Origin of the sequence: Stenotrophomonas sp. 704A1, from assembly GCF_030549525.1 — a bacterium.
Lineage (GTDB): Bacteria > Pseudomonadota > Gammaproteobacteria > Xanthomonadales > Xanthomonadaceae > Stenotrophomonas > Stenotrophomonas tuberculopleuritidis.
This window is the reverse complement of record NZ_CP130831.1, coordinates 2585008-2642678: the sequence shown is the minus strand read 5'-3', so window position 1 is coordinate 2642678 and position 57671 is coordinate 2585008. Positions and strand designations below refer to the sequence as shown.

The following is a 57671-nucleotide window of genomic DNA, read 5'->3' as shown; positions in this document are numbered from 1 at the left end:
GCGGCAGGTGGTGCTGTTCGGGCCATCGGGTGCGGGCAAGAGCCTGACCTTGAAGGCCGTGGCCGGCCTGCTGCAACCCGCTCAGGGCCATGTGCGGCTGCAGGGGCAGACCCTGTTCGATGCAGCGACCGCGGTGGACCTGCCACCGCAGCGCCGACGGCTGGGCTATGTGTTCCAGGATTACGCGCTGTTCCCGCACCTGAGCGTGCGCCAGAACGTGGCGTTCGGGTTGCAGCGGGGCTGGTTGAACCCACGCCAGGGGGCGCGCATCGAGGCGGTGGAACAGTGGCTGCAGGCGTTCCGCATCGACCACGTCGGTGATCTGCTGCCTGCGCAGGTATCCGGTGGCCAGCGCCAGCGCACCGCGCTGGCACGGGCGCTGGTGACCCGGCCGCAGGCGCTGCTGCTGGACGAGCCGTTCGCCGCGCTCGACCACGATCTTCGCCAGCACCTGCGCCAGGAGCTGGAGAGCGTGCTGGACAGGACCGGCATTCCCCTGCTGCTGATCAGCCACGATCCGCAGGACGTGGCAGTGTTCGGCCAGCAGGTGGCGCATGTAGTGGACGGGCGCATCGTCGGCTAGCGCCGGGCGATGCCCGGCGGCATTCATCCGGGCCGGGTAGCGCCGGGCCATGCCCGGCGGAATCCATCCGGGCCAGGCAGCGCCGGGCCATGCCCGGCGGAATCCATCCGGATGTCAGTACAGCTCGCAGTGGCTGCGGCCTTCCGCGCGCAGCGCGTCCCATTGGCCCTCGCCGGCGATGGCCTCGATGGCCTCGCGCACCGCGCTTTCCAGATGGCGCTTGTTGCCGCACAGGTACAGATGCCCGCCACGCACCAGCACATCGCGCACCGTGTCGGCCCGCTGCTGCAGCACATGCTGCACGTAGACCTTGTCCGCGCCATCGCGCGAGAAGGCGGTGTGCAGGCCGGCCAGCGTGCCACGCGCGTGCCAGTCCTGCAGCTGCTGCTGATACAGGAAGTCATGCGCGCGGTGCTTTTCGCCGAACACCAGGTGTACCGGCCGGGCACTGGCCGTGGCCTGCAGTTCCTGCACCAGGCCGATCAACGGCGCGATGCCGGTGCCGGTGCCGACCAGCAGCAGGGGCGCATCGCCGCTGTCGGGCAGGTGGAAGCCAGGATTGGAGCGGCAGTACACGCGGGCGTGCTCACCGCCATGCAGCAGGCTGCCGGTGGCGGTACCGAAGCGCTCACGGCCGCGCAGGGTGTAGCGCACTTCGCGCACGCACAGGCTCAACTGGTCGTCGCACGGGTGCGAGGCGATCGAGTAGGCGCGCGGCAGGCGCGGAGACAGCAGCTCGCGCAGGCGCGCCAGCGGTACGCTGTCCGGAGTGGCGTGGTCCTGCAGCACGTCCAGCAGGTCGAGGCCGTGCAGGTAGGCCTCCAGCTCGCGCTTCTGGCTGACCTTGAGCAGGCCCTTCAGGGTTTCACTGCCGCCCAGCCGGGCCAGTTCGCGCAGCACGCCCTTGCTCAGCAGGCGCAGTTCGCGGTCGTGCAGTGCTGCGACGGCGCCGTTGTCGCCGTACCAGGCGGCCAGCGCCTGCAGCAGGACCGGATCGTTCTCCGGCACCACATGCAGGGTGTCGCCGGCACGATGGATCATGCCGCTGCCGGCGATGTCCAGCTGCAGATGCCAGGCGGCCGGGTCGCTGCTGCTGAGTCGGCGTCGGTCGAGAATGCGGGCATTGAACGCATTGTCTTCGCCATAGGCAGTGACCTGCAGGCGCAGGTCCTGCCCGGCGCTGGCGTCGCCTTCCAGCACCTGGCCCAGCACCGGCTGCCATTGCTGGAAAAAGCGTTCGTAGCCGAGATCCGCGTCAACGCGGTGCAGCAGCGGCTGCGCCTGGCGCTCGCTCAGCGCAGCATCCAGCGCCTTGGTGAAGCCACAGAAGCTGGGGTAGCCGGTGTCCCCGAGGCCGAACACCGCATAGCGCAGGCCGTTCAGCGTCGGGGTCTGGCGCAGTGATTCGAAGAACTGCTCGCCGTTGGCCGGCGGTTCGCCATCACCGAACGAGCTGGAAATCGCCAGCAGCACATCGCCGTGGCCGAGACTGGCCACGTCGATGTCGTTTAACGGGAGCACCTGCGGCGCGTGCGGCTGCAGGTCCGCGCCCAGGCGCTGGGCCAGGGCGCGGGCGTTGCCCGACTCGGACGCGAAACCCACCAGCAGGCGGCTGAAGGGCGTACTGGTCGGGAGGGCGTTCACGCGGCCTCGTAGAAGTCGTCGAACTTTTCCTTGCTGAACTCGACCAGGTCGTAGTTCTGCATCAGGTCGTTCACCACGCGGCGGATGCTGATGTACGAGGTGATGTTGCCGTCGGCGTCGAACAGCGGCTGCACGGTGGTGTCGACCACGTAGAGCACGCCACCCTTGCCGAGGTTGGGCACGATGCCGGTCCAGGTCTTGCCGGCCTTGATGGTGTCCCACATGTCCTTGTAGACCGCCTTGGGCACATCCGGGTGGCGCACGATGCTGTGCGGCTGGCCGATCAGCTCCTCGCGCGCGAACCCGGTGAGCGTGCAGAACAGGTCATTGGCGTAGGTGATGTTGCCCTGCAGGTCGGTGGTGGAGATCACCATGACGTTCTGCATGGCGTTCAGCAGCTGGGCGTTGTCGGGGGTGTAGCTCATCGCAGGTCCTTTGGATGCCGGTGACGCCGGCGTATTGGGTTCCTGCATAGAGATACGCCCGCGCGGTGGCGGGCGGTTTGACATTGATCAAGACGAGGGCGGGACCGGCTGCGACCGGGTGTCGCAGGGGGTGCTCCGCCGGGCATGGCCCGGCGCTACCAAGGGTGCGATGCAAGGGAAGCGCCGGGCCATGCCCGGCGAAGAGGCGTCAGCCCATCAGGTAACGCAACACTCCGGCCGACACCACGCCGATCAGCACCGTCGGCAGCATCGACAGGCGGGTGGCGGCCAGCAGCGTGATGGCCAGCGCGGCCAGGTCGGCGGGCGTGTCGGCGACGAAATCCGGTGCGATCACCGAGATCAGCACGCAGCCCGGTGCGGCCTCCATCACCGTCACCGCGCGCCTGCTCAGCGTGCGGTTGCGCAGGGCGAGGAAGCCGACGATGCGGGTCAGGTAGGTGGCGGCGGCCATCAGCACGATGGCCAGCACCGAGGTCCAGTGGATGAGTCCGTTGAAGATCATGCTGCGTCCTCCGCCAGCAGCCAGGCCGCGGCCAGACCGGCCAGTGCGCCGCTGGCCACATACCAGGCGCCGGGAACCAGCAGATGGGTGGCTGCCGCGACCACCAGGCTGACCAGCCACGGGCGTGCCGCCTTCATGCCCTGCCACATGCCGCGCAGCAGCACCAGGAACACCGCCGGGAACGCCATGTCGAAACCATAGGCGTGGATGTCGCCCAGCAGGGGGCCGACCATCGCGCCGAGCGCGGTGCAGGTCACCCAGACCGAATACAGCCCGGCCGACACGCCCAGGTAGTAGGACAGACTGAAGCCGAGTGTTCGCCGGCGCGCATCGGCCACCCCCATTGCCCAGCTTTCATCGCACATGAAGAACAGCGCCGGCAGCACGCGCCGGCGTGGCAGGTGCTGCAGCAGCGGCGCGAGGGCGGCGCCCATCAGCAGGTGGCGGCTGTTGACCAGCGCGGTGATCGCCACGATCAGCGCAATGTGCGGCGGCGAGGTCCACAGCTCGACAGCGGCGAATTCGGAGCCCCCGGCGAAGTTGAGGCCGGTCATCAGCGGTACTTCCAGTGCGCTCAGGCCCTTCTGCGCGGCCTGGGCGCCGAGCACCAGGGCGAAGGGAACGAAGCCGATCATCACCGGCACGGCGGCGCGCAGGCCGCGCACGAATTCGGCGCGCGGGGCGGTATCGCAGGCGGCGTCGGGCAGGGGGAGGGTGGTACGGGCGTCCATCGGGCGGCAACGAAGTGGGGTGGCCCATGCTAGCGGTGCGACCGCGAAATCGGGTTGCGTTGATGCCAGTGGATTGCAGAAGATTGGCATTCCATGCGCCAATTCCCGAGAAAGGTGAAATTCAATGCACTATCAGCTCGACAACCTGGATCGGCGCATTCTCGACGCCCTGCAACGCGACGGCCGCCTGCAGAACCTGGAGCTGTCGCGCCAGGTCGGGCTCTCGCCGTCGGCCTGCCTGCGGCGGGTGCGGCTGCTGGAGGACGGCGGTTACATCGATCGCTATGTGGCCCTGTTGAACGAGGCCAAGGTGGGCCGGGGTTTCACCGTGTTCGTGCGGGTGTGGCTGCGCGGGCAGGACGAGGACACCACCAACCACTTCATCAACAGCATCAAGTCATTCCCGGAAGTGCTTGAATGTCATCTGATGGCAGGCGACTGCGATTTCCTGCTGCGGGTAGCCGTGGCCGATCTGGACGCCTATCGCCAGTTCCAGATGCAGCACCTGAACCGGATTGCCGGGGTGCAGAACACCAAGACCGAGATTCCGATGCAGCGGATCAAGCAGACCACCCAGCTGCCGCTTTGAGGCGGGCGGGTTGCCCCGGCACCTGCACCGGCGCTGGCCGCGCGGGCGTCTGGCTCGACGTCTGCGGTGGGCGTCGGTCATCGCAATGACATCTGGCCCCGGTACGGTTTGAGCCCGCTTGCTGGACGTGCGTGGGCCGGGCTTCCGGTCGTGCCGCGCGTCGGCTGCAGCTGCTGTCGCTGCCGAGGGTCATGTGTTCTACGTCAGGGGGCTGAATGGACACCGTGCGGTCGGAACATGGAGGGTGGCCCTGGCTGCCTGGTTGCTGGTCGCCTTCGTCGCCGCCGCGCAGGACGAGGCCCGGCCCTATGCCATTCCCGCGCAGCCGCTGGAACAGGCGGTCGAGCGCTTCAGCGTCATCAGCGGGTGGTCGGTGATGTACCCCGGCGACCTCGGCACCGGCCGCAGCAGCCATCCGCTGCAGGCCACACTTCCGCCCCTGCACGCCCTGCAGGTGCTGCTGCAGGACACCGGCATCGAGGCCGAGGTGACCGGTGCGCAGCGGGTGGTCCTGCGCCGCAGTGTGCAGGCCGCCGCCGATGCTGCGGCCGTCGACACGCTTGCCGTCAGCGAGCGCCGCCGGCGCTATGCCGGCATGCAGCAGCGCCTGCGTGCCGCGTTCTGTGACGATCCGCTGCTGGCCCCGGGCCGCTATGCCGCCACGCTGCGCTTCGGCATCCGCGCTGACGGCCAGGTGCAGGCGCCCGAACTGGTCGCCGGCAGCGGCAACCCGCGCCGGGATGCGCGCCTGCTGCAGGCGATGCAGGCGCTGGCGCTCGACGCCGACAGTGCCGCGCTGCCGCAGCCGGTGACCCTGCAGATCCGTCCTTCCGCTGGCGGCCACGATTGTGGCGCCCGCACGCCCCATCCATGACTTCAAGGAATCGAACATGAGCAACAGCACAACCGGGGCGGTAGACCTGATGGACCATCTGCTCGGCGCCTACGACGAGCTGAAGCGACGGCTGGTGCGCAAGCTGGGCTCGGAGGAGCTGGCCGGCGACGCGCTGCAGGACACCTGGATGCGGCTCAGTGCCCGCCGCGACCGCCTGGATGCGGTACAGAACCCGGCGGCCTATCTGCTGCGCATGGCGATGAACACCGTGATCGACCGCCAGCGTGCCGATCATCGGCTGCTGAGCCTTGAGGAAGTGGACTCCCTGATGGAAATGGCCGATCCGGGCCCGGGGCCGGCCCAGGCGGCCGAGCTGGAGATCGCGCTGGAGGACATGGTCGGCCTGCTGCAGCGGATGCCTGAACGGCGCCGCCGCATCCTGCTGGCGATCCGGGTCGACGGGCTGCAGCAGCGCGACGTCGCCGACCATCTGGGGGTGTCGTTGCGGCTGGTGCAGCGCGAACTGAAGGCGGCGCAGGACTACCTGGCCGAGCGCAGCGGGCAGGGGCGCCAGGTGCGGTTCTGAGCGGCGACATCCGTCTACACTTTGACGCCGAGCAGAACCCCGCAGCGTGCGGGTCCGGCATGAGCCCCCATGGACGCTGACGATCACCCGCACCGCCCGCTGGATGCCGTTGAGCGTCAGGCCCACGCGTGGGTGGTGCGGTTGACCTCCGGCGAAGCCACCGCTGCCGACGGACAGGCATTCCGTGCATGGTGTGATGCCGATCCGCGGCATCGCGAAGCGTTCGGCCGTGCGCGCCGCCAATGGGAGCAGATACGCCTGGCGGGTGAGCAGGTGCCGGCCGCTGCGCGCCAGCCGGTGGCGCCGGGTCCGGCGCAGCGCTGGAGCCGGCGTGCCTTCCTCGGAGCCGCCGTCGCGGCGCCCGCCAGCCTGGTGGTGGTGGCCGCGCTGCGCCCACCGCTGGGGTTGTGGCCCTCGGTGACCGCGCTGGCCGCTGATTTCCACACCGGCACCGGCGAGCGGCTGCGGATTGCGCCTTCGCCGCAGCTGCAGATCCAACTGGATACCCAGAGCAGCCTGCGCCGGCGTGCCGACGCCGACGGCGAAGGCTACGAGCTGGTGCAGGGCCAGGCCGCGTTTGAAACCCTGGCCGGTACCCGCCTGGCGCTGTTTGCCGGCCCCGGTTGCGTGGTGGCCGAGGAAGGTGCGGTGCGGCTGGACGTGCGCAACACGCAGGGCCAGGTACGGGTGGCCTGCCTGCACGGCAGCGCCCGCATCGAGCATCCGCAGGGGCGGTTGCAGCTGCAGGCGGGCCAGCAGACCCGTTATGACGAGCGGTTGTCGGGCGTGGTGGCCGAGGCGGTGCCCGCCGAAGTGAGCGCCTGGACCGAAGGCATGCTGGTGTTCCGGCGTGCACCGCTGCGTGAGGTGGTGGACGAGATCAACCGCTACCGGCGTGGCCGGGTGATGCTGGGCGAGACGGCCGCCGCGCGGGCGCCGGTCAGTGGCCGCTTCCGCATCGACGATCCCGATGCGGCCCTGGAGCAGCTGGGGCAGACGCTGTCGCTCGGTCTGCGTCGTTTTCCGGGCGGCATCGCCGTCTTGGGGTAATGACCCCGCCGCGTGCGCTGCAGGGTCACCGCCCGCATGAAGAGGCCACGGATGCGCAACGAGACCATTGGCGTGCTGGACCTGCGCCGCAACCTGTCGGCATTGCTGGAGACCACGCAGCGGCGCCCCCTGATGGTGCATCGCTACGGCGCACCGTGGGTGTGCGTGGTCTCCGACCAGCAGTGGCGGCAGCAGGCCGTGCTGCTGGAGTTCGAGCCACAGGCCCATCCGCTGGCGATGCTGTTGCGGCTGCAGCAGCAGCTGTTGCCGCTGCCCGAGCACGGCACGCTGCCGATGGCGGCGGTGGCGCGGGGATTGCTGCTGTTGGCGATGCATGGCATCGACGGCCTGCCACTGCTGCATGACCACGTGCGCCATCACCGGCTGTGGCACTGGTTCGTGGCGGGCGCGGGCAGCCTGATGGAGGGCTGGCAGCTGCCACTGCTGCAGGCCGGCACCGCACAGCTGCTGGACGACGCCGACATGGGCCACGCATGGCATGCGTTCAGCCAGCGCAGCGACGTCGCGGTGCTGGCGCGGCGCTGCGGCGGCGACGCACCGCGCCTGGACCTGCAAGCCTGCAGGGCGATGACGCTGCAGTGACAGCGCTGCGAGGCTGCAACGCAGTGCACATCCTCATCGTTGCGCTGTCGCTTCTGCAGTGGCGCGGCCGTCTTCTGCAGAGTACGACGCGTCCGCGTCAGGAGAGCGCAGTCGACACCGATGAACGACCGCCGCAGGATCAGCATGCTCGAGCTGGACCGTCACCTGAGCCAGTCCCTGGAACAGGCACGGCACGCGCCGGTGAACGTGCAGCGTTACGGGCAACCGTGGGTCTGGATGTTGGCCAGTGATGCCTGGGCCGAGGCGGCGCGCTGGTCGGCGCTGGATACCAGCGCGCACCCGTTGCTGCAGCTGCGCCCGGCGCTGGACGCGCAGCTGCAGCCCTGGCCCGACGCGGCACTGGCCGGCGTGCTGCAGGACGGTGGCGAGTCCCGCCTGCTGCAGCGTGCGGCGGTGCTGGTGGCGCTGCGCGCCCCGGGCAGCGCGCAGCAGCTGCATGACGACCTGCGCTATCACCAGGTGTACCGGCAGTTCATCGGCTTCGACCACGGCACGGCGTGGTCGCCATTGCAGTGCGTGCGGCTGTTGCAGGCCAGCGCCACGGCGGCGCTGCAGGCGTGCGTGGACGACACGCTGGCGCGGCTGCCACCCGCATTGCTGGACGCGGCCAGTGTTCCGGCCGCGCGGCGGCTGCGCGAACAGGCACGGAACCAGCGGATTTCCGCAGGATGTTTATCGTACTGACACATGTGCCGCTGAACATGGTGCAGCGGTCTCTTCCAGGATGACGAGGGCGGAACGATGGGTAGGCAGGCGCGTGGTCGCAGGGCTCGGCAGCAGGGTTTCAGCCTGATCGAGATCATGGTGGTGGTGGTGATCATCGGCATTCTGGCCGCACTGATCGTGCCGCGGTTGATGGATCGACCGGACCAGGCGCGCGGGGTGGCGGCGCGCCAGGACATCGCGGCATTGATGCAGGCGCTGAAGCTGTACCGGCTGGACAATGGGCGCTATCCCGGCGCGGAACAGGGCCTGCAGGCGTTGGTGAAGCCGCCGCAGGGCAGCGGCACGATGGCGGCCACGCCGTACCTGGAGCGGCTGCCCAACGATCCCTGGGGCCATCCCTACCAGTACCAGAATCCCGGCACGCACGGCGATATCGATGTGTTCTCGCTGGGAGCGGACAGCAAGCCCGGCGGCGAAGGCGGTGACGCGGACATTGGCTCCTGGCAACTGTGAGGCCGACCGATGGCGCTCCGCACTGTTCCAGCCACCGGTGCCCGCCAGCGCGGCATGGCGGTGATCGTGGCGATGCTGGTGGTGGCGCTGGTGGCGGTGATCGCCACTGCGCTGCTGACCCGGCAGTCGGCGCAGCTGCGCGCCGTGCGCGGCGACCAGTTGCGCATGCAGGTCCGCATGGCGGTGGATGCCGCCCTGGAGCGCGCGGCGCAGCAGCTGCGTGACGATGCGCGCGAGCAGCTGACCACGGTCGGCAGCGGTCGCTGGGCACGGCCACTGCAGCTGCAGGTGCCGCTTCCGGCGCAGCTGCAGCTGGTCGATGCGCAGGGCCTGTTCAACCTGCGCAACCTGCTGGCGCAGGGGCGCCCGGACGCAGACGCGCGCCGGGCCTTCATCGCCTTGTGCCAGGCGCAGGGACTGGGGCAGGGCGCGTGCGACGCGGCGGCAACCCACATCCAGGCGCGCCTGCGCGATGGCGGGCAGGCGGCGCAGGCACCGCTGCCGCGCGAATCGGTGATCGCGCAGGCACTGCCCGGCGCCGATCCGGTCGCGGTGCAGGCGCTGTCCCGGCGCACGGTGGTGCTGCCGGCGCAGACGCTGGTCAATGCCAACACCAGTGATATCGCGGTGCTGCAGGCGGTGGCGCCCGGCATCGAGCGCGGGCGCCTGCAGGCACTGCTCGGCGAACGCGATGGCGGCCGCTGGCTGCTCAACCGCGGTGACATCGCCAACCGCCTCCAACTGAGCAATGAACAGATGGCGCTGATTCCGCTGGGCATCCATAGCGAGTGGTTCCTGGCGGTGGGCCAGGTGCAGGCCGACGGCAGTCCGGTCGATTTCCGTGCGCTGATCTGGCGCGAGTACCGCGATGACCACGTGCGGGTGCAGCGGGTGTGGACGAGGATCGGCGCATGACCGATGAACTGCGGATGCGCCTGCCCCCACTGCAGCGCGTGGCGGCCGACAGTCCGGTCGAATGGGCACGGATGCACAGGGGCGAGCCTGTGGCGCAGGGCTGCGACACCCTGGCCGTGCTGGGCCAGCGCCATCCGCAGGCGCGCGTGCTGGCCTGCCTGGATCCGTCTGATCTGATCCTGCTTGAACTGACGCTGCCGCCGCTGTCGGGCCGCCGCCTGCAGGCTGCACTGCAGGGGGAGGTCGAAGCCATGCTGCTGGATGATCTGCAGGACGTGGCACTGGCCCACGGTACGCAGGCCGCCGATGGCACGGTGCCGGTGGCCTGGCTGGGGCAGCAGGCCATTGCCCGGGCGCAGCAGCAGCTGAGCGCGTGTGGCCTGAGGTTGCAGGCACTGTATCCCACGCCACTGCTGCTGCCGTGGCAGGACGGGCAGGCCACACTGCTGGCGGCCGATGACTACCTGCTGGTGCGCAGCGGGCGTGATCGCGGCTTCGTGCAGTGGTGCGGAGGGCGTGAGGCGGCGACGGTGCTGCAGGCGCTTGGCAACCGGCTGCAGCAGACCGGCGTGCAGGCGGTGCAGTGGATCGATGCGGTACCGGCCGCCTGGCCGGACGCGCTGCCGGCGACGGTGATCGGACGCCCGCTGCAGGCCAGTGGCCCGTTGCCGGGCTGGTCATTGCCCTTGCCCGGCACGACCACGCAGGCACCGCGGCTGGCCATCGGCCTGGCGCTGGCCGCCGCGCTGCTGGCTGCGCTGGGCCTGCAGCTGCAGGTCACGCGCTGGCGTGGTGAAGGCGAAGCGCTGCAGCGCGAGATGGCGCGGCAGTTCAGCACGCACTTCCCGGACGTGCGCGATGTGGTGGATCCGGTCGTGCAGGCACGCCGGGCACTGGCGGCGCCGGCGGCGCCGGTGGCGCTGCCGGCGGTACAGACGCAGGTGGCGACCGTGCTGCAGGCCGTGCCGGAGCTGGGCGGACAGGTGCGCAGCCTGCGCTACGAGCCCGGTACGCTGCAGCTGGAACTGGATGTGGACGCGCAGCGTGCGGCTGACGATGCGCAGCGCTTCGAGCACTGGCAGCAGGCCCTGCAGGCGCAGGGGCTGCAGCTGGCGCGTGACGGCGCGGGACGACTGCGGATCGGCAGCGGGTCGGCACCGTGAGCCTCCCTGAAATGGGCACGGACGCTGCGCGGCCGGCGTGGCTGCAGCGCTGGCAGCGGCTGGCGGCGCGCGAGCGCGCCATGCTGGTGCTGATGGCCGCCGCGCTGCTGGCAACCGCGCTGTGGCTGGCGTGGCTGGAACCGCTGCTGAAGCAGCGTGCCCACTGGCAGGCGGAACTGCCGCGCCTGCACGCGCAGGCCAACGCGCTGGCGCCGCTGCTGCGTGCGCGGCAACAGCAGCAACAGTTGCAGGGCCGACGACCGAGCATCGCCGCGCTGCGCCAGCAGATTGCGACGGCGGGCCTGGCCGAGTACCTGCACATCGACACACGTGACGGGCGCTGGCACCTGCAGGTGCAGGCCATGCCCGCCGACGCACTCTGGAACTGGCTGTTGCCGGTGCTGGCCGACCCGGCCATCGAACTGCAGCAGCTGCAACTGCAACGCACAGGGGACGTAGACATGCCTGCGGCACGGATTTCCGGAACCGTCGAGATGGTGGCCAACCGCGGTGGCCGGCAGTGAGGGCGCTGTGCACACTGGGCTGCAGCATGCTGCTGGCGTTGGCGGTGGGCGTGGTCCATCTGCCTGCGCACGCGCAGGACGCCAGCAGCGAACCGGTGCAGCTGAATCTGGTGGACACCGATATCGGCGGCGTGCTGCGCATGGCGGCGCGCTTCACCGGCCGCCAGTTCCTGGTGGACCCGCGGGTCAGCGGCAAGATGACCGTGGTGTCCGATGGCCCGGTCAGCCGGGTGCAGGCCTACCAGCTGCTGCTCGGTGCGTTGCGCATGCGCGGCTTTGCCGTGGTTGAGAGTGGCGGGGTCAGCCGGGTGGTGCCGCAGGCCGACGCCAAGCTGCTGGGCGGCCGGGTGGGCAGTGGCGGTGCGGGCGGCGAAGTGGTCACGCGTACCTTCGCGCTGCGCTACGAGAATGCGGCCGCGCTGGTGGCGGTGCTGCGGCCGATGATCAGCCCGGACAACCCGATCACCGCCAATGCCGGCAACAACACGCTGGTGATCACCGACTACGCCGACAACCTGGAGCGTATCGCGCGGGTGATCGCCAGCGTGGACACGCCGGCGGGCCTGGATACCGATGTGGTCAAGCTGCAGCAGGGCATCGCGGTGGACGTGGCGGCGATGGTGGCACCCCTGCTGGACGCGCAGGGCGCCGAGCCGGCGCAGAAGGTGGTGGTGATGGCCGACCCGCGCAGCAACAGCGTGCTGCTGCGCTCCAGCAGCCCGGGCCGTACGCGGTTGGCACGCCAGCTGGTGGAGAAGCTGGACCGTGCCCAGGACGAATCGGGCAACCTGCACGTGGTCTACCTGCGCAATGCCCAGGCCACGCAGCTGGCGGGCGTGCTGCGCGGCGTGGTGGCCGGCCACAGCGACGCGCCCGCGGCGGGCAGCAGCGAAGGCATCACGCCGTCGCCCAATGACGCCGCGCGGACCCCGGCGGCGCAGCCGGCGCAGACGCAGCAGGCGCGGACCGGTGGCAACGCGCTGGAATCGCAGCGGCTGGATCCGGGGCGGCGCGATCCGGTCGATGCCGGCAGCACCGGCTTCAGCCAGAACGGCATCTCGGTACAGGCCGACATCGCCACCAACACGCTGCTGATATCGGCACCCGAACCGGTGTACCGCAACCTGCGCCGGGTGATCGACCAGCTTGACCAGCGCCGCGCGCAGGTGCTGGTGGAAAGCCTGATCGTGGAAGTGAACCAGACCGACGCCGCCGAGCTGGGCGTGCAGTGGATGCTGGGCAACGGCCGCACCTTCGGCGGCACCCACTTCGGCGGCGAGACCGGCGGCAGCGGCTTGAACACCACCGCACGTACCACGCTGGACGTGCTGCCCAGGGATGGGCTGAACATCGGCGTGATCGACGGCACCATCAACCTGCCGGGCGTGGGCCAGATCCTGAACATGAAGGCGCTGGCCAATGCCCTGCAGAGCAAGGGCGGGGCCAACATCCTGTCCACCCCGAACCTGATGACGCTGGACAACGAGGCCGCCAGCATCATGGTCGGCCAGACCGTGCCCTTCGTCAGCGGGCGCTACGTGACCGATGGCGGTGGCGGCAGCAACAACCCGTTCCAGACCATCGAACGCGAGGACATCGGCCTGAAGCTGCGAGTACGCCCGCAGATCTCCGAAGGCGGCACGGTGAAGCTGGACATCTACCAGGAAGTGAGCAGCATCGACGCGCAGACCGCAGGCAGCGCCGGCATCATCACCAACAAGCGGGCACTGGATACCAGCGTGCTGCTGGATGATGGCCAGATCATGGTGCTCGGAGGCCTGCTGGAGGACAGCGTCAGCCACGGTCGCGACGCGGTGCCCGGGCTGGGCCGGATTCCGGTGCTGGGCGCGCTGTTCCGCAGCGACACACGCAAGCGCGCCAAGACCAACCTGATGGTGTTCCTGCGCCCGCACGTGGTGCGCGATCCGGCCGCCGGGCAGCGCTTGACCCGCGACCGCTACGACTACATGCGCAACGCCCAGGCCGGCGCCCAGCCGGTGCAGAGCTGGGCGCTGCCGGCGCTGTCGGCGCCCCAGCTGCCGCCGCAGGACCTGTCCGTGCTGGGCCAGGGCAACGCCCGTGACGGGCAGGGCCAGCCGCTGCAGGGCAGCAGCCTGGCGGCGCTGTATCCGGCCGGCGACGGCACGGTGCAGCTGGTGCAGTTCGCGCAGGGGCTGGACCCCGCGCGCGCCAGCCAGGGTGTGGCGCAGGCGCGCGCGCTGGGCCTGCAGGCCTATGCCGAAGCGATGCCGGGCGAGAGTGGCCAGCGCCTGCGGGTGCGGCTGCCACGCGATCCGGCCACGCTGGACCCTGCGCTGCAGCAGTTGCGGGGGCTGGGCTACACCCCGGAACTGGTGATCGGGCCGTGACCGCGCCGCTGCCGTATGCCTGGGTACGCAGCCATGGCGTGATGCTGGCCGAGGCCGACGGCGAACCGGTGCTGCTCGGTACCGCGGACACGGCGGCCTGGGCGGTGGCCGAACTGCGCCGCCGGCATGGCGCATTGCCGTTCCAGCTGCTGGAGCCTGCGGCCTGGCAGCAGCGGCTGGGCGAGCAGTACCGTGACGGTGGCGATGCCGCCGCCGTGGTCGGCGCGGCCGAGAGCGAGGTCGATCTCGACCGGCTGATGCAGGACATGCCCGAAGTGACCGATCTGCTGGACGCGCAGGACGATGCGCCGGTGATCCGCATGATCAATGCGCTGCTGGCACAGGCCGCGCGCGATGGCGCCAGCGACCTGCACATCGAACCGTTCGAGACCCACTCGGTGGTGCGCTACCGGGTCGATGGCACCCTGCGTGACATGGTGCAGCCGCGGCGCGCATTGCACGCGGCGCTGGTGTCGCGCATCAAGATCATGGCGCACCTGGATATCGCCGAAAAGCGCCTGCCGCAGGACGGGCGCATCGCGATCCGTGTCGGCGGCCGGCCGCTGGACATCCGCGTCTCCACGGTGCCGACCGGGCATGGCGAGCGCGCCGTGCTGCGACTGCTGGAGAAGGACGCCGGCCGGCTGCAGCTGCAGCGCCTGGGCATGGCCGATGACACGCTGGCCACCTTCACCGGACTGATCCGGCAGCCGCATGGCATCGTGCTGGTGACCGGTCCGACCGGCAGCGGCAAGACCACCTCGCTGTACGCGGCGCTGGGCCAGCTGGACAGCACCACCAGCAACATCCTCACCGTGGAGGATCCGGTGGAGTATGACTTTGCCGGCATCGGCCAGATCCAGGTCAACGCGCGCATCGGCATGACCTTCGGTACGGCACTGCGTGCGATCCTGCGCCAGGACCCGGACACCATCATGATCGGCGAGATCCGCGATCTGGAAACGGCACAGATCGCAGTGCAGTCTTCGCTCACCGGCCACGGCGTGCTGGCCTCGCTACATACCAACGATGCCATCTCGGCGGTGACCCGGCTGGCCGACATGGGCGTGGAACCGTTCCTGCTGGCGTCGTCGCTGCGTGGCGTGCTGGCGCAGCGGCTGGTGCGCCGGCTGTGCATGCAGTGCCGGCGTGCGGAGGTGGATGGCGAAGGGCGCACGGTGTGGCGTGCGGTGGGCTGCGCGGCGTGCGCCAACAGCGGCTATCGCGGTCGTACCGGCATCCATGAACTGTTCGTGGTGGACGACCGGGTGCGTGCATTGATCCACCAAGGCCAGGGCGAGCCGGCCCTGCGCGAGGCGGCGCGGCGCGCCGGCATGCGCACGCTGCGCCAGGATGGGCAGCGCTGGGTGGACAGCGGGGTGACCACGCTGGAAGAGATCCTGCGCGTGACCGGAGACGATTGAGGCGCGCATGGCACTGTTCGACTACCAGGCCGCCAACCCGCAAGGGCGCATCGAGAAGGGCCAGCTGGATGCCGACAGCCCGCGCGGTGCACGCCAGCAGCTGCGTGGGCGTGGGCTGACCCCCGTGCAGGTGAGTGCGGCGCGCAGCGCCGGCAGTGGCTGGGGGGCACGCCGCCTGTCCGCCAGCGAACTGGCCTGGGCCACGCGCCAGCTGTCCAGCCTGCTGGCGGCCAGCCTGCCGCTGGAAGGCGCGTTGAGCGCGGTGATCGAACAGGCCGAGCGCCCGCATGTCGTGCAGGCGTTGACCGCGGTACGCGCCGACGTGCGGGCGGGCCAGCGGCTGACCGTGGCGCTGGCGGCGCGGCCGCGGGACTTTCCGCCGATCTACCGCGCCCTGGTCGGTGCCGGCGAGGATTCCGGCGACCTGGCACGGGTGATGGAGCGCCTGGCCGATTACATCGAGGAACGCAATGCGCTGCAGGCCAAGGTGCTGACCGCCTTCATCTACCCGGCAGCGATCAGCCTGGTGTCGGTGGCGATCGTGATCTTCCTGCTCAGCTACGTGGTCCCGCAGGTGGTGACCGCGTTCGTGCAGGCACGGCAGACCCTGCCGATGCTGACCCAGGTGATGCTTGCCGCCAGCGCGTTCGTGCGCAGCTGGGGCGTGTGGGTGGCGCTGGGCATTGGCGCATGCGTGGTGGCGTGGCGACTGGCGCTGCGCCGGCCCGACCTTCGCCTGCGCTGGGATGCGATGCTGCTGCGCGTGCCGATGCTGGGACGATTCGTGCTGGGCGTGAACAGCGCGCGTTTCGCCTCGACGCTGGCAATCCTGCTCGATGCCGGCGTGCCGCTGCTGCGGGCATTGGAGGCAGCGCGGCAGACGCTGGGCAACGCGCTGCTGGTGCGCTGTGCCGACGATGTGGCCGCGCGCGTACGCGAAGGCGCCGCACTGGGCGCGGCGCTGAAAGTGCAGAAGGTGTATCCGCCGATCCTGGTGCACCTGGTTGCCAGCGGTGAGAAGACCGGCGCACTGGCACCCCTGCTGGACCGCGCTGCGCAGACGATCTCGCGCGAGATCGAGCGCCGTGCGATGGCACTGACCGCACTGCTGGAGCCGACCATGATCCTGGTGATGGGCGGCGTGGTGCTGACCATCGTGCTGGCCGTGCTGATGCCGATCATGGAAATGAACCAGCTGGTGCAATGACCTGGCGCGCGCTTCACGGCCAGCGCCGCGTCCTGCGCGGCGTCGTCGCCGCTCGGACGCGCGTTGCTGATCGTCGCGCGCCGCGCTCGCCGTGCGCGGCGCGGCGCTGCCACGTGCAGAGATCATCCACACAATCCTCCACACCTTTTTTCGATCTTCCACAGGTTTCTTAAGCGGCTTGTCATCGGCCGCGACCAGCATGGGCCCGTCGTCGCAGAGCGGGCTGGGAGGCCCCTGGCGACAGCAGGCGTGTAGTGACCGTTCCTCCCTTGGCGTTTCCCTTCGCAGTAAACCCTTCAGGAGAAGATCATGACCAAGTACAAGACCCTGGCCGCGCTGGTTGCCACCGCGCTGCTCGCTACCGTGGGCGCCGCCTCGGCGCAGACCGTCACCGGCGGCGGCGCCTCGCTGCCGGCCGACCTCTACAAGGGTTCGGCCGACAGCATCCTGCCGGCGAACTTCACCTACGCCGTGACCGGCTCGGGCACCGGCAAGAAGGCCTTCCTGGAAAACAACTCGCTGCTGTTCTCGACCACCGGCACCGTGCATTTCGCCGGCAGCGATTCGGTGCTGAGCAGCACCGAACTGAGCACCTACACCACCAACTTCAACCAGCCGACCAATGCCAACCGCTACGGCGTGCTGATCCAGGTGCCGTCGGTGGCCACCTCGGTCACCATTCCGTTCAACAAGGCCGGTTCGGCGGTGGACCTGAGCGTGGCGCAGATCTGCGGCGTGTTCTCGGGTGCGATCAGCGACTGGTCGACCATCGACGCCAACCGCAGCGGCCCGATCCAGGTGGTCTACCGCCCGGAAAGCAGCGGCACCAGCGAAATGTTCAGCCGCTTCCTGACTGCGGCCTGTGCGGCTGAGGACGCTGACACCTCGAACCTGGTGGGCGGCAAGTTCGCCATCAAGTCGACCTTCGCCGACCTGTACAAGCGCGATGCCAACGGCAACCTGCCGGCCTTCCTGGTGGCCGCCCCGGCCACCGGTGGTACCTCGCTGTACAACGCTGTCTACGCTGCTGAAGGCCGTATCGGCTACGTCGGCCCGGACGTGATCCCGAGCCTGACCGATGCGACCAAGGTCGCCAAGGTCAAGGGCTTCTCGCCGGACCAGGTGAGCGTGCAGGCCACCCTGGACACCGTCGCCCCGCCGACCGGCACCGCTGCCGAGAACCCCGCCAACTGGGTGCCGGTGTTCGGCAACCCGTCGGCCGGCTATCCGATCGCCGGCTACACCAACCTGGTCATCGGCCAGTGCTACAAGGATTCGAGCGTCGCCACCAGCCTGCGCGGCTTCCTGGCCCGCCACTATCCGGCGACCTACACCGTCGCGTATGAGAAGTCGATCACCGACCACGGCTTCATCCCGCTGACCAAGGTCTGGCGCGATGCGATCCGCAACCGCTTCGTGCTGGCCAGCAGCGCTGCCGGCCTGAACAACCCCAGCACCTGCTCGGGCATCGGTCGTCCGCTGTAATCCGCAGCACCGGTTGAACCCTGTTTGACCCGACGCCGGCCCCCTGGGCCGGCGTCGCCATTTCCGCGACGGTGCCCGCCGCCGCAGCGCTTCGCTGTCGGCTTCGTGTCACGTGAACCGTCTATCAGTGGCAGGGCATGCGTTGCGCGTGCCTCCCCGATCGTCGCCGCTGCCGCGGCCCACCAGGTTGATGAGGTCCCGATGTCGCACCCGCTCCCGTCCGCTGTTCATCCGGCCGCGCCGATGCGCCGCAATCACCCGATGGCGTGGGCCATCGCGGTCGCCCTGGGCAGCATGGTGGCCCCGGCCAGCCAGGCGCAGCAGGCATTCAGCCCGGGCTGGTTCGCCGACCGCGGCGCCGCCCAGGGCAGCGCCGCGCAGAGCGGGCGCATGCCCAGCGGCGTGCCGATCCAGTTCCAGTTGCCGGCCCAGCAGCAGGATGCGGCGCGGCAGAAGCTGCAGCAGTCGATCGACAACCTGGGCACGGCGGCACAGGCGATCGCCCTGCAGCAGCGCCTGCAGGAACAAGCGCGGCAGGCGCGCCGCGAGGCCGGCTTCATCGTTGCCGATGGCCTCGGCAAGGACGGCCTGAGCGTCGACCAGAACCCGCTGACCCGTGGCTGGCTCAATGCGCGCGAGGCGATCCAGTCGCAGGGCAGCGACGGGCGCGTACAGGTCACGGTCGAACAGACCGCAGACAAGGCGATCCTGAACTGGGAAACCTTCAACATCGGCGGCAACACCACGCTGAACTTCCTGCAGAACCCGGACTGGGCCGTGCTGAACCGGGTCAACGACCCGGCTGCGCGGCCCAGCCAGATCCTGGGGCAGCTCAACGCCAACGGTACGGTGTTCGTGGCCAACCGCAATGGCGTGGTGTTCGGCAACAACAGCCAGGTCAACGTGCGCAACCTGCTGGCGGCTGCAGCACGGATCAGCGATGCGCAGTTCCGCGACAACGGCCTGTACAGCCCCGACGCCAACAGCAGCGCGCTCAGCGATGCATTCGGCAAGGTGATGGTGGAGCAGGGCGCGCGCATCACGACCCATGAACCGACCAGTGCGACGCGCGGCGGTGGCTACGTGCTGCTGGCCGGGCACAGCGTCGAGAACGCCGGCCAGATCGAAGCGCGCAAGGGCCAGGTGCAGCTCGCCGCCGGTGACAGTTTCGTGATCCGGCGCGGCGTTGGCACGGCCGCCAATACCAGCTCCACCACCCGCGGCAATGAGATCGCGCCGCGCTTCATCAGCGGCAGCACGGCCGGCAGTGTCCGCAACACCGGCCTGCTGCGTGCCCGCGAAGGTGACGTGACGCTGGCCGGGCGCACGGTGGAGCAGGCCGGCGTGGCCGTTGCCAGCACCACGCTCGCGCAGCGCGGCACGGTGCACCTGCTGACCTCATCCAGTGATGCCGCCGCCAGTGTCACCCTGGCCGACGGCGCCACGACGGCAGTGCTGCTCGAGGACGACGGCAAAGCCACTGCGCTGGACAGCCAGCGCGACGCCCTGATCAAGGAATCGGCCGAGCAGGATGCGCTGCGCGCAGCTTCCCGCTCCAGCACCTTCGACAATCTGTCCCAGCACGCCGACCGTCGCGACCAGTCGCGCGTGGAGATCGTGTCCGGCGGCGACATCGCCTTCAGCGGCAACTCGCTGACCCTGGCCACCGGCGGCCAGGTCATTGCCGATGCGGCGGACCGCAGCCAGCTGGACAGCACCGCGCGGGTGGACGTGTCCGGCGCGGTGGGCGTGCGTGTGTCGATGGAAAGCAACTCGGTGCAGGTCAAGGTGCAGGGCAACGAACTGCGCGATGCACTGGACAACCGTGACAGCGGCAAGCTGATCAGCAGCGAGGTCTGGGTCGATCGGCGCCAGCTGATCCACGTGCCGGCCGGCACGGGAGGCTATGAGGGCGACCGGTGGTATGCCGGCGGTGGCCTGCTGGAAGTGGGCGGCTACCTGGACAACCAGGGCCATTCGATCAGCGAGTGGGCGGCACAGGGCGGCACCGTGCTGCTGGGCGGCAAGGAAGTGATCGCCGGCAGCGGGTCGCGCATCAACCTGGCCGGCGGCAGCCTGGATGTGCAGAGCGGCATGGTCCAGCAGAGCTGGCTGCGTGGTGTCGACGGCCAGGTATACCGGCTGGATGACGCACCGGCGGAGATGTTGTTCGATGGCCTGTACAGCGGCTACGAGGTCACGCAGGCGCGCTGGGGGGTAACCGAATCGTTCCGCAATCCCATCGTGTTCGCGGCGCAGCGTGCCGAGAACGGCTATACGGTCGGGCGCGACGCGGGGCGCCTGCTGGTGTCGGCGCCCACGGCGGTGCTGGATGGGCAGGTGGAGACCGGTACCTTCCAGGGCGCGCAGCAGGGCCGCCGCCCGGATGCGGCGCTGGAAGGCTATGCGCAGGCGCAGACCGCGGTGGCGCGCAACGCGCAGTTGTACCTGGGTCGCTACGATGCGCTGGGTCGCAACGGTGTCTTCGATTCCGATGTGCGGCTCGATGGCAGTGCAGCGCCGAAGGTGACCTGGTCGCTGCAGACGCCGGTGGCCGACGACCGCCGCAACACGGTGTGGCTGGACGGATCCCAGCTCAGTGCCCAGCAGTGGGGCCGCATCGATCTGGCCACTGCCGGCCGCGCCGCCGTGGCGGGCTCCCTGCAGCTGCAGGCCGGTGGCCAGCTCAACCTGATCGGCAGCGAGGTGGAACTGGCCGGTGACATCCGCATTGCCGGCGGCCAGGTGCAGGCCGGGAACCTGCTGGACGTGCTGGGCCGGCCGACCGCGCTGCTGCGTGCGGGGCGGGCACAGGTGGCCATCGCCGAGGGCACGCGGATCGATCTTTCCGGCGCATGGAGCAATGCTTCGCTGGGCAGCGCGCTGGATGCGGGCCGCGCCTGGACCGACGGTGGCAGCCTGCGCCTGCAGAACAGCCACGATGTGAGGGTGGGCGCGCAGGCGCGGGTGGATGTCGATGCGGGCGCGGCGATGGACGAGCGCGGCAAGGGCACCATCGGCAAGGGCGGCAGTGTCAGCCTGCAGGCCAACAGCGGCGAGGTATCCAGCGACGGCAGCGGCCGGGTGCGACTGGGCGAGGGCAGCCGCTTCAGCGCCCTCGGCCAGGGCAGCGGCAGCTTTGCACTGGGCACCGGTGGTGCGGTGGTGGTGGGCGACGATGTGCCCGCCGGCGATGCCCTGCAACTGCACACCGCACGCTTCGGCAGTGGCTTTGCGCAGTACGACATCAATGGCCACCAGGGCCTGGAGGTGGCCGATGGCGCGCGGCTGGTCGCTTCCGTGCCGGGCCTGCGCCTGACCCAGGACGCGCGCACGGCCACCGATCGGGCGACCGCGCTGGCGACGTGGGACGCGCCGCTGTACAGCGCCGATCCGTCGAGCGGGCGCGTCAGCCAGCGCGCAGGTGCGGGCATCAGCCTGCGTTCGGACCGCAACAGCGTGGGCGGTGACCTGCGGATCGGCAAGGATGCGCTGGTGGCGGTCGACCCGGGACAGACGATCTCGCTGCTTGGTGCAGGCAACATCGATGTTGAAGGCACGCTGCGCGCCAAGGGCGGCCGCATCCTGATCGACGATGTGCGTGCGGAGAACGCCCTGTATGCCGGGCAACGCAGCGAACGCACCTGGCGCCTGGCCGAAGGCGCGCTGCTGGATGCCGATGCGGACGCGGTCTCGCTGGCCGATGCCAGCGGCCGTCTGCAGGGGCAGGTGCGCACGGGTGGACGCATCGAGATTGGCGGGGCGCTGGACTGGGAAACCACCGCGTTCGTCGACAACCGCCCACCGGAAGCGTTCGTGGTGGTCGAACGCGGTGCGCGCCTGCAGGCGCGGGGTGCCTCGGCCGACCTGGACGTGGACGGCCAGGGCCGCGTGCGCGTGGACAGCGATGGCGGGCAGATCGTGCTGCGCTCGGCCAATGCGCTGTACCTGGAGGGCGCGATGGACGCGGCCGCCGGCGGCGCCGGCGCACGCGGCGGCACGCTGGGGCTGGCCTTTGGCGGCAGCATCCATGCACGCGGCGCCAGCGAGGAGGTACTGCGGGCGCGTGAGATCACCCTCAGCCAGCACAGCGCACCGGCGCAGCCACTGCCGGCGGCATTGGAGTATGGTCACGCCGCGTTGTCGGTCGAGCAGCTGCAGGCCGGCGGTTTCGACAACCTGTCCGTGTTCGGTGACATCCGCGCCGTCGGCGATGTCGACCTGCGCCTGGCGCAGAGCCTGCGCATCCACGGCCAGGGTACGTCGAGCCTGGGCATGGCCGTGGGCGCCGGGCCGTCTTCGGGGGTGCGACTGAGTGCGCCCTACGTCCGCCTGGCGCAGGCACGCTGGCGGCAGATACCGGGCGAGAACCTGCTGGGCACCGCCGAGGTTGCCTCGGCGGCCCCGGACCAGCATGCGCTGGCGGTGCAGGCCGAGCTGATCGACATCCGCGACGTCACCTGGCTGCCCGGGTTCGAACACGTGGCGCTGGAAAGCCGCAGTGATGTGCGCCTGACCAACGGCATTGCCAGCAATGGCAACACCAGCGCGTTGATGACGGCCGGTTCGATGGATGTGACCGCTGCCCGCCTGTACCCCACCACGGGTGCGGCCGGCACGCTGGTGGCCGGCGCTTCGGCGCAGACCGTGCAGACCGCTGATTACTGGGCTGATCCAGATGCCGTGCTGCGCATCCACGGCATCGGTGCGGGTACGCAGCCGGCGCCGGAATCGGCGCTGGGCACGCTTCGCCTGGTGGCCGCCACGGTGCAGCAGGGCGGCAACGTACAGGTGCCGATGGGCGCGCTGCAGCTGGGCGGCCTGATCCTGAACGGAACCGTCGGCAGCCGGGTGGAACTGCTGCCGGGCAGCGTTACCTCCACCAGCGGCGCCGGCCTGTCGCTGCCCTACGGTGGCACCGTCGATGGTGTCGACTGGCGGGTCGGCACGCGCAGCGTGAGTTCGCCGGCCGGCATCTCCCAGATGGGGGTGACCCTGAAGGCCAACGAGATCGAGGTGGCGCCGGGGGCACTGCTGGACATGTCCGGCGGTGGTGAGTTGACGGGTGCGGCCTTCGTGTCCGGGCGCGGCGGCTCTGTCGACGTGCTGCGCACGGCGTTGGCCGACGCCAACCCGCGCTACGCGTTCAGTGCGTCGGGCAACCCGGTGTATGCGATCGTGCCGGGACGTGCGGGGACGTTCGCCCCCAGCGGCGAGGAAGGATTCACCGCACCGGCGGTGGGCCAGCAGATCACCGTGCCGGCGGGCGTGCCCGGCCTGGCGGCAGGCACCTACACGCTGATGCCGGCCAGCTATGCGCTGCAGCCCGGTGCATTCCGGGTGGAGCTGGGCGCCACCGGCACCTCGGGCATCGCGCAACCGATTGCGACCGGCACCGGCACCTGGCGTGTGTCCGGGCAGCAGCGCACGGCGCTGGGCGCGGCAATCTCGCCGTTGCTCACCGACATCCTGCTGACCCCCGCCGCAGTGGTACGCCGCCACTCGGGCTACAACGAAACCTCCTACAACAGCTTCGCGCAATCGGTGGCCGACCGCCGCGGCGAGTCGCGTGGCTGGCAGACCATCGATGCGCTCGGGTTGACCCTCGCGCTGGGCGAAGGCGCAGGGCGTGCAGACGCGCCTGCCATCCGCTTCGCCGGCACCGCGCGGTTCGGCGCCGCCACCGACAACGGGCGCGGCGGCACGCTGACAGCCACGTTGGCCAGCCCGGCGGTCGGTTCGCTGGAGATCGTCGATGGCAGCGCGCCATCGCAGGCGCGTGATCGCGGTGCCACCTTCAGCGACGACGCGCTCAATGCCTTCCTGCCGGCGCGGATGATGATCGGCGGGCAGTTCAACCAGCAGCCCTCGCAGGTGGCGGTGACCGGCCAGGCGCGCAGCGTGGCGATCCGTTCCGGGGTCACCCTGAACGCACCGGAAGTGCTGGTGGCAGCGGCCTCCGGTGGCAGCGGCATCCTGGTCGAGGCCGGTGCGACCCTCGATACTCTGCCGTTCGCATCGACCAACCCGGACGTCAACGCGACCCTGCCTTACAAGGTCTCCGGCGGCCTGCTGGCGGTGTCCAACCAGCGCCTGAACCTGATCACCGGCACCACCGGCGTGGAGGCCGGTCCGGTGGCGATCGACATCGGCGGGTGCCAGACCGCGTGCGAGGGCCAGACCCGGCTGGTTTCGGACGGCAGCATCGCGGTCGCGACCGATGGCACGCTGCAGATGCGCGACTCGGCCAGCTATGGCACCCGTCAGCTCGGCCTGAGCATGGCGGCGCTGAACCTCGGCAGTGCCGAAGCGATCGCGCAGGCCGCTGCGGCAGGGGCGCTGCCCAGTGGCATGACCATGAACCAGTCCGTGCTGCAGCAGCTGCTGCGCGGCAATGATGCCACCGGCGCGCCGGCGCTGGACACGCTGAGCCTGGTCGCGCGGGATTCGGTCAACGTGTTCGGCAGTGTCGACCTGGACGCGCGCGACAGTGCCACCGGCCGCAGTGGCCTGCAGACGCTCGTGCTCGGTGCGCAGGCCATCCACGGCTACGGTGCGGCGACCGACCGTGCGCGCATCCTGGTGGATACGCTGGTCTGGGACGGCGCACTGGCGGCGACCCAGGCGCCGGGCAGCAATGCGTCGGTGCCGCCGGCCGATCCGATGGTAGACCGGCTCGGCGCCGGGCAGCTGGACATCTTCACCCGCCAGCTGCGGTTGGGGCGGGCGCCATTGAGCCGTCCCAGCTCTGAAGTACCTGCGAACCGGCAGGTGCTCGGATTCAGTGCGCTGAACCTGAGTGCTTCGGAGCAGCTGTCGTTCTCCGCGCAGGGCACGCTGGACGTGTTCCAGCAGCGCGGCGACTATCTGGCCGACAAGGGCTGGCAGTACAGCGGAGGCAGCCTGGGTATCGATACACCGCTGTTGACCGCCGATCCCGCCGCGCAGCTGCGCGTGCGCACCGGCGGCGACTTCCGCCTGCAGGGGGGCACCGGCAAGGCGGGTGGCGATGCACTGGGCAGTGAGCTGAGCATCGACGCCAACCGGATCATGCTGGACAGCACGATCGCGCTGGCGTCCGGACGGCTGTCGGCGAACGCGCGCGAGGGCATCACGCTTGGCAGCCGGGCCGCGCTGGACCTTGCCGGGCGCAAGGTCCCGCTGTACGACGTGGACAAGTTCAGCTGGGGCGGTGATGTCCTGCTGTCCAGCGACACGGGGGACATCCGCACCGATGCGGCCTCCCGCATCGATGTTTCCGCCCGCAACAACCGCGGCGGGCGCCTGACGGTCAGCGCAATGGCCGGTCAGGCCGATCTGGCCGGTGTGCTGCAGGGTGCCGCCAGTGGCCGCTACGATGCCGGTGGCACGCTGGTGCCCTATGACGGTGGCGAACTGGTGGTGCGGGCACGCCAGCTGCAGGACTTCGCCGGCCTCAACCAGCGACTGACCGCTGGCGGTGTGGTCGGCGGTCGCAGCTTCCAGATCGGCGAAGGCGATCTGCGGATCGGCGACGAAGTGAAGGCACGCCGGGTCGACATCAGTGTCGATGCGGGCAGCCTGACCGTGGCCGGCCGCATCGATGCCAGTGGCGAGCAGGTCGGCAGCATCCGCCTGTACGCCCGCGATCAGCTGCAGGTGGACGGCACGCTGGACGCGCACGGTACCGGCCTGCGCGTGGACAGCCACGGCAAGATCATCGACAGTCCCAACCGCGCCACCATCACGCTGGGCAGCGCCGAAGGCGCCGTCGGCCTGGGCAGCGCGGCGCACCTGGACCTGCGTGCCGGCAGCGACGTTGCCGTCGGTGAAGGTCCCGGCCAGAACGATGGCGTAGCGCGCGGCACACTGAAGATCGATGTGCCGCGGCTGGGCAGCAACGACGCGGCGATTGCCGCGGCCAGCGGCCTGCGCATTGATGGCGCCGCCGACATCCAGCTCAATGGTGTCCGCCGCTACGACGATGCGCCCCTGGCCAGCACCGCTGACGTGCGCGGCAACCGCGCGCAGCTGGTCACCCAGCAGTGGCTGGACCAGGTGGTCGATCCGCACAGCGTGGCCTGGATCGATGCTGCGCTGGGCAACCCGGATCTGCAGCAGCGCACGGCCGCGCTGGGCGATGTCCGCCTGCGTCCCGGCGTGCAGGTGGTGGCGCGGCGCAGCGACGCCAACCCGGAGGGCGACCTGACCATCGCCGGCGACATCGATCTGTCCGGCTACCGCTACGGGCCCGATGCCAACCGCGCCGATCCATCGCGGCGCGGCTTCGGTGAATCGGCCTCGCTGGTGCTGCGCGCCGAAGGCAACATCAACGTCTACGGCAGCATCAATGATGGCTTCGCACCGCCGCCGTCCACGCCGGACGAGGGCGGTTGGCAGTTGTATGAGGCTCGCAATGGCAGCGCCGGGCACACCCCCTTCGGTGGCGACCTGGTGGTGCCGGTGGACGGAGTGAAGCTGCAGCCGGGCACCGAGTTCCAGGCCGGCACCCGCCTGAACTATGACGTGCCGGTCGAATCGGTAACGCTTCCGGTCGGTACCGTGCTGCCCGCGCCGATGGAGATCTCGCAGACCCTGCGCCTGCCTGCGGGCACGGTGCTGGGTGCGGCGGTGACCACCCAGTCCGGGCAGACGCTGGCGGCGGGCACCGTGCTGCAGGAGCCGCTGGTGCTGGCGGCCGGCGCGCGGCTGGGCGCCGGCTTCCGCCTGCGCAGCGCGGTCCAGATGGCGGCACAGGAGTGGCCCGCCGGCGCGGTGCTGCCGGTTGCGCTGCGCCTGGCGCGGGAAGTCGAGCTCAAGGTGGGCGCGTACATCCCATCGTTGACCAAGGTGGAGCTGCCCGGCGACGCGCCGGTGAATCTGCGGCCTGCCGATGCCAATGGCAACCAGGGACGCAACTGGGCGCTGGCGCCGATGCTGGCCGAGGGCACCACCTCCTGGGACCTGACCGTGGTTGCCGGTGCCGATGCCGGGGCGGCCGATCCACGCAGCCGACGCTGGGGCAGCGAAGGCAGCGTGGTGCTGGCCGATACCCACCAGGGCTCGATCGGTACGGTCAAGACCGAAATCATCTGGGTGGGTGACCGCGCGTTGACCGAGCAGGCATCGCTGGACTGGATCGGCGACACCTCCTATGCGGGCCGTCCGATCGCAGAGCTGGCCGACATGTTCGGCTTCACCGAAGATGAGTTCTGCGCGATGTCGGCCGACTACTGCGGCCCGGCACCCCGCCAGGTGGCCGCGCAGGGCTCGCTGGATTACTGGGGCGACGAGTCCTACGTGGGCACCCCTGCGAAGGACTTCGCGGCGATGTTCGGCATGACCGAAGACGAGTTCTGCAGCACCGCACCGACCTACTGCGCCGGCGGTGGCACGCAGACCGAAGTGACCACCTACGGCAAGCGCGCGGGCACGCCGGCCTGGAGCGTGCTGCGCACCGGCAAGGGTGACCTGGAACTGCTCGCTGCCGGCGACGTCGTGATGAAGTCCGGCTTCGGTGTGTACACGGCGGGCACTCCCACCACGTTGGGCGAGGGCCGCGACGCTGCCTTCAATTCGCCCCGTGCAGCAGCCCCCAGGAACACCGCACTGCTGGGTCCGGACCTGGTGCCGGGCAGCTATGACGCCGCATTGGCCGGCTACCAGGCCTGGTATCCCGATCATGGCGGCAACCTGCGCGTCGAAGCCGGGCGCGATATCGTTGGTGACGTCTGGACCGGGCGCGCAGAGTCGGGCACCAGCGAGCGCGACTGGGCGCTGTACTCCAGTGCCGCGGTCGGCAACTGGCTGTGGCGGCAGGGAACCGGCAGCACCACCGGCGTAGAGCCGGTGCCGACCAGCTGGTGGGTGAATTTCGGTACGTACACCAACGTCTCCACTGCCGCCGGCGCCTCTCCACGGATGGTCGGCTTCACCGGCTTCGGCACCCTGGGCGGCGGCAACCTGACGCTGGAGGCCGGGCGTGACGCCGGCGTGCGCGACGCGATAGGCGACGCACTGGGCTCGCTGACCGCACCGCGCTCAGGCGCGATCATCGCGGCGGTGGGATCGACCGGCCGGGTCAGCGATGGCCAGCTGCACCTGACCGGCGGCGGCGACCTGCAGCTGCGTATCGGTGGCGCACTGAATCCGAATCTGCGGGCGACGTTCTCCAGCCTCAATGCCTCCAGGGCGGGACAGAATCTCGACCTCAACGGTACCTTCAGCAATCTGCGTGGCAGCCTGCAGCTGGATGCGGGGCGCATCGGTGCAATGGGCGTCACCCTGGAAAGCTACGCGACGCTGGGTGTGCAGCGCGCGGCAGACCTGTTTGCGCCCGACGCCGCCCGCGCGATGGGCGGGCCGGTGCTGGTGCTGGGCGACGCCGCCGCGCAGCTGCAGGCGCGGGGCGATGTGGTGCTCGGCGGCGTCGCCGATGCCGGCCGGGTTCCGCTGGCCAACTACAGCGCGGTGCTGCAGGATGATGGCGCGCGCGCTGCGGGCAGCACGTGGTTCTCCCTGTGGACCGCCAACACGGCCGTGGATCTGTTCAGTGCCGGTGGCGACCTCGCGCCAGGTCTCGCCGGGCCGGAAAACGTGACGGGCAGCAATCTGGGGCTCGAGCAGGTCAAGCTTGCTGTGCGCGGCAGCGACGATCTGCTGAATTACTGGCTCTATCCTTCGCGCTTCAGTGCCATTGCTGCACAGGGCGACATCAAGCTGGACCGGATCAGCACGACGCCGGGAACGCAGGATGTGATCCTGCTGGCACCCTCGGCGACAGGACGGCTGGACGTCCTGGCCGGTGGCGGCATCTTCGCCCAGAGGGGCGCGACCCAGATCGCGCGCTCCGCCAGCGACGCGCGCCTGCCGGGACCCTTCGACCCGGCATTCATGGCCGAGCAGGGGGATTCCAGCGGCAATGTGACCCGCTCGCGGCACAACCTGTCGGTCGACGGCAACAATCCATCGCCGGAGGCGTCGCTTCCGCTGTTTGCGTTCGGTCCGAACACTCCGCTGACCACCGTGTCTGCGGCCCTGGCGCCGAGCCGTTTCTACGCGGTGCAGGGCGACATCATCGGTCTGGCCACCGGCGCCCAGCGCACGCTGGATCCCAACGCGAGGCAGCGCACGCAACTGAACTGGTTCGAGGCCGCCGGCGCCGTGCAACTGCGGGCAGGCCGGGACATCCTGGGGGTGTCGATGACCGCGTTGAACACCGCGCCCACCGACATCACGGTGGTGGCGGCGGGCCGTGACATCGTGCATCTGGACGCGACCATCGCCGGCCCCGGCAATGCCGAGATCAGTGCCGGCCGCCAGCTGCGCCAGGAAGACCTCGGCAGCATCGTCAGCCTCGGCGGCATCATCCAGGGCGATACGCGGCCGGGTGCCAGCATCGCGCTGACGGCCGGCAACCAGCAGATCGATTTCGCGGCCCTGCGTGCCCGCTATCTCGACTCGGCCAACCTTGCAGATCCCGCGCAATCGCTTGCGTCGCAGCCGGGCAAGGCGGTGAAGATCTATGACAAGGAACTGAAACAGTGGCTGCAGCAGCGCTTCGGCGTGGCTGCCGACGGCGACGGTGCGCTGGCTGCGTTCGACGCACTGCCGCAGGAACAGCAGCGCATCTTCCTGCGCCAGGTGTACTACGCCGAACTGCGCGAAGGCGGCCGCGAGTACACCGATGTGGAGGGTCCGCGTTTCGGCTCCTACCTGCGTGGCCGCGAGGCCGTCGCCACGTTGATGCCGGACAAGGATGCGACGGGAGCGACGATCCAGCGCACCGGCGATATCGTGATGTACGGCGGTTCCGGCGTACGCACGGAAGCCGGCGGCAACATCGAACTGATGGCGCCGGGCGGACAGATCGTGGTCGGCGTGCAGGGCGTGGTGCCACCGGCCAGCGCCGGCCTGGTCACCCAGGGCCAGGGCGATATCCGGTTGTTCAGCCAGGACAGCGTGCTGCTGGGCCTGTCGCGGGTGATGACCACCTTTGGCGGTGACATCCTGGCGTGGTCCGAGCAGGGCGACATCAACGCCGGCCGGGGCTCGCAGACCACCCTGCTGTACACGCCGCCGCGCCGGGTGTACGACACCTGGGGCAACGTGATCCTGTCGCCGCAGGCGCCGGCCAGCGGCGCCGGCATCGCCACGCTGAACCCGATCGCGGAAGTGGCGCCGGGCGATGTCGACCTGATCGCTCCGCTGGGCACCATCGATGCGGGCGAAGCCGGCATCCGCGTCTCGGGCAACATCAACCTTGCCGCGCTGCAGGTGCTCAACGCCGCCAACATCCAGGTGCAGGGCGACAGCAAGGGCCTGCCGGTGCTGGCCTCGGTGAACGTCAATGCGCTGGCCTCGGCCAGCGCCGCGGCCAACAGCGCCAGCCAGGCCGCACAGGACGTGATGCGCAAGAGCCAGGATGACGCGCGGCGCAACCAGCCGTCGGTGATCAGCGTGCAGATCCTCGGCTTCGGCAGTGCCAGCAGCAGCATCGACGCACCGGCCCGTGGCCCCACGGCCAGCAAGGACTACGACGTGAACAGTGCTTTCCAGTTCCCGCAGGCCAGCAGGAACGACGACACCCAGCGCCGGTAACCGCGGCGCGGGTCGGCACAGGGCCCGATGCATGGCATCGGGCGACAGCATCGGGCCAGCCGCCACGGAGCGGTGGCGGCCCCAGCCAGGACGGCACGGAGGGCAGGGAGCAGCCATCGGCGGTGAGGACCACCGGCACGGCGCCGCCGGGCGCGGGAGAGCGCTCGGCGGCAGGTGGGGAGGAGCGGTGCTGGCGCCACGCCCTGCGCGGATGCGGCGGGCCAGCACACTGCACGCACTGCAGGCCAGCCGGCGGTTACGATGTTCGCCCTCCTGCGCCGACTACAACTCCAGCACGCGGCGGTAGCTCAACGGCCCGCGCGGGTCACGCAGTCCCAGCCGCAGCTCCAGCCCGGTCGCCGGCAATACCTCGCCCGCACCGGGCAACACGGCCCAGCCGGTCCCGGGCTGCCAGGCGCGGACCTCGAAGCGCTGCACATCGCGCGCGACCGCCAGCCCGCGCGCCGGTACCGGTGCCGGCAGCGGATAGCGGTCCGATGGCGCACCACTGGCCCGCCACAGCGTGCTGCCCTGCCGCCACCAGCGCACCCGCTGCCAGTGCAGGCCGTCACTGCCAACGCTGCGGGTGATCTCCAGCGCGAAGCTGCCATCGGGCCGCCGCTCGCTGACCAGTGACGGCGGCAGCAGCCGCTGCGGCTGGTCGGCCGGTCGCACCGCGCCATTCATCAGCGCGTCGTCCGCGCGCAGTTCGATGTCGCGCTGGAACTGCTGCAGTACACGCAGCGCGGCGGTGGTCTCGGCGTCGGCGCGGCGCAGCCGCTGGTCACTGTTGGCCACGCTGTCCAGCGCACGCCAGCAGATCACCGCCAGCACGCCCATGATGGTGATGGCGATCATCACTTCGATGAGGGTGAACCCCGCGGCGGCGCGCCTCATGGGGCGGGTGTCCACGGCACCTGCAGGCGCGACAGCAGCTGTGCCGGTGCATCGTCGGCCACCACGCTCAGGTCCAGCTGTGGCTGTCCGTCGGCGCCGGTGCCCAGCTGCTGCTGCACCAGGAAGCGGGTCCGCCCCTGCACACACGGCACGCGCGCGGTTGCCGGCGGCTGCGCGGCCAGCCGCAGTTCCTGCCAACGGTCCTGCGCGCACAGCAGCGCCAGGCGCCGGTCGCGCAGGCGTGACTGGTCATCAGTGGCCACGGCCACCGAGCGCATCACCGCCGCCAATGCGATCGAGACGATCGCCAGGGCGATCAGCACCTCGATCAGGGTGAACCCCTGCGCGTTCTGCTTCACTGCACGACCTGCAACTGTCCGCTGCCATCATCACGAAGACGCAGCTGGCGGCCGTCCAGCGACAGCGCCAGTTCCCAGGGCACGCCGATCCACTCCGGGCTCAGTTCGATCGCCGCACGGGGCTGGACGGTGATGCCGGCGGCGCGCCAGTGCTGCGGACGCAGCAGATCGTCGCGGTGCAGGTCCACCCATCGGCTGCCTTCGCGGCGGCTGAAACGGTAGCCCTCGGCATCGGCCTGCCAGCGCAGCGGGCGGCCATCGATGCGCGCTTCGTCACGCGCCACCTGCAGGCGCTGGGCCAGCTGCTCCGCCTCCTGGCGCAGCTGCCGGGCCGGGTCGAGCAGGCTGCCCAGGCCCAGCCCGATGCCGGCCGTGCAGATGCCGATGATGACCAGCACCACCATCAGTTCGATCAGGGTGAAGCCACGCGGGGCGCGCTGCATCGACATCGCCTCCAGTCCTTGCCGATGCCTGCCAGCGTAGGCGCGCATGATGAAACAAAAGCGTCAGCGCCGCCTGCTAGCGTGAGCGGACACGAACGTGGCGATGGTGCAGAACATGGATGGCAGGCGCTGGGACCGCAACCGCATGTTGACCCTGCTCGCGGCGACGCTGCTGCTGGCGGTCGTCGCCTATTGGAGCGTGGTCCTGTCCGCGTCGGCACCGCCGGCCGCGGCCACCCCGGTGGCGGCCAGCGCCACGCCGCCGCCGTTCGATGCCACGGCCAGTGCGCCGCTGGTGCGCCTGCTGTCACCGGGCGCGGTACAGACCGACGTGGTGGTGCTGGGGGTAATGGCCGGCGAACACGCGCCGCTGGCGCTGCTGGCGGTGGACGGACGCCCGGCCGAGGCCTTTGCGCCGGGGCAGCGCCTGGGCCCTTCCACGGTGCTGTCCAGCATCCGCGCCGACGCGGTGGAACTGCAGCAGGCCGGTCAGACACGCGCGTTGCCGGTGCCCACGCTGCCTGCGTTGCCGACCGATGGCATCGTGCCCGCAGCGGCGCTGGGGCGGCACTGATAGGTGCTCAGCGTGCCGGACGCTGCGGCACCACCGAATGGCCGAACGCATCACCCATGCGCTGGCGGGTTCCTTCCAGGTTGTACTGCATCAGCTGGTTGCCGGGCTGCCGCATCAGGCGCTCGGCCTCGGGCAGCGCCGGCGCCCGGGCGGCGGCCGGCACCGGTGCCAGCTTGCGCTGCAGGCACTCCCAGGCCGGAATGCGCTCGCCGTTGACCTGCACCTCGATGCACGCTGCAGCCTGCTCCGGCTTCGCTGCCTCGGCGGCGTGCACACCGCAGCTTGCCAGTGCCAGCGCCAGCGCCGCACCGCGCTGCATCCACGGGGTCAGGTTCATGTCGGTTCTCCGGCGGCCACGCGCGCGTTCTGCAATGAGGACGGATGTCGCGTGCAGTGTCCGCCGGCGACCGTTCGGTGGCTGTCAACAGATGACAGTCCTGTCACAAAACTGTTGGCGGTTTTGACGTGGCCTGCACGTCCTGTTGGTAGACCCACGCGCCGCTCCACGGCCACTCCTTCGAAACGACGCGATGCCTTCGATGACTCCAGTCCAGTGCCGTGCCGACCGCCTCCCGCTGCGCTTGCATCCGTTGCTGCTGGCGCTTGCCGCTTCGCCCCTGCCGGGGTGGGCGCAGGACGCGGCGCCGAAGCCGGCGCCCACGGTGAACATCAATGAGTACATCGTGCGCGGCAACACCGTGCTCGATGCGCGCCAGATCGAACGCGCGGTGGAACCGTTCCTCGGTCCGGGCAGGACCCTGGCCGACGTGGAGAAGGCGCGCGATGCGGTCAATGCGCTCTACCAGCAGGCGGGCTACCAGTCGGTCTACGTGGAACTGCCCGAACAGCAGGTCAGCGGCGGCGTCGTGCTGCTGAAGGTGCAGCAGACGCCGATCGGGCAGCTGCGCGTGGTGGGCGCCCGCCAGACCTCGCCGGAGCGCATCCGCGAACGCGTGCCGGCGCTGGCGCAGGGCACGGTGCCGGATTTCAACCAGGCGCAGAAGGAACTGACCGCACTGAACGAAGGCGGTCGCCGCCAGGTGATGCCGCTGGTCCGCGAGGGCGAAGTGCCCGGCACCATGGATGTCGACCTGCAGGTGGAAGAGAAGTCGCCGTGGCGGGCCAGCGCAGCGCTGAACAACGACCACAGCGCCGACACCGAGAAGCTGCGCCTGAGCGCGTCGCTGGCGTACGACAATCTGTGGCGGCGCGGCCACAGCGCGACCCTCGGCGTGTTTCTCGCGCCAGAGGACACCGACCAGGCCAAGGTGCTGTCCGCGTCGTACACGATGCCCTTCGAAGGCACGCCATGGAGCCTGGAAGCCTCCGGCTACACCTCCGACAGCCGCGTGTTGAATGCCGGTGGGCAGGGCGGCGTCGGCTCGGGTACCAACGTGATCGGCAACGGCCATTCGGTCGGCCTCCGGCTCAACTACCGGTTGGCCGGCAGCAGCCACTGGTGGCGCCAGCTCAGCCTCGGCGTGGACTTCAAGGACACCGAGGAGGACACCCAGGTCGGCGAGGACAGCCTGAAGACACCGCTGAAGTACGCGCCGATCACCCTGGCCTTCGTCGGTGTGCGCCAGGGCGAGCATGACCAGCTGAGCATCAGCAGCCAGCTGGTGGCCGGTACCCGCCGCCTGTTCGGCTATGGCAGCGACAGCACCGACTTCGGCCAGAAGCGCTACTGGGCCGACCCGAGCTTCGTGGCCTTCAAGGCCGACGTGTCCAATACCCATACCTTCGGCAATGACTGGCAGTGGTATGCGCGTGGCTCGCTGCAGGTCACCGATGCGCCGCTGGTGTCGGCCGAGCAGTTCGCCGCCGGTGGCATGTACACCGTGCGCGGCTACCTGTCGGCCGAGGCGATCGGCGACTACGGCGGCCTGGCCAACCTGGAATGGCGCAGCCCTGCCTGGTCGCTGTGGAGCGGCACCGACCTGCGGCTGTACAGCTTCGCCGACGCGGCCTATCTGCGCCTGCGCCAGCCACTGCCCGAGCAGCGCGACAAGTACAACCTGGCCTCGGTCGGCCTCGGCGCGCAGCTGCGCCTGGGCGAACACCTGCAGCTTCGCCTGGACTATGCCTGGCCGTATGCCGATGGCCCGGTGACGCGCAAGGACGACCCGCGCCTGCATTTCAACATCAGCACCAGCTACTGATCCTTCCCTTGAACATGCGTTCTCCGGAGACCCCTCGCATGGACCGTTTGCTTTCCCGAGTGTTGCTGCTGCTGGCCGCGCTGGTCGCGTTGCCCGCCGCTGCGGCCGATGCCAATTGGTGGCAGGCCGAATGGAAGTACCGCAAGCCGATCACCGTCGACGCCGGCCCGCAGGGCGCCGGCCTGGCCGGTGACCCCGGGCGTACGCCGCTGCTGCTGCGGCTGCACGCCGGCAACTTCGGCTTCGACGGCACCCAGGATGCGGGCAGCGACCTGCGTTTCGTCTCAGGCGATGGCCGCACCGTGCTGGCCCATCAGATCGAACAGTTCGACCCGGGCCAGAACCTGGCCCTGGTCTGGGTGGATGTGCCGGCGGTCACCGCCGCAGCACCGCAGACGATCTGGATGTACTACGGCAACGACAAGGCGCCGGCCAGCGGCAACGGCCAGCAGGTGTTCGATCCGGACTACACCCTCGTCTACCACTTCGCCGACGCCAACGCGCCGGCCCGCGATACCACCGCCTATGGCAACAACGCCGGCGCGGTGGTGCCTGCAGCGGATGGCACGGTGATCGGGCGTGGCATCCAGCTGGGCACGGTGCCGCTGCCGCTGCCGGCCAGTGCGTCGCTGGCACAGGAGGCGGGCGCGCCGTTGACGGTGTCGGCATGGATCAAGCCCGGCAGCGAGGCCGGCGCGCAGGCGATCTACGCCCGTCGTGACGGGGCATCCGAGCTGGTGCTGGGCATCGAGAACCGTGTGCCGTTCGTGCAGCTCAACGGTCAGCGCAGCACGCCGGCACAGCCGATTCCGGAAGGGCAGTGGGCGCATGTCGCGCTGACCGCTGGCGGTGGTTCGTTGCAGCTGTACCTCAATGGCCGCGCGGTCGCGCAGTTGAGTGGCGAACTGCCGGCGCTGACCACGGCGCCCGTGGTCGGCGCCGACGCACCGGGTGCGGCACAGCCGCTGGCCAACTTCCAGGGTGCGCTGGACGAACTGCGCATCTCGCGGGTTGCCCGCCCGGCTGCGCTGCTGCTGGCCGATGCCACGGCCCAGGGCGCCGATTCGCGCCTGGTCAGCTACGGTGCCGACGAGCAGTCGGCAGGGCAGAGCCACTTCGGCTTCATCCTCAAGGCGATGCCGTTCGACGCCTGGGTGGTGGTCGCCATTCTTGGCCTGATGATGCTGATGTCGTGGGCGATCATGATCGCCAAGAGCCGTCACTTCGGCCGCACCAGCAAGGCCAATGCGGTGTTCACCGAAACCTTCGGCAAGCTGTCCGGCGTGCCGCTGCGCACGCTGGCCGACCTGGACCGGCAAGGCAAGGCGCCGACCACGATGCACGAGGGTTCGCTGTGGCGCATCTACCAGGTGGCCATCGACGAGATGCAGCAGCGCCATCAGCGCGATGGCAGCAGCGGCTACCTGAGCGCGGCCACCATCGCCGCGATCCGCGCCTCGATGGATGCGGTGATGGTGCGCGAACAGGAAGCGATGGCGCGGCGCATGAACTGGCTGTCCACCACCATCGAGGGTGCTCCCTATGTGGGGCTGTTCGGTACGGTGATCGGCATCATGCTGGTGTTTGTGGTGGCGGCGATGGCCGGCGCGGTGGACATCAATTCGGTGGCGCCGGGCATGGCCGCCGCACTGCTGTGTACCGCCGCCGGTCTGGGCGTCGCGATCCCGGCACTGTTCGGCTACAACTGGCTGGGCGCGCGCGCCGAGGCCATCGGTGCCGACATGGCGGTGTTCATCGACGAGTTCGCTGCGCGCCTGGCCGAAGAGCAGGACGGGCGCGGCCCGGCTGCGGTGCAGGGCTGAGGGGCGCGCCATGGGCCAGAAGGCGAAGTTCGGCATCAAGAAGCGCGAGAAGGGCATCAACGTGACGCCCTTCGTCGACGTGCTGCTGGTGGTGCTGGTGATCTTCATCCTGACCAGCAACGCGTCCATTCCCGGCATCGAGGTGAATCTGCCGAAAGCCAGCAACAGCGTTGCACTGGAAAAGCCGAAGACCAAGGCGATCACCATCGATCCCAGCGGCCAGGTGTTCCTGGATGCCTACCCGGTGACGATGGCCGAGCTCGAGGACCGGCTGCGTACCGAGCGCGCCACCACGCCGGACTTCCCGGTGATCGTGCGCGGCGACGCGCAGGTGCAGTACGCGCGCGTGGTCGAAGTGCTGGACCTGCTGCGCCGCCTGGAACTGGCCCAGGTCGGGCTGGTCACCGGCAAGGCGCAGGGCTGAGGCATGGCCGGACATCAACCCCCACGGCAGGAGCCCGGCATGCGTGGCCGGCCGCTGCTGGTGACCCTGGCCCTGGTGCTGGTTGCGCTGCTGGTGCTGGGCGTGGCGCTGTGGTGGTGGCTGTTCACCGACACCGCCAGCACGCGCCGCCCGGTCGTGCAGCCGCCGATGCTGGCGTTGCCGCCGCCCCCGCCACCCCCGCCGCCGCCACCGGAACAACCGCCGGAGCCGGAGACGCCGCCGGAGGAGACCGTGCCCGAGCCCGAACCGCTGGAACCGCCGACGCCGGCCGAAGCGCCGACACCCACGCCCGACAACAGCGACCCGGTGACGATGAACGCTGATGCCCAGGCCGGCGGGGACAACTTCGGCATCCAGTCCGGCAGCGGCGGCGGTTCGTCCGGCGTGGGTCGCGGCGGCGCCGGCAATGCCAGCTACGGCCGCTACCTCGGCTACCTGATGCAGCAGGCGATCTCGCGCGATGCCAAGGTCCGGCGCCTGGCGTTCCAGCTGCAGGTCAATGTGTGGCTGGCCGCCGATGGTCGCCTCGAGAAGGTCGAACTGGTGCGCGGCAGCGGCAATGAAGAGGCCGACGCGGCCGTGCTCGACGCGCTGCGGCAGATCGGCAAGGTCGACCAGGTACCGCCGCCCTCGCTTGATTTCCCCGCCCGCGTCCTGATCCAGGGCCGCCGGCCCGGGGCCTGATTCCTGACTTCCGTGATTTCCCTTCTTTCGATGAGAACCGTGATGAACGACCACGTCCGCGCACGAACCGACTCCCGCCGCCCGCGGCCGGCCCGACGGGCGCTGCTGTGCTGCGCCGTGCTGCTCAGCCTGGCCGCGCCGGCCGGTGCGATGGCGGCTGAAACCACCATGGTCAAGCTGATCCGCGGCCTGATCGCCAGCGGTGCACTGAAGCCGGAAGACGGCCAGGCGCTGCTGGTGCAGGCCGAGGCGGAAGCCGCCGCCGCACAACGCACGGCCGCCTCCGCCGCGCCGGCCAGCACGGGCGTTGTCGCGCTGGAAGCCGGCGACGTGCGCGTGCCCTACGTGCCGCAGAGCGTCCGCGACGGCATCCGCGACGAAGTGCGCCAGGAGGTGATGGCGCAGGCGAAGTCGGAGGGCTGGGCGGCGCCGAACGAAGTGGCCGAATGGACGAAGCGCATCAGGATCAGCGGCGACATGCGCGTGCGCAGCGAGTCGCGCTTCTACTCCGAACGCAACAGTGACATCGAGACCAACTGGGCCTCGATCAACGCCGGCAGCGGCTTCGATACCAATACCAATACCAACCTGCAGCTGCCACCGCTGCTCAACACCCGCCAGGACCGCCGCAACCTGTGGCGCATCCGCGCCCGGCTGGGCATCGAAGCCAGCATCGGCCAGCACACCACCGCCGGCGTGCGCCTGGCCAGTGGCAGCAGCAATGGTCCGGTGTCGACCACCGAGCAGCTCGGCGGCGGCCTGAGCAAGAAGGATGTGTGGCTCGACCAGGCCTGGCTGGCCTACAGCCCGGCAGATTGGGTGAGCGTGCGCGGCGGCCGCTTCGGCAACCCGTTCTGGACCAGCGATACGCTGTTCTCCAACGACCTGAACTTCGACGGCCTGGCGGCCAACCTGCAGTACGATCTGGCCGGCGGCGAGGTGGGCCTGTTCGGCAATCTCGCCGTGGTACCGCTGGAATACACCTCGGACAGCTCGCCCAGCCAGAGCCGGGTCAAGACGCCGAACGAGAACAAGTGGCTGTCCGGCGCGCAGGTGGGCGTGAACTGGCGCTTCAACGATGACAACGCGCTGCGCGCGGCGTTGGGCTACTACGACTTCAAGAACATCAGCGGCCGCCTGTCCTCGCCGTGTGCGCTGTACGCCGGCGCGGTCGGCTGCGATACCGACTGGTCGCGGCCGGCGTTCATGCAGAAGGGCAACACCCTGATGCTGATCCGCGACATCGCCCGCAATCCGCTGGACCCGGCCAACACGCCCACCCCGCAGTACGTGGGCCTGGCCTCGGCATTCCGCCTGGCCACCTTCAACCTGCGCTGGGACACCCAGCTGGCCCAGGACATCGGGCTGCGCCTGGATGCGGACTACATCCGCAATCTGGCCTACGACAAGCAGGCGATGTTCGCCCGTGCCAACAACGGCATCGTCAACAACTTCGGCGCCGGCGGCACCGCCAGCATCGATACCTTCCGCAGCGGCGATACCGCCTGGATGCTGCAGGCCACCTTTGGTGCGGCCGAGCTGAAGGAGCCGGGCCAGTGGCAGGCGCTGCTGGGCTACAAGCGGATCGAGGCCGATGCGCTGCCCGACGCCTACAACGATCCGAACTTCCACCTCGGCGGCACCAATGCACGCGGCTACTACGTCGGCGGCGCCTATGCGCTGGATGCGCGCACCTGGATCAGCGGCAAGTGGATGGCGGCCAAGGAGGTCTCGGGTCCGCCGCTGTCCATCGATGTGTTCCAGCTGGAGTTCAATACCGGGTTCTGAGCGGACAGCGTGATCGCGGTCACGCAGACAATGGCGGGGGCGCAGCGATGCGCCCGTCTAAGGAAAGGAGACCCCGCGTTGCACACAGGAGGAGTGGATGAGCCGTCGCAAACTGTTTGAAAGCCCTGACCCGTCCAGCCAGATGCTGGGCGCCGGGCCCGCCTACGTGTCGGTCGAGGGGTTGCGCCAGCATCTGGCCGAGTTCCTGCTGTACGCCGGGCGGCCGGTGGTGATCATGCGGGGGCGCAGCGAAGTCGGTTATTTCCTGCCGTCGCGCTGCTGGCGCGAGCGCGGCGACGATCCCCTGGCCGCGGCGGCGGCGAACCAGCTGCTGGACGCCGCCGGTTTCCAGGCCGACGACATCGTGCAGGTGGAACAGGAGTTCAACGCCATGCGCCAGCGCACCGTGCTGCATTCACGCCGCTGACCTGTCCGTGGAGCCGGGCAGGGGCCCGGCTCTGTAGATCCAGGCGACGCGTGGATAGGGCTACGCTGCGCCCCCGCGCTCACTGGTGATCCGCGCACCCTCGCGCATCACCAGCGTCACCGGCGTCTTCTCGACCACTTCCAGCAACCGCTGCCACTGCGCATCGCTCAACGCGGCGCTGGCATGCAGCACGCGGTGCACATGGAAGCGCCCGTCCGCGTCGCGCTCCGAGCGCAGTTCGGCATGGAACTCACCCAGGTCCCAGCCCTTGCGCTGTGCGTACATGCGCAGCGTGATGGCGGTGCACGCCGCCAGCGAAGCCAGATACAGATCGAACGGTGCAAAGCCCTTGCCCTGGCCGCCCAGCGAGGCGGGTTCGTCCGCATCCACGTCGAAGCTGCCATTGCTGATGTGGTGCAGGTAATTGTCCGCGGTCGAAACAATGCGTGCGTAGGCCATCACGTTCTCCATCTGTCTGCAGCGCCGAGCCATGCCCGACCGATCCAATTGTGGTGTCGAGCCATGCTCGACTGCTCCGGAAGGCGGCGCCCGCCAGGGCCCGCGCCGCCATGTCATCACACCGTGCAATCGTACGAGAACTGGACGCCTGTGGCCTCCAGCACCTTGCATAACCCGAGATCGGCTCAGCCGCGCTGCGAATCCAGCGGCTCCTGGTTCTTCTGCACGTCCTGTGCCTTCAGGTAGCTCTCGATCAGCAACCGGTGGTTCGGGAAGATCTTCGTGTAGACCTCGGCCCATTGCTGGGCATCGTCGCGGTTCCAGCTGCGCTGGATCTCCGAGGCGACCGCGGCGGTGTCCATCGGCACCACGCCGGCCTGCACCACGCGGGCCAGGGTGATCTCCTCGGCCATCTTCGAGTAGGTACCGGGCGCGTCGATGACCGCGAACACCTGGTAACCATTCCGTCGCGACGCGGGCTGCTGCCGGCGGTGCGTGCGTTGATCGATTACCTCGCCGAGCGCTTCGAGGCGTTGCAGGAACCCTAGATCCGTCATCCACGCACGGCGTGGATCTACCGGGCCGGGGGGGCCCCCTCCGGCACGTACACCATGCGCCCATCCGGCAACCGATAGGTCACGCCGGCCTTGATCCCGCCGCCTTCGCCGATCTCGCCGGTGGACTGGTAGCGGGTCAGTTCCTCACCCTGCTTGACGGTAATGCGCATGTCGGCCTGGCCCGGGTTCTCGATCACGGTCACGTCCTGGCTGGTGAACGGATTGAGCGGATTGCGCACGATCACGATCATCAGGATGCCGGTGACCACCAGGAACAGGTCGATCAGGTTCACCACCGACAGGATCGGGTCGTCGGCCTCGTCGTCATCCAGGAAGCGCATCAGTGCACCTCCTGCCGGCGTTCGAACTGGCGCAGTTCCTGCAGCAGCCAGCGCCGGCGCACGGTCAGCACCAGATAGGTCAGGCTGGCGGCGACCAGGGCCAGGATCACCGACGAGAAGGCCACCACCATGTTTTCGCCCACGCCCTGGGCATCGCTGCGGGTCAGCGCCAGCAGGGCAGGACCCATCGGGATCATGGTCGCCACCAGCCCCAGCATCGGTGCAGTGCGCGAGACGATGCGCAGGCCTTCCAGGCGCTTGAGGATATGCAGTTCCAGATCGTCGCTGCAGCCGCCATGGCGGGCCTGCCAGGCCAGCAGCTCAGGCCGGTGGCGGCCGCGGCGGCGCTGCAGTCCTTCCCAGAGGAAGGCGCCGAAGCTGAGAAAGGCATAGGCCAGCGACAGCAGGATCAGCAGCAGGACCGGAGCGAGGAACAGGTGGGAGAGATCGTAGAGCGTGGATTCAAGCGCGTTCATGCGGAAGCCGGGTTGGAAGGAGACGTGGAAGGGCTGGCGTGCCGAGCGTTGCGCCGCGCCTGCAGCACCGCGCCTGCGCCGAGCAGGGCCAGCAGCACGGCGAGTGCCCAGCGCGTGGCAGGTGAGTGCGGCGCCGGCGGCGGCAGCTGCCGCATCACCTGGCCTCGCACCCTGGGTGAGGGGGCAGAGGCCTGTTCGACGGTGGCGGGTTCTGGGGTGACGGAGGCAGCGGCATCGGGTGCCGGTGGGGTGGCCGCCGCGCGGCTGAGCCCGTAGCCGGGATGTGCCTGCGTCGGTGCCGGTTCCGGCGCTGACCAGGCCTGCAGCTGCTGCAGCCGCGCCTGCAGCTCAGCACGGGTGCGATCATCGGCTTGCCAGTAGCCGCGCCTGATCGCTTCCTGCAGGCGCTCGATCATCTGCACCTGCGCGCTGGCGTTGTGTTGCTCGAACCACTGCGCCAGGCCCAGCTGGCGGCTGTCGCGCACGAAGGTGTCGTGCACCGCCTGCCACTGGTCGGCGCGGACGGTCTGGGGCGCGGTGACCTGCCAGCCGAACAGGTTGTCGACGCTCTTCAGTACCTCCAGTGTGCCGGCATAGCCTTCGGCCTGCATCGCACCGATCCATTGCGGATTGAGCGTCCGCGCGCGCAGCTCATCGGCCAGGAAGCGTGCGGTGCTGCGCGTGCGCGGTGCCGGTTCGCGCAGGTCGGAGACGTACAGTGCCGGGCTGGCACCGTCGAGGTGACGCACGGCCAGTGCCAGCCCGCCCAGATACTCGAAGGGATGGTCGGTGCTGAGCAGCCCATGGGTGTTGGAGGAGCGCGACAGCACCGCCGCCTGCACGCCGCGCAGCTGTTCGGCGAACAGGTTGCCGCCGGGCAGGGCGGTCGCCTGGCCGTCACTGCCGTAGCCGTGCTGCAGGCGATCCAGGAAGCCGCTGGCCAGCGCCGCATCGTCCTTGCCCGCCGCGCCGCTACGCTCCAGCACGGCGTGATTGAGGCCGCTGCCATACTCGCCGGACGCATTGCTGAAGATGCGCAGGCGCGACAGGCGCTGCGCCTGGTCCGCAGCGACGCCGTCGTGCTGCAGGCGCTGTTGCAAGGCGAGTGCATTGGCGGCAACCGGGTTGCCGGACGAGGCCGGCATCGCCGCCAGTTGCGCGATGGCGCCGGCCAGCAGGCGCAGGAACGGATCGAACTGGTCGCGGTAGACGCTGGTGGCCTGGATCACCACATCGATGCGCGGTCGTTGCAGTTCTGCATCGGGCACGATGTCCAGGGCGATCACCTTGCCACCACTGTCCCAGCGCGGGCGCAGGCCCAGTGCGTGCAGCACCTGCGCCTCCAGTACGCCGAGGTGGCGGATGGCCTCGCTCGACCATAGGCTGATGGCGAGTTTGCGTGGCAGCTGCCCATTGTGATCATCACGATAGGCCTGCAACAGCTGCTGCAGGGCGAGCTCGCCGGTGTCGAACGCTGCGCGGGTGGGAATGCGGTCGGGCTCGAACGCGAACAGGTTGCGGCCGCTGCGCAGTTCCGGCGTGCGTATCGGGTCGCCACCGGCGCCGGGCAGTACGAAGCCACCACCTAGGCCATGCAGCAGCGATTCGATCTCCTGTGTATCGGCCAGAGCGGCATCCCGTTGCGCGGCACGCTGCAGCGCTGCGCGCAGGTCAGGGGTGGCGGCGCTGCCGATCGGCGCACCTTCGCGCAGATGGTGCAGCAGCGTGCGATAGCCGAGGCCCTGCTGGATCTGCCGGTAGTCCACGGCAGTGGCCTCCGTCGGATCCTCGCCCAGCGCTTTCAGATAGCCCGGCCCCAGCTGCTGCATCACCATCAGCAGGCGGTGCTCGGGCGAGGCCGGCTGGCCGAAGGTATGCAGCCCCAGTGGCAGGTTGCGCCGTGCCAGCTCATGCAGGTGGTCGTGCAGCACCGGCAGGAAACTCTCGAAGCGTGCCTGCATGTCCACCGCGCTCCAGCCCAGGTCGGCGGCGATGCCACTGTCGGTGGCCAGGGTGCGCAGGCGTGCGGCGGTGGCATCACGCACCGGCCCCTGGTCCAGCTGCTGCAGTTCGTGCACCACCGCGTGCAGGTCGCGCAGCTCGTCGTACAGGCCGGACGGCGCGAACGGCGGGGTCTGGTGGCTGACCACCACCGCACGGCCACGGCGCTTGGCCTGGATCGCCTCGCCGACGTTGTCCTGGATGTACGGGTAGAACACCGGCAGCTCGCCCACCGCCAGCCACGGATAATCGGCGGCCCACAGGCCGCGGTCCTTGCCCGGGGTCCATTCCTGCGTGCCGTGGGTACCGAAGTGGATCAGCGCATCGGCCTTCCACCGCTGGCGCAGGTACAGGTACGCCGCCAGGTAGTAGTGGCTCGGCACCGACGCCGTATCGTGGGTGGCCTCGCCGATGCGGCCCGCGCGTGGCGGCTGGGGCATCAGCAGCAGGTTGCCCAGGCGCAGGCGCGGCAGCACGAACACGGCCTGTCCGTGCCGCTGACGTACCGCGGGGTGGTGTGCAGGATCGCCCCACTGCGCGCGCAGTTCGTCGCGGCGCGAAGCGGGCAGGGTGGCCAGCCAGCGGCGGTAGTCGGCGACCGGCAGGGTATCGGCCAGCCCGGCGTCGAGCAGCGCATCCAACCGCTCGGGATGGTAGTAGCCTCCCAGCAGCGCCTGCAGCTGTTCGATCAGGGTCGTTTCATCCACCGGCTGCGTCGAATACCCGGCCTGTGCCAGGCGCGGCAGCAGCGCCTCGATGCTGCGCGGCACGTTGAGATGCGACGCGGACAGGTTGCGTTCGCCGTCCGGCGCATTCCAGAACAGCAGCGCCACCCGTTTGTCGGCCGCGGCGGTGTGGCGCAGCGCCGCCAGCCGCTGCAGCTTGGCGGCCAACGCATCGATCTGTTCGGGAATCGGCTGCAGTTCACCGCGCGCATTGGCCGAGACCACGATCGGATCACCGGCGCCCCAGGCTTCGGGCACGGCGACGAAGGTTGCCAGCGTGGCCATCGGGATGCCGGTGGTCGCCGCGCGCCAGTCATCCGCATCCCCTTGCCGATGGTTCAGCGCCTGCAGCACCGGCACGTCCAGTGTGGCGAACTCGGCGGCACGCGCGGTGCCGTTCTGCAGATGGGTCAGGTTGGCCAGCGCATCCACTTCGATGCCGCGCAGCGCCTGCTGCAGGCCGTCGTCGGCGGCGGCATCGAACCAGACCCCGAACAGCGCAAGCTTGCGCGTGCGCCCGGCCTCGATCAGTGCATCCAGCACCTGGGTCTGCATGCCGCTGAGCGTGCTGCCGGAAATCAGTACGGCTACTTTCGGCCACGTCGCCTGACCATCGCGCTGCCACTGCGCCTGCAACGCCTGTGGACTGTCCAGCCACCGGTTGCCACCCGTGCTGTAGCCGGTGGCCGGCAGCACCTGCGGCGGCGGCAGTCCGTCGGCCCCGGCACCGCTGCGCCAGGCCTGCAGGTATGCCGCCAGCGTGCGGATGTTGGCCTCGCCACCGTTGCCGTAGTAGCCGGCGATGCTGCGCGCCACCTCGGCGGACAGGTGGCCGGAGGCCGGTGCACCGCCGCCCACACGCAGCCAGGGCACCTTGCCGTTCTGCAAGGGGCCATCGACCACCGCCATGATCTGTTCGACATCCGTCGGTCGCGGCGTGTCCAGCAGCACCAGGTCGGCGCCCGCCGGCCAGTCAGCGGGCAGCGCCGCCGCCGGGTCCACCACGCGCTGCCGGAAGCGCACGCCTGCAGGCGCGCCCAGCGCGTCCAGGCGGGCGATCCTGGCGGGCAGCACGAAGCTGCTGCTGACCACCTCCACCCGCAAGGGGTCGGGCTCGGCACGGGCCGATGTGCCAAGCATCAGCCACCCGAGCAGCAGCCATGTCCACCCGCTGCGCATGGTCAGAACGCCAGTTCGATGCCGGCATGCACGTAGCGGCCGGTTTCCGGGTACGGGTACAGCGCACCGGTCTCGTCCAGCCGCTTGTCGGCCAGGTTGTCGATGCCGGCCACCACGCTCACCGCCGCGGTCACGCGCCAGCGCGCGTCCAGCGACCACAGCCAGTAGTCGGGCAGGGTCACCTGGCTGCTGCCGGCCACCTGCTGCTGTGGACCGATGTACTCGCCGCGCACGGCGGCCTGCAGCGGCCCGCGCTGCCAGTTCAGCGCCGTTGCACCGCTGCGGCGCGGACGTTCCGGCAGCCATTGGCCGGTCTGGCGGTCGCGTGGGTCCAGCCAGCTCCAGTTCGCCTCGAAGGACAGATGCTCGCTGATCGGCGCGGTGCCGGTCAGCTCGAGGCCACGGATGCGTGCACGGGCCACATTGGTGTAGTTGCGCAGTTCGCGGCCGCGTACACCGCAGGCACGTACGCAGGTGGTCTGGATCAGGTCCTTGAGGTCGTTCTGGAACGCAGTCGCCTGCAACGACCAGCGCTGCTGCTGCCAGGCAACCGACAATTCGGCACTGGTAGTCTGTTCCGGCTTCAACTGTGGGTTGCCGACAATGGTGAAGCGCCCACCGCCGCCCACCGCGGAGTACTCCGGCGACAGTTGCTTCAGGCTCGGTGCCTTGAAGCCGCTGCCGATGCCGCCCTTGATCGTCAGCGCGTCGGTGGCATGCCACACCGCATAGGCGCGCGGGCTGTGGTGCCAGCCGAACTCGGGGTGGCGGTCGCTGCGGCTGCCGAAAACCACCGAGAGTGCGTCGCTCACCTGGATCTCGTCCTGCATGAACAGCGCGCTCTGGTTGGACTGCAGGTGGCCGGAGCGTGCACCCGCGGCATCGTCCAGTTGCTGCCGCCGCCATTCGCCGCCGACGCTGACGCGGTGGCGTGCACCCAGTGCAACGGTGGCGCGCGCATCGACGATCTGGTCGGTCAGCTGCTGCGGCCGCGAGGCCTCGCCGCGGTCGCGACGGTTGTCGCGGTCCAGCACCGCACGGTAGGCACTGACCCGGGTCTGGCCCCAGTCCCAGTCGCCCTGATGGCTCAGCGTGGTCTGGCGGCGACGGATGTCGTCGATGGTCTCGTACTCATAGGGTGCGGCACCGGCCTGCAGCGCATGGCGGCGTCGTTCCTCGCTGCCCTGCAGGTGCGACAGGTCAATGCGCTGATGCGCATCCGGCGTCCAGGTCAGTACCGCACGCCCGGTGTTGGCACGGCGCCCCTCCTGTTCGTCCAGGCGGTCGTCGGTGGGATCGCGGGTGGCATCCTTCTGCCGGTGTTCGGCAAACACGCTCAGGCCCAGCGTGCCAGGGAGCAGTGCGCCACCCGCATAGAAGCCGGCCTGGGCCGTGTTGCCACCGCGGTCACCGGCAACCACGCCGGCGTTGTAGACCAGGTTGCCCTGCCAGTCATCGGTGGCGCGGCGGCTGATCACGTTGACCACGCCGCCCAGCGCCTCCGAGCCGTACAGCGAGGACATCGGGCCGCGCACCACTTCGATGCGTTCGATCGCGGCGGCAGGCAGCCAGCCCAGATCGAAATCCGAGTGGGCGATGGCATCGGCCGACGCGCTGACGCGCTGCCCGTCCAGCAGTACCAGCGTATAGCCCGGGTCCATGCCGCGGATGCGGATGCCGCGGCGACCGAAGCCGACCCCGGCCACCGTCACGCCCGGGCTGCCGCGTAGTGCGTCGGCCAGATCCAGCACCGGCCGCAGCTGGATCTGCTCACGGGTGATCACGCTGATGGAGGCGGGCGCATCGCTGGCCAGGCGGTCGGTGGCAGTGGCGGTCACCACGATCGGATCCAGTTGCGAAGGGGCCTCCGCTGCCGCTGCCAGTGCGGGGGCCAGGGCAAGGAGGATCGCGCCGGACAGTCGGCGGGCGGGGACGGAACGGGACATGGCAAGGGGTCGCTACAAATGTGACGATATAACATAGCACTATCTTCACGAGATCTTCATAGGCCGAAGGTCCTGCCTGTGGCGACGTCGCTGAACGGGGGTGCGGTATCGCGCCGGGACGCCTACAATCCCGGCTCGGACCGTCGCCATCACGCCCATCATTCCCCGGTCCGGCCTTGGCACCCATGTCCCCCAATGCCCTGGCGCTGATCGAACTGCTGATCCGCGAACGCCGTGCGTTGTTCCGCTTCATCGGCCGCTACCTTGACCCGGCCAGCACCGAAGACACGCTGCAGAACCTGTACCTGAAGGCCAGCAGCGTGCCCGGCGATCCGCCCATCCTGGAGCCGCGCGGCTATCTGTACCGCATGGCCTACCACCATGCGCTCAACCGCAGCCAGGCCGACGCGCGCGAACGCCGCGCGATGGCCGAGTACGCGGTGGACGTGGCGCAGGACCGCCACGATGGCGAGGCGCAGGCGCTGGACCAGGCGCAGCTGCGCGAGATCACCCAGACCATCCTCGCGCTGCCGGCCCAGGTGCGCGAGTGCTTCGTGCTCAACCGCTATCTCGGCCTGAGCGAGCGCGAGATCGCCCTGCGCCTGGGCATTTCCAAGAGCCTGGTCGGCAAGCACGTGCTGCGTGCCGCGCTGTTGATCCAGCAGCACCAGCGGGGCAGCCACCGATGATCGGATCGCACAGGCCCGACGATTGCCGTGGGCAATCCGCCCACTGCGGTGTCACAGCTGTAGAACGCGCCCACCCGCGGTGCCGCAGGCTACAACCATGAACCCGTCCTCACCCTCGCCGCGACAGGCCAGGCAGGCCCTGCACTGGGTGCTGCGGTGCAATGCCGGTCCGCTGCCGCCGCGTCAGCAACGCCGCCTGCAGCGCTGGCTGCAGGCCGATCCCTGCCATCGGCTGGCATGGGAGCAGCAGAACGATTTCTGGCAGTCGCTCGATGCCGCGGGGCCGGAGGTGCTGGCCGCGCTTCCCGGGCTGACCGCCGAACCGGCGCTGCGCCCGCTGCGACCCCAGCGCCGATGGCCATGGCTGCTGGGCAGTGCCGCGGCGGTGCTGGTGGCGGTGGCCATCGCCCCGCATGCCTGGCTGCTGGCCCGCAGCGATGTGCGTAGCGGCAGCGCGCCGCGTACGGTGCAGTGGGAGGATGGCAGCAGCGCCGTGCTCGATGCCGGCACCGCGTTGGCGGTGGAGTTCAGCGCGGACCAGCGGCGCATACAGCTGCTGCGCGGGCAGGCCTGGTTCCAGGTAGCGCATGAGGCGCGGCCGTTCCGGGTCGAGGCCGGCGGTGGCGAGATCCGTGACATCGGCACCGCCTTCAGCGTGACGCTGCAGGGCGCGACCGTGGTCACCGGGGTCAGTCAGGGAGAGGTCGAGGTCGGGCCCGGGCAGGTCCCGGTGCAGCGCCTGCATGCGGGGCAGCAGCGCGCCTTTGCCGGCGGTCGCTGGCAACAGCCGCTGCGGCGCATCGATGCGGACGCGGTCGCTCCGTGGCGGCGGGGCGAGGTCAGCATCGACCAGCTGCCCGCCGCCGAGGCCATCGCACAGCTGGCACGCTATCGCGCAGCGCCGGTCTGGGTGCTGCGCGGGCAGGGCGCGCAGGTGGCGGTGAGTGGGCTGTTCCACCTGCAGCAACCCGACCCGGCCATCGCGGCGGTGGCCCAGCAGGCCGGCCTGCGCGTACGCCGTCTTCCGGGCGGTGCGCTGCTGGTGTGGTGATCGGCAGGGATGCTTGTGCGATGAATCGGAAAAAACCGTGGGCAGTTCCGATTCCACGTTGTCGTTACTGATATAGCCAGAGCGAAACCGCGTTTCTCCTCAAGCCACACGCACCCGGCGCGCCCGATGCACGCCGGGTCCTGCCGCCCTTGAGGAGTTACCGTTCATGCCGTCTACGGCATCTGCCCGCCATTGCCGCGCCACCCTGCTGGCCCTGTCCATCGCCACCGTACTGCTTCCGCTGGCAGCGGTGCCGGCCGCCAATGCCCAGGCGGCTGCCGCCGCCCCGCAGGCGTATGCCATTCCGGAACAGCCGCTGGCCGATGCCGTGCGCAGCTTCGGCCGCCAGGCGCAGGTGCAGGTGGTGTTCCGCAGCGATCTGGTGGAAGGGCGCCGCTCGCGTGCGGTGAACGGGCATTACAGCCCGGCACAGGCGCTGCAGCAGCTGCTGCGCGACAGCGGGCTGCGCGCACAGCAGGAGCAGGACGGCGCCTGGAGCCTGCAGCCGGCAAGCGCTGATGCCGATGCCGTGGCAGCGTCGCAGGATGGGGTGGTGCACCTGGACACGCTGAAGGTCGGGGGACGGCTGCAGGCCAACGGCGGCCAGACACGCGATCGTTGGGGGTACGACGACGTGTACGCGCTGGACCTGAGCACCGGTTATTCCGGGCGTGAGCGCGTGGAGCGCTACCGCGGCGCCAACCCGGCCGACGTGGTCAAGGATCTGGTCGGTGTGTTCAGCGGCGATGCGCGCAACAGCGGTGCACTGGACCTCAACATCCGCGGCATCCAGGGGCCGGGGCGGGTGCCGGTCAGCATCGATGGCGGCGAGCAGGCGCTGACCGTCTGGCGGGGCTACAACGGGGTCAGCAACCGCAACTACATCGATCCCAACCTGATCGGCGGCATCCAGGTCATCAAGGGGCCGGCGCTGGTGCGTGATGTGCATACCGGCATCGGTGGCGCCATGGTCATCAAGACCCTCGACGTCGATGACATCCTCGACGCCGATGAACGCTTCGGCGGGGAGCTGAAGATCGAGGGCAGCAGCAACGCGGTCTCGCCACGGCTGCCGCGCCTGCATACCGGGCAGGACTACCGCAGCGTGGACGGCTTCCCGCAGTCCTCGCCGGCCTCGCCCTATGCCGACCGCACCCTGGTGGTGCCGGTGAAGTCGCGCAGCGGCGACAACCCGTTCGAGGGGGACGACCAGGCCTGGCGCCTGGCGCTGGGCTGGCGCGGCGAGCGCGCCGAGCTGATGGCGGCCTATGCTTGGCGCAAGCGCGGCAACTACTTCTCCGGGGACCAGGGCAGCGCTTACTACGACCAGCCGCCGCGCGAGCAGTTCGAGTACCAGGGCGTCGATTACATCACCACGCTGGCCCGCCACTTCAAACCGGGCGACGAAGTGCCCAATACCTCCAGCGAGCAGGAATCGTGGCTGCTCAAGGGCACCTGGCAGATCAGCGATGACCAGCAGCTGCGTGCCACCTGGCGGCATACGCTGTCGCACTACGGCGAAATCATGCCGTCGCGGATCCTGTCCGCACCGGATTACGGGCGCATCCAGTGGCCGCTCAGCCGGGTCGATGCCGATGCCTGGAACCTGGAGTATCGGTGGCAGCCGGCCGGCAGCCGCTGGCTGGACCTGCGTGCCAACCTGTGGCGGACCCAGACCACCAGCGACACCTACACCGCCGGTGGATTTCCCAACTTCGCCTCCGGCAATCCGGACTGGGATCCGGCACGCAGCCCGATCCTGCGCAACACCGCGCTGGCCAATGCCCGCAACGACCGCACCGGGCTGACCCTGAGCAACCGCTTCGCCCTGCATTCCACCCTCGACCTGACCGTGGGCGGCAACTGGCAGTACGAGAGGCTGCGATCGGATGATCCGTACTTCGGGGTCAGCGACGGTTGGCGCATGTACCCGCGTGCCGGCCGCCGCCAGGAGGGCGAGGGCTACCTGAGCCTGGAGTGGCGCCCGGTGGAGTTCCTCACCCTCGGTGCGGGCCTGCGCTACAGCCGCTACTGGGCCTTCGACGATTTCCTGCAGGACCATCCCGAACTGCTCACCACCAGCGTCGGCAGCCGGGAAGCCCGCTACCGGGTCAATGCGTTGCCGCCGCGTCCGGCCAGCCTGCAGGCGGAGATCGATGCGCTGGAAGCCGAGCGCGAATTCTGGGAGAGCATCGGCATGGGCTCGCTGGTCGATGACCTGTTGAGGAACCTGCTGGTCAAGTACGAAACCCCGGTGCCGGTGGAGCACCGCATCGCCTGGCAGCCCGACGCGCAGGGCAACTACACGCGCGCCGGCAACCCCTGCCTCAACGGCGAGGTGGCCGCGATACCGGGCCTGCTGCCGATGGTGCTCGGCAGCGACCAGACCTGCAGCATCTTCAGCACGGTGCAGGGCCAGCCGGTGCAGGCGCGGAACAGCCGCCGCCGCGACCACGCGTGGCTGCCGACATTCTCGGCCACCGTGCATTTCTCGCCCGACGCGCGCCTGTACCTGCGCTACACCGAAGCCAAGCGCTTCCCCAGCATGTTCGAGAGCACCATCGCGTTCTCCAGCAGCCTCAACCCGCTGTATCCGCTCAAGCCCGAGCACGCCTACAACTACGAAGCCGGCTATGTGCACTCGCTGTCCGGGCTGTTTGCCGAAGGCACCGATGCCGACGTCAGGCTCAGCTACTTCGTGCACAAGACCCGTGATGTGATCGAGCGCGACGCCTACTTCCTGTTCGACAACATCGACAAGCAGACCATCCGGGGCGTCGAACTGCAGGCGCGCTTCGACAATCGGCGCTTCTTCTCCGACCTGGGGGTCAGCCGCACGCTGGAAAACGAAGTCTGCGACGAAAGCAGCGCCGTCCTGCTCGATCCCAACCGCGGGCAGGTACCCAACTGCGTGCAGGACGGCTTTGTCGGCGGTTACCTGCTGACCCAGGCGATCCCCAGGCTGTCGATGAACCTCTCGCTGGGCACGCGCCTGTTCGACGAACGGCTGGAACTGGGCAGCCGCATCGTGCATTACCAGCGGCATGACAACCCGGACCTGCAGGCGTACCGGGACCGGTTGCTGGCCGGCGGCAGCAGCCTGCTGTGGCAGAACGTGCCGTTCACCTGGGGAAACATCACCACCGTCGACGCCTATGCGCGCTGGCGCTTCCACGCCAACGCCAGCATCGAACTGGTCGGCAGCAACCTCGGCAACCGCTACTACGTCGACCCGGCCACGCGTTCCACCCTGCCGGCACCGGGCCGCACGCTCAAGCTCGCGCTCAGTGCGCGCTTCTGATTCCCCTGCATTCACGCGTTGTACCTGTAGTTCCCTCAACCCAAGGAGTAGTTGCATGAAATCGATCTCCCGTTCCCTGCTGGCCGTCGCCGCCTCGTTCGCGCTGGCCGGCGCCGCCCATGCGGCCGATATCGTCGGCGCCGCCAGCGCCGTCACCGATCCGCAGCTCAACGTCAACGTCGGCGCCTCGCAGGTCAATGGCGGCCCGCACTCGGCCGGCAAGGCCGGCATCGGCGTCGGCACCGTGTCCGGCGGCATGCGCGTGGACTTCCAGGGCCTGAGTGCCTACTCGGCGCCGACCACCATCAACGGCACCACCGTGCGTACGCTGGCCATGCCGATCACCGGCACCCCGGGCAACCACGCCGGCATGGGCCACTTCAACTTCGTCAAGGTGGGCAGTGGCGATGTCTGGTTCGGCGAATGGTCCAAGGATGGCGCCGCCGGTGGCTTCAACAACCGCCAGGTGTACTTCGCCGGTGACCGGGCCGGCACCACCCTGCCGGCCGGGGTGGCCACCTACAGCGTGGCAGGCCTGAACCGGTTCAACGGCAGCAACCTGCTCAGCGGTACGTTCCGCGCCGACTTCGGCACGGGTTCGTTGCGTGGCCAGATCGCCGGGGGCGGGTTGACCGTGGGCGTCACCGCCGCCATCAACAGCGCGGATGCCTCTTTCGCCGGTACCGCAGTGGCCAATGGCTCGGTGTCGGGCAGCACCCAGGGCCAGTTCTTCGGCGCCAACGCGGCCACCCTGGCCGGCATCGCCACCTTCGCCGGCAACAGCCAGTACGACACCGCCTTCGGCGGCAGCAAGAACTGATGCCACACCCCTGACGGGGCAGGGCAGGGACAAGCCGCGATCCGCCAGTCCCTGCTTCGGCCCGTTGCATCGTGCCCACCGGATGACCATGCGCCCCCCTCTCATTCTCGCCCTCCTGCTGCTGGCATGGCCGGCAGCGGACGCCTGCGCGCAGCAGGAGGATCTGCGCCGTGTGCTGGAGCAGGGCAGCGACCTGCGCCACCAGCAGCAGGACCGGCAGCGCCTGCGCCAGGCCGAAGGCGCGCGCCCCACGCTGACCATCGACGGCCAGCAGTACCGGGTTGAACGCACCGCCGACGACCTCGGGCAGGCGCTGTACCTGTCGCTGCAGCACCAGCAATGGCAGGCGGTGGCCGCCTTCCTTGCCGAGTACATCGAACTGCCCGACCATGATCCGTTGCTGCGCCACTACGCGCAGGGCGCGCTGGCACGGGCGTCGGGGCGGCATGCCGCGGCCGCGGCCGAGTACCAGGCAGTGCTGGCCGCACAGCCGCAGTTCCTGCCGGCGCGACTGGAGCTGGCCCGGGTGTACGCCGAAGACCAGCGCGATGCCGATGCGATCAGGCTGTTCACCGCCATCGCTGCGGGCATCGATGCCGACGATCCTGCCACCGCCGGCGTGCGGGCGCGGGTGCAGGGCTATCTGCAGGCGCTGCGCGCGCGGCAGCAGTGGAAGGGCGCGCTGGCGCTCGGGCCGGCCTGGAGCGACAACGTCAACCGCAGTTCCGCCAGCCGCACCTGCCTGTTCGGTGATGGCGCAACCTGCTTCATCGAACGCAGGTTGCCCGAGGCACAGGCGGCCAGCGGCGCCGACTTCGATGGCAGCCTCGAGCGCCGGTGGGTGCTGGCGGGCCATCATGGGCTGTATGTACGGGGCCTGGCGTTCGGCCAGGCCTGGCGCGGCCACAGCGGTTACAACGAACTCAATGCCAGCGTGCAGGCCGGCTACAGTTGGCGCACTGCGCGCCACACGCTGCTGCTGGCCCCCAGCTACGACTACCAGGCGCTGGGCAATCATGCCCTGCAGGGCGGCAGCGGCGTGCATGGCGAATGGCAGTTCGCGCTGGACGCGCGCAGCCTGCTCAAGCTGGAAGCGGACTGGAAGCGCCAGCGCTACCGGCAGCCGGGCCTGGCGGCCAACTACGATGGCGAGCTGAGCGCGCTGTACGCCACCTGGTTCCGGGCGCTCAACCCGCGCTGGACGGTGTTCGCCGGCGTCGACGCCAGCGACAGCCGTGCCGCCGACGCCGCCAACGGCTACCGCCAGCGTGGCCTGCGCCTGGGGGCGGCGCGGCAGTGGGCAGGAACCAGCGCCACCGTGTTCGTTTCGCTGCGCAGGCGTGACTACCACGCCTGGAGCCCGCTGCTGGAGGCACGACGACAGGACGACGAGCAGAACGTGATTGCGATCGTGCGCAGCGAGCGCTTGGCGGTGGCCGGCCTGGTGCCCAGCCTGAGCCTGCGCTACGCCCGCATCGACAGCAGCGTCGGTTGGCTGTACAGCCACGACCGCAGCCTGCTGAGCCTGAAGTGGGAACGCGCGTTCTGAGCGCGGAGCAGGCTTTGGCCACGCCACCGCGTATGCGATGATCGCGTCCCGACAGTCCACCCACAGGGAGCATCAGGATGCGGCAACGGAGGCGAGCACAGGCGCACGCAGTGCAGGTGGTGTGCGTGCTGCTGGCAACGCTGGCGGGACCGGCGGCGTGGGCTGCCGAGCCGCCAAAGGAGGCGCCGGCCGATGCCACGGCCGCGCCCGAAGCCATCACCTACGACAAGGCCCGGCGTACCGCCGAGGCCTCGTTGCGGCTGCATCCCGGCACCGACAGCCGGTTCGACTATCGCCCGCTGTGGGCCGGCAATGCCGATCTGGATGGCGATGGCCGCCCCGAGATCGTCTATCTGTACACCGCCACCCAGCCGCCCGGCAGCACCGCGCTGCTCAACGAGCTGGTGGTGATGACGCCGCTGCGCGAGGGTGATCGGCGTGCGCAGGCTCCCACGCCGGGCAAGAGCGCCTACGACGACGAAACCTACGCGCTGATCCGCGCGTCCGGCTATGCCGACGATGCCAGCGTGCACATTCCCGGCGAGGTCGAATCCATCACGATGGACGGCGACCGTCTCAGTGTCAGCTTCGAGAGCGGGAAACAGCCGCGGCTGTGCGAGCGTGGCAAGGGCAGGCCGGCCTGCCCACCCGCCGGCCGCCACGTGTGGGTCTATCGCTGGACACCGGGCACGCTGACCCGCGCCAACTGAGTGCCGCCGCAGCGCAGGCCGCTGCCGGCGCTGCGGCACGCCATCAGGCCGGGGTCGCCGGTTCCGGCTTCCCGGCCTCCGGCAACGTCGGCAGGGTCGGGTCCACCGTCAGCGGCGCATCGCTCTTCAGCAACGCCACCGCTTCCTGGTCGCAGCCCACGGCCGGCGGCGAACCGCGCAGCGGCAGGCCGGCGGTCTCCTTCACGAACATCATGGTGATCAGGCCGATCACCGCTGCGCCCATCAGGTAGTACGCCGGCACCAGCGGGTCACCGGTACGCTCCACCAGCCAGGCGGTCACCAGCGGCGTGGTGCCACCAAACAGCGACACCGACACATTGAAGGCGATCGACAGTGCGCTGTAGCGCACCGGCGTGTAGAACAGCGCCGGGAGGGTGGAGGGCATCGAACTGGTGAAGCACACCAGCGCCAGGCCCAGCAGCATCAAGCCGAGGAAGATCAGCGCATCGTTGCCGCTGCCCACCAGCAGCAGGCACGGAATGGCCAGCACCAGCAGCGCGATGCAGGCACCGATGATCATCGGCCGGCGCCCCAGCCGGTCGCTGAAGAGACCGCCAACGATGTTCAGCGGCATCATCACCAGCATCACGATGATGATCAGCAGCAGGCCCTTGCTCTCGGCATACCCCATGGTCACGCTCAGGTAGCTGGGCATGTAGGTCAGCAGCATGTAGTCGGTCACGTTGAACACCAGCACCAGGCCCATGCAGACCAGCAGCTGGCGGCCGTGCACACGCAGCAGTTCACCCAGCCCGGGGCGCTCATGGTCGCGCTTTTCGGCCTCTTCCGCATAGGCACGGAACGCCGGTGTTTCTTCCAGTTTCATGCGCATGTACAGGCCCAGCAGGCCCAGCGGGCCGGCAACCAGGAACGGGACGCGCCAGCCCCAGTCCAGCATCTGCGCGCTGCTCAACAGCATGTGCAGCGCAGTGACCGTACCGGCACCGGCGATGTAGCCGCCCAGCGTGCCGAACTCCAGCCAGCTGCCCATCAGGCCACGATTGCGGTCGGTCGAGTACTCGGCAATGAATGTCGCTGCGCCGCCGTACTCACCGCCGGTGGAAAAGCCCTGCACCACGCGCGCAAGCAGCAGCAACACCGGCGCCCAGATGCCGATGCGTTCGTAGGAGGGAATCAGGCCGATCGCAAAGGTGCCCAGCGCCATCAGGATCATGGTGAAGGCCAGCACCTTCTGCCGTCCGTAGCGGTCGCCCAGCGGTCCGAACACCATGCCACCCAACGGCCGCACCAGGAAGGCCACGGTGAAGGTGGCAAAGGCCGCGATCACCTGCGCGGTGGGGTTGCTGGAGGGAAAGAAGACCTGGCCGATGGTCACGGCCAGGTAGCCGTAGACACCAAAATCGAACCATTCCATTGCATTGCCCAGTGCCGCCGCGCCAACGGCGCGCTTGAGCATGGGCTTGTCGACGACGGTGATCTCATCGACCTTCAGGTGGCGGCGGCGTTTGAACCAGCCGAAATGGGCGTGTGCGTTGGAGTTGTCCTGCATGGGGACTCCCTTGGAAGAATGGAATGTGGGGGATGGGCAGTGCGAAATGTCCCGAACGTCGGAAACGGCGATGCTGGCGCAACAGGCGCAGGGGCATCGGAGCGAATGCCCGCAAGCGGGCAGAAGGGCGCGTGCGGTCAGCTGTCGCACACGCAGCAAGCATTGCCCGCTGCACGCGCAGTGAGCCATCGGACAGGTCCGATTGAGTGTCAGCAGGGGGAACGCGGCGAGCGGAAATCAGCGGCGGGGCAGGGCCCGCAGGCGTCATCCGCCGGGGTCCAGCGCCAGGCGGTGGAACG

At 69.6% G+C, this 57671-nt stretch carries 44 protein-coding genes (1 of these 44 running past the window's edge); 29 read left to right on the top strand and 15 right to left on the bottom strand.

Going from position 1 to position 57671, the window contains the following annotated elements; translation table 11 throughout:
- Positions 1-583, top strand: partial view of a sulfate/molybdate ABC transporter ATP-binding protein gene (locus Q5Z10_RS12310; protein WP_303635718.1) — the 3' portion only. It extends 83 nt beyond the left edge of the window; the window shows 583 of its 666 coding nt (coding positions 84-666); its start codon lies off the left edge, out of view; its stop codon occupies positions 581-583.
- Positions 584-697: 114 nt separating this feature from the next.
- On the opposite strand, the gene Q5Z10_RS12305 is transcribed toward Q5Z10_RS12310, so the two are convergent.
- From Q5Z10_RS12305 to Q5Z10_RS12290, 4 genes are all read right to left on the bottom strand, one after another.
- Positions 698-2227 carry a diflavin oxidoreductase gene (locus tag Q5Z10_RS12305; RefSeq protein WP_303635717.1) on the bottom strand — a complete coding sequence of 510 codons (1530 nt, stop codon included), beginning with the start codon at positions 2225-2227 and terminating at the stop codon, positions 698-700.
- Complete coding sequence (locus Q5Z10_RS12300; protein WP_005409905.1) at positions 2224-2652, bottom strand: PAS domain-containing protein; 429 nt, start codon at positions 2650-2652, stop codon at positions 2224-2226. The genes Q5Z10_RS12305 and Q5Z10_RS12300 overlap by 4 nt, the downstream gene beginning before the upstream one ends.
- A gap of 208 nt (positions 2653-2860) precedes the next feature.
- On the bottom strand, positions 2861-3175 hold the full coding sequence (locus Q5Z10_RS12295; protein ID WP_303635716.1) for an AzlD family protein: 315 nt from the start codon (positions 3173-3175) through the stop codon (positions 2861-2863).
- Complete coding sequence (locus Q5Z10_RS12290; RefSeq protein WP_303635715.1) at positions 3172-3906, bottom strand: AzlC family ABC transporter permease; 735 nt, start codon at positions 3904-3906, stop codon at positions 3172-3174. The genes Q5Z10_RS12295 and Q5Z10_RS12290 overlap by 4 nt, the downstream gene beginning before the upstream one ends.
- Before the next feature lie 124 nt (positions 3907-4030).
- On the opposite strand from Q5Z10_RS12290, the gene Q5Z10_RS12285 reads away from it, so the two are divergent.
- The 15 genes from Q5Z10_RS12285 (at position 4031) to Q5Z10_RS12215 (ending at position 30435) form a co-directional block, all read left to right on the top strand.
- On the top strand, positions 4031-4495 hold the full coding sequence (locus Q5Z10_RS12285) for an Lrp/AsnC family transcriptional regulator (RefSeq protein WP_303635714.1): 465 nt from the start codon (positions 4031-4033) through the stop codon (positions 4493-4495).
- A 193-nt stretch (positions 4496-4688) separates the two neighbouring features.
- Positions 4689-5369, top strand: coding sequence for a TonB C-terminal domain-containing protein (locus tag Q5Z10_RS12280; protein ID WP_345783964.1), 681 nt, complete (start codon positions 4689-4691; stop codon positions 5367-5369).
- A 16-nt stretch (positions 5370-5385) separates the two neighbouring features.
- Positions 5386-5916, top strand: coding sequence for an RNA polymerase sigma factor (locus Q5Z10_RS12275; RefSeq protein WP_303635712.1), 531 nt, complete (start codon positions 5386-5388; stop codon positions 5914-5916).
- Positions 5917-5985: 69 nt separating this feature from the next.
- Positions 5986-6966, top strand: coding sequence for a FecR family protein (locus tag Q5Z10_RS12270; protein WP_303635711.1), 981 nt, complete (start codon positions 5986-5988; stop codon positions 6964-6966).
- Positions 6967-7017: 51 nt separating this feature from the next.
- Positions 7018-7569, top strand: a complete 552-nt coding sequence (locus tag Q5Z10_RS12265; RefSeq protein WP_303635710.1) for a hypothetical protein — start codon at positions 7018-7020, stop codon at positions 7567-7569.
- 120 nt (positions 7570-7689) lie between these two features.
- A complete protein-coding gene (locus Q5Z10_RS12260) occupies positions 7690-8274 on the top strand; it encodes a hypothetical protein (protein ID WP_303635709.1) in 585 nt (194 codons plus the stop codon).
- 57 nt (positions 8275-8331) lie between these two features.
- Positions 8332-8769 (top strand): type II secretion system major pseudopilin GspG, encoded by a 438-nt coding sequence (gene gspG, locus Q5Z10_RS12255; RefSeq protein WP_303635708.1) that lies wholly within the window; start codon positions 8332-8334, stop codon positions 8767-8769.
- Positions 8770-8823: 54 nt separating this feature from the next.
- Positions 8824-9684, top strand: a complete 861-nt coding sequence (gene gspK / locus Q5Z10_RS12250; protein WP_303639181.1) for a type II secretion system minor pseudopilin GspK — start codon at positions 8824-8826, stop codon at positions 9682-9684.
- Positions 9681-10847 carry a type II secretion system protein GspL gene (gene gspL, locus Q5Z10_RS12245; protein WP_303635707.1) on the top strand — a complete coding sequence of 389 codons (1167 nt, stop codon included), beginning with the start codon at positions 9681-9683 and terminating at the stop codon, positions 10845-10847. The genes gspK and gspL overlap by 4 nt, the downstream gene beginning before the upstream one ends.
- A gap of 11 nt (positions 10848-10858) precedes the next feature.
- Positions 10859-11371 carry a type II secretion system protein M gene (locus Q5Z10_RS12240; protein WP_345783991.1) on the top strand — a complete coding sequence of 171 codons (513 nt, stop codon included), beginning with the start codon at positions 10859-10861 and terminating at the stop codon, positions 11369-11371.
- 26 nt (positions 11372-11397) lie between these two features.
- Positions 11398-13740: a type II secretion system secretin GspD gene (gene gspD / locus Q5Z10_RS12235; RefSeq protein WP_303635705.1), complete on the top strand. Its 2343-nt coding sequence runs from the start codon at positions 11398-11400 to the stop codon at positions 13738-13740.
- Positions 13741-13781: 41 nt separating this feature from the next.
- Positions 13782-15164 (top strand): type II secretion system ATPase GspE, encoded by a 1383-nt coding sequence (gspE, locus tag Q5Z10_RS12230; RefSeq protein WP_303639180.1) that lies wholly within the window; start codon positions 13782-13784, stop codon positions 15162-15164.
- A 7-nt stretch (positions 15165-15171) separates the two neighbouring features.
- Complete coding sequence (gspF, locus tag Q5Z10_RS12225; RefSeq protein ID WP_303635704.1) at positions 15172-16371, top strand: type II secretion system inner membrane protein GspF; 1200 nt, start codon at positions 15172-15174, stop codon at positions 16369-16371.
- Positions 16372-16680: 309 nt separating this feature from the next.
- Positions 16681-17856: a substrate-binding domain-containing protein gene (locus tag Q5Z10_RS12220; RefSeq protein ID WP_303635703.1), complete on the top strand. Its 1176-nt coding sequence runs from the start codon at positions 16681-16683 to the stop codon at positions 17854-17856.
- A gap of 201 nt (positions 17857-18057) precedes the next feature.
- Positions 18058-30435, top strand: coding sequence for a putative filamentous hemagglutinin family protein (locus tag Q5Z10_RS12215; RefSeq protein WP_303635702.1), 12378 nt, complete (start codon positions 18058-18060; stop codon positions 30433-30435).
- A gap of 282 nt (positions 30436-30717) precedes the next feature.
- On the opposite strand, the gene Q5Z10_RS12210 is transcribed toward Q5Z10_RS12215, so the two are convergent.
- From Q5Z10_RS12210 to gspH, 3 genes are read right to left on the bottom strand one after another with little or no spacing between them, the layout of a single operon-like run.
- Complete coding sequence (locus Q5Z10_RS12210; protein WP_303635701.1) at positions 30718-31332, bottom strand: PulJ/GspJ family protein; 615 nt, start codon at positions 31330-31332, stop codon at positions 30718-30720.
- On the bottom strand, positions 31329-31691 hold the full coding sequence (gene gspI, locus Q5Z10_RS12205; RefSeq protein WP_303635700.1) for a type II secretion system minor pseudopilin GspI: 363 nt from the start codon (positions 31689-31691) through the stop codon (positions 31329-31331). The genes Q5Z10_RS12210 and gspI overlap by 4 nt, the downstream gene beginning before the upstream one ends.
- Positions 31688-32134 (bottom strand): type II secretion system minor pseudopilin GspH, encoded by a 447-nt coding sequence (gspH, locus tag Q5Z10_RS12200; protein WP_345783990.1) that lies wholly within the window; start codon positions 32132-32134, stop codon positions 31688-31690. Before gspH ends, gspI begins: the two co-directional genes overlap by 4 nt.
- Before the next feature lie 115 nt (positions 32135-32249).
- Between gspH and Q5Z10_RS12195 the strand changes: the two genes are divergently transcribed.
- A complete protein-coding gene (locus Q5Z10_RS12195) occupies positions 32250-32708 on the top strand; it encodes a general secretion pathway protein (RefSeq protein WP_303635698.1) in 459 nt (152 codons plus the stop codon).
- A gap of 7 nt (positions 32709-32715) precedes the next feature.
- Here Q5Z10_RS12195 and Q5Z10_RS12190 read toward each other — a convergent pair whose 3' ends face one another.
- On the bottom strand, positions 32716-33045 hold the full coding sequence (locus tag Q5Z10_RS12190) for a hypothetical protein (protein WP_303635697.1): 330 nt from the start codon (positions 33043-33045) through the stop codon (positions 32716-32718).
- 202 nt (positions 33046-33247) lie between these two features.
- On the opposite strand from Q5Z10_RS12190, the gene Q5Z10_RS12185 reads away from it, so the two are divergent.
- The 6 genes from Q5Z10_RS12185 (at position 33248) to Q5Z10_RS12160 (ending at position 40037) form a co-directional block, all read left to right on the top strand.
- Positions 33248-34870, top strand: a complete 1623-nt coding sequence (locus Q5Z10_RS12185; protein ID WP_303635696.1) for a ShlB/FhaC/HecB family hemolysin secretion/activation protein — start codon at positions 33248-33250, stop codon at positions 34868-34870.
- Between the two features lie 38 nt (positions 34871-34908).
- The gene (locus Q5Z10_RS12180) at positions 34909-36693 is read left to right on the top strand and encodes a DUF2341 domain-containing protein (RefSeq protein WP_303635695.1); all 1785 of its coding nucleotides are present in this window, start codon (positions 34909-34911) and stop codon (positions 36691-36693) included.
- Between the two features lie 10 nt (positions 36694-36703).
- Positions 36704-37117, top strand: a complete 414-nt coding sequence (locus Q5Z10_RS12175; protein ID WP_005409874.1) for an ExbD/TolR family protein — start codon at positions 36704-36706, stop codon at positions 37115-37117.
- A 39-nt stretch (positions 37118-37156) separates the two neighbouring features.
- Positions 37157-37822, top strand: coding sequence for a cell envelope integrity protein TolA (gene tolA, locus Q5Z10_RS12170; RefSeq protein ID WP_303635694.1), 666 nt, complete (start codon positions 37157-37159; stop codon positions 37820-37822).
- A 42-nt stretch (positions 37823-37864) separates the two neighbouring features.
- Positions 37865-39610 carry a putative porin gene (locus tag Q5Z10_RS12165; RefSeq protein WP_303635693.1) on the top strand — a complete coding sequence of 582 codons (1746 nt, stop codon included), beginning with the start codon at positions 37865-37867 and terminating at the stop codon, positions 39608-39610.
- Positions 39611-39707: 97 nt separating this feature from the next.
- Positions 39708-40037: a hypothetical protein gene (locus Q5Z10_RS12160; protein ID WP_303635692.1), complete on the top strand. Its 330-nt coding sequence runs from the start codon at positions 39708-39710 to the stop codon at positions 40035-40037.
- 60 nt (positions 40038-40097) lie between these two features.
- On the opposite strand, the gene Q5Z10_RS12155 is transcribed toward Q5Z10_RS12160, so the two are convergent.
- From Q5Z10_RS12155 to Q5Z10_RS12130, 6 genes are all read right to left on the bottom strand, one after another.
- Entirely contained in the window at positions 40098-40496 is a 399-nt protein-coding gene (locus Q5Z10_RS12155; RefSeq protein WP_303635691.1) for an OsmC family protein, read from the bottom strand.
- 185 nt (positions 40497-40681) lie between these two features.
- Complete coding sequence (locus Q5Z10_RS12150) at positions 40682-40948, bottom strand: cysteine hydrolase family protein (protein ID WP_303635690.1); 267 nt, start codon at positions 40946-40948, stop codon at positions 40682-40684.
- A gap of 122 nt (positions 40949-41070) precedes the next feature.
- On the bottom strand, positions 41071-41394 hold the full coding sequence (locus Q5Z10_RS12145; RefSeq protein WP_303635689.1) for a DUF2149 domain-containing protein: 324 nt from the start codon (positions 41392-41394) through the stop codon (positions 41071-41073).
- Positions 41394-41870, bottom strand: coding sequence for a MotA/TolQ/ExbB proton channel family protein (locus Q5Z10_RS12140; protein ID WP_303635688.1), 477 nt, complete (start codon positions 41868-41870; stop codon positions 41394-41396). The genes Q5Z10_RS12145 and Q5Z10_RS12140 overlap by 1 nt, the downstream gene beginning before the upstream one ends.
- On the bottom strand, positions 41867-45736 hold the full coding sequence (gene cobN / locus Q5Z10_RS12135; protein WP_303635687.1) for a cobaltochelatase subunit CobN: 3870 nt from the start codon (positions 45734-45736) through the stop codon (positions 41867-41869). Before cobN ends, Q5Z10_RS12140 begins: the two co-directional genes overlap by 4 nt.
- 41 nt (positions 45737-45777) lie before the next feature.
- Positions 45778-47721, bottom strand: coding sequence for a TonB-dependent receptor domain-containing protein (locus tag Q5Z10_RS12130; RefSeq protein ID WP_303635686.1), 1944 nt, complete (start codon positions 47719-47721; stop codon positions 45778-45780).
- Positions 47722-47906: 185 nt separating this feature from the next.
- Between Q5Z10_RS12130 and Q5Z10_RS12125 the strand changes: the two genes are divergently transcribed.
- The 6 genes from Q5Z10_RS12125 to Q5Z10_RS12100 all read left to right on the top strand — a co-directional run bounded on the left by Q5Z10_RS12125 (position 47907) and on the right by Q5Z10_RS12100 (position 55841).
- Positions 47907-48410, top strand: a complete 504-nt coding sequence (locus Q5Z10_RS12125) for an RNA polymerase sigma factor (RefSeq protein WP_303635685.1) — start codon at positions 47907-47909, stop codon at positions 48408-48410.
- A gap of 97 nt (positions 48411-48507) precedes the next feature.
- Positions 48508-49461 carry a FecR family protein gene (locus tag Q5Z10_RS12120; protein ID WP_303635684.1) on the top strand — a complete coding sequence of 318 codons (954 nt, stop codon included), beginning with the start codon at positions 48508-48510 and terminating at the stop codon, positions 49459-49461.
- 166 nt (positions 49462-49627) lie between these two features.
- Entirely contained in the window at positions 49628-52762 is a 3135-nt protein-coding gene (locus Q5Z10_RS12115; RefSeq protein WP_303635683.1) for a TonB-dependent receptor, read from the top strand.
- Positions 52763-52817: 55 nt separating this feature from the next.
- Positions 52818-53582, top strand: a complete 765-nt coding sequence (locus tag Q5Z10_RS12110; RefSeq protein WP_303635682.1) for a Slam-dependent surface lipoprotein — start codon at positions 52818-52820, stop codon at positions 53580-53582.
- An 88-nt stretch (positions 53583-53670) separates the two neighbouring features.
- Positions 53671-55131, top strand: a complete 1461-nt coding sequence (locus tag Q5Z10_RS12105; RefSeq protein ID WP_303635681.1) for a surface lipoprotein assembly modifier — start codon at positions 53671-53673, stop codon at positions 55129-55131.
- Positions 55132-55208: 77 nt separating this feature from the next.
- Positions 55209-55841: a hypothetical protein gene (locus tag Q5Z10_RS12100; RefSeq protein WP_303635680.1), complete on the top strand. Its 633-nt coding sequence runs from the start codon at positions 55209-55211 to the stop codon at positions 55839-55841.
- Positions 55842-55884: 43 nt separating this feature from the next.
- On the opposite strand, the gene proP is transcribed toward Q5Z10_RS12100, so the two are convergent.
- Positions 55885-57372 (bottom strand): glycine betaine/L-proline transporter ProP, encoded by a 1488-nt coding sequence (proP, locus tag Q5Z10_RS12095; RefSeq protein ID WP_303635679.1) that lies wholly within the window; start codon positions 57370-57372, stop codon positions 55885-55887.
- Between the last annotated feature and the right edge of the window lie 299 nt (positions 57373-57671).

What these genes read in the sequence shown, in the direction of transcription:
- Q5Z10_RS12300 (WP_005409905.1), bottom strand. Translation starts at nt 2,652, where the DNA reads ATGAGCTACACCCCCGACAACGCCCAGCTGCTGAACGCCATGCAGAAC.
- Q5Z10_RS12295 (WP_303635716.1), bottom strand. Translation starts at nt 3,175, where the DNA reads ATGATCTTCAACGGACTCATCCACTGGACCTCGGTGCTGGCCATCGTG.
- Q5Z10_RS12290 (WP_303635715.1), bottom strand. Translation starts at nt 3,906, where the DNA reads ATGGACGCCCGTACCACCCTCCCCCTGCCCGACGCCGCCTGCGATACC.
- Q5Z10_RS12285 (WP_303635714.1), top strand. Translation starts at nt 4,031, where the DNA reads ATGCACTATCAGCTCGACAACCTGGATCGGCGCATTCTCGACGCCCTG.
- Q5Z10_RS12275 (WP_303635712.1), top strand. Translation starts at nt 5,386, where the DNA reads ATGAGCAACAGCACAACCGGGGCGGTAGACCTGATGGACCATCTGCTC.
- Q5Z10_RS12270 (WP_303635711.1), top strand. Translation starts at nt 5,986, where the DNA reads ATGGACGCTGACGATCACCCGCACCGCCCGCTGGATGCCGTTGAGCGT.
- Q5Z10_RS12265 (WP_303635710.1), top strand. Translation starts at nt 7,018, where the DNA reads ATGCGCAACGAGACCATTGGCGTGCTGGACCTGCGCCGCAACCTGTCG.
- Q5Z10_RS12260 (WP_303635709.1), top strand. Translation starts at nt 7,690, where the DNA reads ATGAACGACCGCCGCAGGATCAGCATGCTCGAGCTGGACCGTCACCTG.
- gspG (WP_303635708.1), top strand. Translation starts at nt 8,332, where the DNA reads ATGGGTAGGCAGGCGCGTGGTCGCAGGGCTCGGCAGCAGGGTTTCAGC.
- gspK (WP_303639181.1), top strand. Translation starts at nt 8,824, where the DNA reads ATGGCGGTGATCGTGGCGATGCTGGTGGTGGCGCTGGTGGCGGTGATC.
- gspL (WP_303635707.1), top strand. Translation starts at nt 9,681, where the DNA reads ATGACCGATGAACTGCGGATGCGCCTGCCCCCACTGCAGCGCGTGGCG.
- Q5Z10_RS12240 (WP_345783991.1), top strand. Translation starts at nt 10,859, where the DNA reads ATGGGCACGGACGCTGCGCGGCCGGCGTGGCTGCAGCGCTGGCAGCGG.
- gspD (WP_303635705.1), top strand. Translation starts at nt 11,398, where the DNA reads ATGCTGCTGGCGTTGGCGGTGGGCGTGGTCCATCTGCCTGCGCACGCG.
- gspE (WP_303639180.1), top strand. Translation starts at nt 13,782, where the DNA reads ATGCTGGCCGAGGCCGACGGCGAACCGGTGCTGCTCGGTACCGCGGAC.
- gspF (WP_303635704.1), top strand. Translation starts at nt 15,172, where the DNA reads ATGGCACTGTTCGACTACCAGGCCGCCAACCCGCAAGGGCGCATCGAG.
- Q5Z10_RS12220 (WP_303635703.1), top strand. Translation starts at nt 16,681, where the DNA reads ATGACCAAGTACAAGACCCTGGCCGCGCTGGTTGCCACCGCGCTGCTC.
- Q5Z10_RS12215 (WP_303635702.1), top strand. Translation starts at nt 18,058, where the DNA reads ATGTCGCACCCGCTCCCGTCCGCTGTTCATCCGGCCGCGCCGATGCGC.
- Q5Z10_RS12210 (WP_303635701.1), bottom strand. Translation starts at nt 31,332, where the DNA reads ATGAGGCGCGCCGCCGCGGGGTTCACCCTCATCGAAGTGATGATCGCC.
- gspH (WP_345783990.1), bottom strand. Translation starts at nt 32,134, where the DNA reads ATGCAGCGCGCCCCGCGTGGCTTCACCCTGATCGAACTGATGGTGGTG.
- Q5Z10_RS12195 (WP_303635698.1), top strand. Translation starts at nt 32,250, where the DNA reads ATGGATGGCAGGCGCTGGGACCGCAACCGCATGTTGACCCTGCTCGCG.
- Q5Z10_RS12190 (WP_303635697.1), bottom strand. Translation starts at nt 33,045, where the DNA reads ATGAACCTGACCCCGTGGATGCAGCGCGGTGCGGCGCTGGCGCTGGCA.
- Q5Z10_RS12185 (WP_303635696.1), top strand. Translation starts at nt 33,248, where the DNA reads ATGACTCCAGTCCAGTGCCGTGCCGACCGCCTCCCGCTGCGCTTGCAT.
- Q5Z10_RS12180 (WP_303635695.1), top strand. Translation starts at nt 34,909, where the DNA reads ATGGACCGTTTGCTTTCCCGAGTGTTGCTGCTGCTGGCCGCGCTGGTC.
- Q5Z10_RS12175 (WP_005409874.1), top strand. Translation starts at nt 36,704, where the DNA reads ATGGGCCAGAAGGCGAAGTTCGGCATCAAGAAGCGCGAGAAGGGCATC.
- tolA (WP_303635694.1), top strand. Translation starts at nt 37,157, where the DNA reads ATGCGTGGCCGGCCGCTGCTGGTGACCCTGGCCCTGGTGCTGGTTGCG.
- Q5Z10_RS12165 (WP_303635693.1), top strand. Translation starts at nt 37,865, where the DNA reads ATGAACGACCACGTCCGCGCACGAACCGACTCCCGCCGCCCGCGGCCG.
- Q5Z10_RS12160 (WP_303635692.1), top strand. Translation starts at nt 39,708, where the DNA reads ATGAGCCGTCGCAAACTGTTTGAAAGCCCTGACCCGTCCAGCCAGATG.
- Q5Z10_RS12155 (WP_303635691.1), bottom strand. Translation starts at nt 40,496, where the DNA reads ATGGCCTACGCACGCATTGTTTCGACCGCGGACAATTACCTGCACCAC.
- Q5Z10_RS12145 (WP_303635689.1), bottom strand. Translation starts at nt 41,394, where the DNA reads ATGCGCTTCCTGGATGACGACGAGGCCGACGACCCGATCCTGTCGGTG.
- Q5Z10_RS12140 (WP_303635688.1), bottom strand. Translation starts at nt 41,870, where the DNA reads ATGAACGCGCTTGAATCCACGCTCTACGATCTCTCCCACCTGTTCCTC.
- cobN (WP_303635687.1), bottom strand. Translation starts at nt 45,736, where the DNA reads ATGCTTGGCACATCGGCCCGTGCCGAGCCCGACCCCTTGCGGGTGGAG.
- Q5Z10_RS12130 (WP_303635686.1), bottom strand. Translation starts at nt 47,721, where the DNA reads ATGTCCCGTTCCGTCCCCGCCCGCCGACTGTCCGGCGCGATCCTCCTT.
- Q5Z10_RS12125 (WP_303635685.1), top strand. Translation starts at nt 47,907, where the DNA reads ATGTCCCCCAATGCCCTGGCGCTGATCGAACTGCTGATCCGCGAACGC.
- Q5Z10_RS12120 (WP_303635684.1), top strand. Translation starts at nt 48,508, where the DNA reads ATGAACCCGTCCTCACCCTCGCCGCGACAGGCCAGGCAGGCCCTGCAC.
- Q5Z10_RS12115 (WP_303635683.1), top strand. Translation starts at nt 49,628, where the DNA reads ATGCCGTCTACGGCATCTGCCCGCCATTGCCGCGCCACCCTGCTGGCC.
- Q5Z10_RS12110 (WP_303635682.1), top strand. Translation starts at nt 52,818, where the DNA reads ATGAAATCGATCTCCCGTTCCCTGCTGGCCGTCGCCGCCTCGTTCGCG.
- Q5Z10_RS12105 (WP_303635681.1), top strand. Translation starts at nt 53,671, where the DNA reads ATGCGCCCCCCTCTCATTCTCGCCCTCCTGCTGCTGGCATGGCCGGCA.
- Q5Z10_RS12100 (WP_303635680.1), top strand. Translation starts at nt 55,209, where the DNA reads ATGCGGCAACGGAGGCGAGCACAGGCGCACGCAGTGCAGGTGGTGTGC.
- proP (WP_303635679.1), bottom strand. Translation starts at nt 57,372, where the DNA reads ATGCAGGACAACTCCAACGCACACGCCCATTTCGGCTGGTTCAAACGC.